The 57,671-nt window shown below is 45.9% G+C and carries 50 protein-coding genes and 1 tRNA gene (1 of these 51 running past the window's edge); 27 read left to right on the plus strand and 24 right to left on the minus strand.

Going from position 1 to position 57,671, the window contains the following annotated elements; genetic code table 11:
• The first annotated feature begins 142 nt into the window (after positions 1–142).
• Both B5D50_RS17455 and B5D50_RS17460 read left to right on the plus strand, forming a co-directional pair.
• Positions 143–613 carry a hypothetical protein gene (locus tag B5D50_RS17455; RefSeq protein WP_078923944.1) on the plus strand — a complete coding sequence of 157 codons (471 nt, stop codon included), beginning with the start codon at positions 143–145 and terminating at the stop codon, positions 611–613.
• A gap of 8 nt (positions 614–621) precedes the next feature.
• Positions 622–1,236, plus strand: a complete 615-nt coding sequence (locus tag B5D50_RS17460) for a TetR/AcrR family transcriptional regulator (protein ID WP_078923945.1) — start codon at positions 622–624, stop codon at positions 1,234–1,236.
• 269 nt (positions 1,237–1,505) lie between these two features.
• On the opposite strand, the gene B5D50_RS17470 is transcribed toward B5D50_RS17460, so the two are convergent.
• A complete protein-coding gene (locus B5D50_RS17470) occupies positions 1,506–2,693 on the minus strand; it encodes an aldo/keto reductase (RefSeq protein ID WP_078923946.1) in 1,188 nt (395 codons plus the stop codon).
• A gap of 162 nt (positions 2,694–2,855) precedes the next feature.
• Here B5D50_RS17470 and B5D50_RS17475 point away from each other — a divergent pair, with 162 nt between their 5' ends.
• The gene (locus B5D50_RS17475) at positions 2,856–3,818 is read left to right on the plus strand and encodes a LysR family transcriptional regulator (protein ID WP_078923947.1); all 963 of its coding nucleotides are present in this window, start codon (positions 2,856–2,858) and stop codon (positions 3,816–3,818) included.
• 90 nt (positions 3,819–3,908) lie between these two features.
• The gene (locus tag B5D50_RS17480; RefSeq protein ID WP_078923948.1) at positions 3,909–4,130 is read left to right on the plus strand and encodes an oxidoreductase C-terminal domain-containing protein; all 222 of its coding nucleotides are present in this window, start codon (positions 3,909–3,911) and stop codon (positions 4,128–4,130) included.
• A gap of 86 nt (positions 4,131–4,216) precedes the next feature.
• On the opposite strand, the gene B5D50_RS17485 is transcribed toward B5D50_RS17480, so the two are convergent.
• Positions 4,217–5,065: a helix-turn-helix transcriptional regulator gene (locus B5D50_RS17485; RefSeq protein ID WP_078923949.1), complete on the minus strand. Its 849-nt coding sequence runs from the start codon at positions 5,063–5,065 to the stop codon at positions 4,217–4,219.
• 218 nt (positions 5,066–5,283) lie between these two features.
• Between B5D50_RS17485 and B5D50_RS17490 the strand changes: the two genes are divergently transcribed.
• From B5D50_RS17490 to B5D50_RS17535, 10 genes are all read left to right on the plus strand, one after another.
• Positions 5,284–6,135: a carbon-nitrogen hydrolase family protein gene (locus B5D50_RS17490; RefSeq protein ID WP_078923950.1), complete on the plus strand. Its 852-nt coding sequence runs from the start codon at positions 5,284–5,286 to the stop codon at positions 6,133–6,135.
• A 105-nt stretch (positions 6,136–6,240) separates the two neighbouring features.
• Positions 6,241–7,707 (plus strand): biotin carboxylase, encoded by a 1,467-nt coding sequence (locus tag B5D50_RS17495; protein ID WP_078923951.1) that lies wholly within the window; start codon positions 6,241–6,243, stop codon positions 7,705–7,707.
• A 14-nt stretch (positions 7,708–7,721) separates the two neighbouring features.
• Positions 7,722–8,684, plus strand: a complete 963-nt coding sequence (locus B5D50_RS17500) for a C45 family autoproteolytic acyltransferase/hydrolase (RefSeq protein ID WP_078923952.1) — start codon at positions 7,722–7,724, stop codon at positions 8,682–8,684.
• Between the two features lie 81 nt (positions 8,685–8,765).
• The gene (locus tag B5D50_RS17505; RefSeq protein ID WP_078923953.1) at positions 8,766–10,190 is read left to right on the plus strand and encodes an APC family permease; all 1,425 of its coding nucleotides are present in this window, start codon (positions 8,766–8,768) and stop codon (positions 10,188–10,190) included.
• Positions 10,191–10,264: 74 nt separating this feature from the next.
• Positions 10,265–11,218, plus strand: coding sequence for an agmatinase (gene speB / locus B5D50_RS17510; protein ID WP_078923954.1), 954 nt, complete (start codon positions 10,265–10,267; stop codon positions 11,216–11,218).
• On the plus strand, positions 11,211–12,824 hold the full coding sequence (locus B5D50_RS17515; RefSeq protein WP_078923955.1) for a 5-guanidino-2-oxopentanoate decarboxylase: 1,614 nt from the start codon (positions 11,211–11,213) through the stop codon (positions 12,822–12,824). Before speB ends, B5D50_RS17515 begins: the two co-directional genes overlap by 8 nt.
• Positions 12,825–12,836: 12 nt before the next feature.
• Entirely contained in the window at positions 12,837–14,297 is a 1,461-nt protein-coding gene (locus B5D50_RS17520) for an aldehyde dehydrogenase family protein (protein WP_078923956.1), read from the plus strand.
• 3 nt (positions 14,298–14,300) lie between these two features.
• Entirely contained in the window at positions 14,301–15,554 is a 1,254-nt protein-coding gene (locus B5D50_RS17525; RefSeq protein WP_078923957.1) for a D-amino acid dehydrogenase, read from the plus strand.
• A 6-nt stretch (positions 15,555–15,560) separates the two neighbouring features.
• Positions 15,561–17,420, plus strand: coding sequence for an alanine racemase (locus B5D50_RS17530; RefSeq protein ID WP_078923958.1), 1,860 nt, complete (start codon positions 15,561–15,563; stop codon positions 17,418–17,420).
• Between the two features lie 30 nt (positions 17,421–17,450).
• On the plus strand, positions 17,451–17,801 hold the full coding sequence (locus B5D50_RS17535; protein WP_078923959.1) for a RidA family protein: 351 nt from the start codon (positions 17,451–17,453) through the stop codon (positions 17,799–17,801).
• A 292-nt stretch (positions 17,802–18,093) separates the two neighbouring features.
• Here the strand turns inward: B5D50_RS17535 and B5D50_RS17540 are convergent, their stop codons facing one another.
• From B5D50_RS17540 to B5D50_RS17555, 4 genes are all read right to left on the minus strand, one after another.
• Positions 18,094–18,459 carry a hypothetical protein gene (locus B5D50_RS17540; RefSeq protein WP_078923960.1) on the minus strand — a complete coding sequence of 122 codons (366 nt, stop codon included), beginning with the start codon at positions 18,457–18,459 and terminating at the stop codon, positions 18,094–18,096.
• A complete protein-coding gene (locus B5D50_RS17545; RefSeq protein WP_078923961.1) occupies positions 18,456–18,854 on the minus strand; it encodes a hypothetical protein in 399 nt (132 codons plus the stop codon). Before B5D50_RS17545 ends, B5D50_RS17540 begins: the two co-directional genes overlap by 4 nt.
• Positions 18,851–19,312, minus strand: a complete 462-nt coding sequence (locus B5D50_RS17550; protein ID WP_200807133.1) for a DNA methyltransferase — start codon at positions 19,310–19,312, stop codon at positions 18,851–18,853. The genes B5D50_RS17545 and B5D50_RS17550 overlap by 4 nt, the downstream gene beginning before the upstream one ends.
• Before the next feature lie 196 nt (positions 19,313–19,508).
• On the minus strand, positions 19,509–20,372 hold the full coding sequence (locus tag B5D50_RS17555) for a pirin family protein (RefSeq protein ID WP_078923962.1): 864 nt from the start codon (positions 20,370–20,372) through the stop codon (positions 19,509–19,511).
• Between the two features lie 115 nt (positions 20,373–20,487).
• Here B5D50_RS17555 and B5D50_RS17560 point away from each other — a divergent pair, with 115 nt between their 5' ends.
• A complete protein-coding gene (locus B5D50_RS17560) occupies positions 20,488–21,393 on the plus strand; it encodes a LysR family transcriptional regulator (RefSeq protein ID WP_078923963.1) in 906 nt (301 codons plus the stop codon).
• A 4-nt stretch (positions 21,394–21,397) separates the two neighbouring features.
• Here B5D50_RS17560 and B5D50_RS17565 read toward each other — a convergent pair whose 3' ends face one another.
• Positions 21,398–23,311: an aspartate ammonia-lyase gene (locus B5D50_RS17565; RefSeq protein ID WP_143594408.1), complete on the minus strand. Its 1,914-nt coding sequence runs from the start codon at positions 23,309–23,311 to the stop codon at positions 21,398–21,400.
• Between the two features lie 257 nt (positions 23,312–23,568).
• On the opposite strand from B5D50_RS17565, the gene gstA reads away from it, so the two are divergent.
• Both gstA and B5D50_RS17575 read left to right on the plus strand, forming a co-directional pair.
• Positions 23,569–24,174 carry a glutathione transferase GstA gene (gene gstA, locus B5D50_RS17570; protein WP_078923964.1) on the plus strand — a complete coding sequence of 202 codons (606 nt, stop codon included), beginning with the start codon at positions 23,569–23,571 and terminating at the stop codon, positions 24,172–24,174.
• A 189-nt stretch (positions 24,175–24,363) separates the two neighbouring features.
• Entirely contained in the window at positions 24,364–25,014 is a 651-nt protein-coding gene (locus B5D50_RS17575) for a 7-cyano-7-deazaguanine/7-aminomethyl-7-deazaguanine transporter (protein ID WP_078923965.1), read from the plus strand.
• Between the two features lie 98 nt (positions 25,015–25,112).
• On the opposite strand, the gene B5D50_RS17580 is transcribed toward B5D50_RS17575, so the two are convergent.
• Positions 25,113–25,973, minus strand: coding sequence for a DMT family transporter (locus tag B5D50_RS17580; protein ID WP_143594409.1), 861 nt, complete (start codon positions 25,971–25,973; stop codon positions 25,113–25,115).
• 218 nt (positions 25,974–26,191) lie between these two features.
• Between B5D50_RS17580 and B5D50_RS17585 the strand changes: the two genes are divergently transcribed.
• From B5D50_RS17585 to B5D50_RS17595, 3 genes are all read left to right on the plus strand, one after another.
• A complete protein-coding gene (locus B5D50_RS17585; RefSeq protein WP_078923967.1) occupies positions 26,192–26,449 on the plus strand; it encodes a DUF1127 domain-containing protein in 258 nt (85 codons plus the stop codon).
• Positions 26,450–26,521: 72 nt separating this feature from the next.
• Complete coding sequence (locus B5D50_RS17590; RefSeq protein ID WP_078923968.1) at positions 26,522–27,151, plus strand: trimeric intracellular cation channel family protein; 630 nt, start codon at positions 26,522–26,524, stop codon at positions 27,149–27,151.
• Positions 27,152–27,185: 34 nt separating this feature from the next.
• Positions 27,186–28,127 carry a D-2-hydroxyacid dehydrogenase gene (locus B5D50_RS17595; RefSeq protein ID WP_078923969.1) on the plus strand — a complete coding sequence of 314 codons (942 nt, stop codon included), beginning with the start codon at positions 27,186–27,188 and terminating at the stop codon, positions 28,125–28,127.
• A gap of 94 nt (positions 28,128–28,221) precedes the next feature.
• On the opposite strand, the gene B5D50_RS17600 is transcribed toward B5D50_RS17595, so the two are convergent.
• Positions 28,222–28,773 carry an SH3 domain-containing protein gene (locus B5D50_RS17600; protein WP_078923970.1) on the minus strand — a complete coding sequence of 184 codons (552 nt, stop codon included), beginning with the start codon at positions 28,771–28,773 and terminating at the stop codon, positions 28,222–28,224.
• A gap of 91 nt (positions 28,774–28,864) precedes the next feature.
• Positions 28,865–30,250 carry a polysaccharide deacetylase family protein gene (locus B5D50_RS17605; RefSeq protein WP_078923971.1) on the minus strand — a complete coding sequence of 462 codons (1,386 nt, stop codon included), beginning with the start codon at positions 30,248–30,250 and terminating at the stop codon, positions 28,865–28,867.
• 115 nt (positions 30,251–30,365) lie between these two features.
• On the opposite strand from B5D50_RS17605, the gene B5D50_RS17610 reads away from it, so the two are divergent.
• On the plus strand, positions 30,366–31,019 hold the full coding sequence (locus B5D50_RS17610) for a toll/interleukin-1 receptor domain-containing protein (RefSeq protein ID WP_078923972.1): 654 nt from the start codon (positions 30,366–30,368) through the stop codon (positions 31,017–31,019).
• A 154-nt stretch (positions 31,020–31,173) separates the two neighbouring features.
• Here the strand turns inward: B5D50_RS17610 and B5D50_RS20395 are convergent, their stop codons facing one another.
• The 8 genes from B5D50_RS20395 to B5D50_RS17640 form a co-directional block, all read right to left on the minus strand.
• A complete protein-coding gene (locus B5D50_RS20395) occupies positions 31,174–31,323 on the minus strand; it encodes an RHS repeat-associated core domain-containing protein (RefSeq protein ID WP_159448672.1) in 150 nt (49 codons plus the stop codon).
• An 84-nt stretch (positions 31,324–31,407) separates the two neighbouring features.
• Positions 31,408–31,503, minus strand: a complete 96-nt coding sequence (locus B5D50_RS20675; protein WP_234975923.1) for an RHS repeat protein — start codon at positions 31,501–31,503, stop codon at positions 31,408–31,410.
• Positions 31,496–32,083, minus strand: coding sequence for an SMI1/KNR4 family protein (locus tag B5D50_RS17615; protein ID WP_327193548.1), 588 nt, complete (start codon positions 32,081–32,083; stop codon positions 31,496–31,498). Before B5D50_RS17615 ends, B5D50_RS20675 begins: the two co-directional genes overlap by 8 nt.
• 33 nt (positions 32,084–32,116) lie before the next feature.
• On the minus strand, positions 32,117–40,822 hold the full coding sequence (locus B5D50_RS17620; RefSeq protein WP_078923974.1) for a putative Ig domain-containing protein: 8,706 nt from the start codon (positions 40,820–40,822) through the stop codon (positions 32,117–32,119).
• A 314-nt stretch (positions 40,823–41,136) separates the two neighbouring features.
• Positions 41,137–42,111 carry an ABC transporter permease gene (locus B5D50_RS17625; protein ID WP_078923975.1) on the minus strand — a complete coding sequence of 325 codons (975 nt, stop codon included), beginning with the start codon at positions 42,109–42,111 and terminating at the stop codon, positions 41,137–41,139.
• A 2-nt stretch (positions 42,112–42,113) separates the two neighbouring features.
• Entirely contained in the window at positions 42,114–43,214 is a 1,101-nt protein-coding gene (locus B5D50_RS17630) for an ABC transporter permease (protein WP_078923976.1), read from the minus strand.
• Complete coding sequence (locus B5D50_RS17635; RefSeq protein ID WP_078923977.1) at positions 43,211–44,764, minus strand: ABC transporter ATP-binding protein; 1,554 nt, start codon at positions 44,762–44,764, stop codon at positions 43,211–43,213. The genes B5D50_RS17630 and B5D50_RS17635 overlap by 4 nt, the downstream gene beginning before the upstream one ends.
• 3 nt (positions 44,765–44,767) lie before the next feature.
• Entirely contained in the window at positions 44,768–45,754 is a 987-nt protein-coding gene (locus B5D50_RS17640) for a BMP family lipoprotein (RefSeq protein ID WP_078923978.1), read from the minus strand.
• Between the two features lie 215 nt (positions 45,755–45,969).
• Between B5D50_RS17640 and B5D50_RS17645 the strand changes: the two genes are divergently transcribed.
• A complete protein-coding gene (locus B5D50_RS17645; protein ID WP_078923979.1) occupies positions 45,970–46,395 on the plus strand; it encodes a YgaP family membrane protein in 426 nt (141 codons plus the stop codon).
• A gap of 70 nt (positions 46,396–46,465) precedes the next feature.
• On the opposite strand, the gene B5D50_RS17650 is transcribed toward B5D50_RS17645, so the two are convergent.
• The 3 genes from B5D50_RS17650 to xylB are packed head-to-tail and all read right to left on the minus strand — an operon-like array spanning position 46,466 to position 49,599.
• The gene (locus tag B5D50_RS17650) at positions 46,466–46,822 is read right to left on the minus strand and encodes a sirohydrochlorin chelatase (protein WP_078923980.1); all 357 of its coding nucleotides are present in this window, start codon (positions 46,820–46,822) and stop codon (positions 46,466–46,468) included.
• Positions 46,823–46,834: 12 nt separating this feature from the next.
• Positions 46,835–48,145: a xylose isomerase gene (gene xylA / locus B5D50_RS17655; RefSeq protein ID WP_078923981.1), complete on the minus strand. Its 1,311-nt coding sequence runs from the start codon at positions 48,143–48,145 to the stop codon at positions 46,835–46,837.
• Positions 48,142–49,599, minus strand: a complete 1,458-nt coding sequence (gene xylB, locus B5D50_RS17660) for a xylulokinase (protein ID WP_078923982.1) — start codon at positions 49,597–49,599, stop codon at positions 48,142–48,144. The genes xylA and xylB overlap by 4 nt, the downstream gene beginning before the upstream one ends.
• 175 nt (positions 49,600–49,774) lie before the next feature.
• On the opposite strand from xylB, the gene B5D50_RS17665 reads away from it, so the two are divergent.
• Positions 49,775–50,530, plus strand: a complete 756-nt coding sequence (locus B5D50_RS17665; protein ID WP_159448673.1) for an SH3 domain-containing protein — start codon at positions 49,775–49,777, stop codon at positions 50,528–50,530.
• A 3-nt stretch (positions 50,531–50,533) separates the two neighbouring features.
• Positions 50,534–51,286: a glycerophosphodiester phosphodiesterase gene (locus B5D50_RS17670; RefSeq protein ID WP_078923984.1), complete on the plus strand. Its 753-nt coding sequence runs from the start codon at positions 50,534–50,536 to the stop codon at positions 51,284–51,286.
• Between the two features lie 17 nt (positions 51,287–51,303).
• On the opposite strand, the gene B5D50_RS17675 is transcribed toward B5D50_RS17670, so the two are convergent.
• Entirely contained in the window at positions 51,304–51,843 is a 540-nt protein-coding gene (locus B5D50_RS17675; protein ID WP_078923985.1) for a PD-(D/E)XK nuclease family transposase, read from the minus strand.
• A gap of 45 nt (positions 51,844–51,888) precedes the next feature.
• Complete coding sequence (gene betA / locus B5D50_RS17680) at positions 51,889–53,559, minus strand: choline dehydrogenase (RefSeq protein WP_078923986.1); 1,671 nt, start codon at positions 53,557–53,559, stop codon at positions 51,889–51,891.
• A gap of 148 nt (positions 53,560–53,707) precedes the next feature.
• Between betA and B5D50_RS17685 the strand changes: the two genes are divergently transcribed.
• Positions 53,708–53,795 (plus strand) — tRNA-Ser (locus tag B5D50_RS17685).
• Between the two features lie 197 nt (positions 53,796–53,992).
• Here B5D50_RS17685 and B5D50_RS17690 read toward each other — a convergent pair.
• Positions 53,993–54,784, minus strand: a complete 792-nt coding sequence (locus tag B5D50_RS17690) for a BrxR family helix-turn-helix transcriptional regulator (protein WP_078923987.1) — start codon at positions 54,782–54,784, stop codon at positions 53,993–53,995.
• A 75-nt stretch (positions 54,785–54,859) separates the two neighbouring features.
• Between B5D50_RS17690 and B5D50_RS17695 the strand changes: the two genes are divergently transcribed.
• Both B5D50_RS17695 and B5D50_RS17700 read left to right on the plus strand, forming a co-directional pair.
• Positions 54,860–55,585 (plus strand): CRISPR-associated endoribonuclease Cas6, encoded by a 726-nt coding sequence (locus tag B5D50_RS17695; protein ID WP_078923988.1) that lies wholly within the window; start codon positions 54,860–54,862, stop codon positions 55,583–55,585.
• Positions 55,585–57,671, plus strand: the 5' portion of a protein-coding gene (locus tag B5D50_RS17700; protein WP_078923989.1) for a hypothetical protein. The gene runs 823 nt beyond the window's last position; only the first 2,087 of its 2,910 coding nucleotides appear in the window; its start codon is at positions 55,585–55,587; its stop codon lies beyond the right edge, outside the window. The genes B5D50_RS17695 and B5D50_RS17700 overlap by 1 nt, the downstream gene beginning before the upstream one ends.

The following is a 57,671-nucleotide window of genomic DNA, read 5'->3' on the forward strand; positions in this document are numbered from 1 at the left end:
CTCGCATCCAACAGCACACCCCGTACTCCTTCCCTAGAGGCCGTTTGGGCTAAGCTTACAACTGCCTAAATCATCAGCCTTGTATTCAAAATAGCTTGTCTGTATTATGTTAGTAATTAATTACTAACAAGGTAGTATTGATATGTGTAGATTATGCTGGGGCATTAGTTTTCTCTTAGTTATTTCACTATTCGCAGGTATTTATAAATTTGGTATTCAAGGAAGCACCGCACCAAGCACTGATGGGCGCAATGCTTTGTTACTACCACCCGAAGAGAGGGATTTAGTATTAGCTGAAATGCGTGGTTTCCTCACCAGCGTCCAACAAATCACTGAGGGTATTTCAGCCAAAGACATGAAATTAGTGGCCGAAGCAGCTAGCAAAGTTGGAGCTTCAACCGCACAAGAGGTACCGGCATCCTTGATGGGAAAACTCCCCCTAGACTTTAAAAAACTAGGGCTAGACACTCATGAAAAATTTGATGTTCTAGCCTTAGATGCCAAACAAGTGGGTGATCCCAATCACTCTTTGCAACAACTGAGTAAGTTGATGAATAATTGCCTCGCTTGTCATCAAATTTATCGAATTGATCCTATCTCTACTACTCAGTAAATAAACTCATGAGCCACTCTAGATTACCAACACGCCAATCCGCAGAAATTCGCCAAGCCGAAATGGTGCAAGCTGTTTTGCATCTAGCAGCACGGCAAGAGCCTGCTAGCATCACCACTACTGAGATAGCTAAAGTAGTCGGTTTGAGCCAAGGTGCAGTATTTCGGCATTTTCCTAATAAACAGGCAATCTGGTTGAGCGTAGCGCAATGGCTGACTGCAAATTTATTGCCGCTAATACAAACGGCTGCACAGTCCTCACCTAACCCACTGACGAGTTTGGCGAATATCTACTGTACTCATCTGCAATTTGTGCAGGAAAATCCTGGCGTACCCCGTTTCATTTTCCATGAATTGCAACAACCCAATGACTCGCCCATCAAACAGGAAGTGGCGAGTATGTTGCAAACCTATAGTGGTATTCTGATCGGTGTACTGCAGCAAGCCAAAGCAAGCCAACAAGCACTACCCAACTTGGATGAACGCAGCGCAGCTACCTTATTTATTGGCTCCATTCAGGGCCTAGTAATGCAAGCCATGCTGCAAGGTTCGACGGCTACCCTAGAACCGATGAGCTTAGGCGTTTGGGACTTATATTTAAGTGCTATTCGCCAGCATGCCTAAAAAACTGATCTAAATTTCACTCGCAAAATTTGCAAGTCTCGATTTCCTCAATGAGAAATTTCATTGCATCAAAGATTTTCTAGGGCTGCAATCGCCACCTCCATTCCACCCCCTGCGACATAAAAACTGATTAACTCAGGATAACGGGTAAATCAATCTAAAGTCGCTTCGTGGGTAGCGGAAATGAGTACAAAAACCCAACTCCCGCATTTCATGCCCTAAAAAGCGATGGCTACCCACAAACAGCGCACTTTGCCAATTTCGAGCTGTTAGTTTTTTGGAGGCGCTTCAACATCCGAGAAGACCAGTACTTGATCAGGCAGACGTTGCCCCTGAACTTTGATCGCTAAGACTGCTGCATTCAGTTCAGTGAGTTCAGCCTCAGTAAAGCGCAGGGCATTCGCTCCGATATTCTCAAGCAAATGCGCCATTTGGGTCGTACCTGGAATAGGCACAATCCAAGGCTGTTGCGCCAATAGCCAAGCTAAGGCTATTTGGCTGGCAGTTGCTTGTTTGCGTTGCGCCCATAAGTTCAACAGCTCCATCAGCGCGAGGTTATGCGGCAGATTTTCAGGTGAAAACCGTGACTCCACGCCACGAATGTCACCGGGAGCAAATTGCGTTTTTGCATCAATAGCTCCTGTCAAAAACCCTACCCCTAAGGGACTCCACGGCACAAAACCAATCCCTAACTCTTGACACAGAGCAAGCACCTGTTTTTCTGGTCCACGCCATAACATTGAATATTCATTCTGCACAGCACTCACCGGCAAGAGAGCATGAGCACGCCGCAGAGTATTCGGCCCCATCTCGGATAGCCCCCAATGCAACACCTTACCTTGTCCCATCAAGTCTTTGACCACGCCAGCAACATCCTCAATCGGTACTTGAGGATCAACCCGATGTTGATACAAAAGATCAATACGATCCGTTCGCAAACGTTTGAGCATGCCTTCCACCGCCAATTGAATATGCTCAGGGCGACTATTGAGTCCGGGGCGACGCTCTCCTGTTTCAAGGTCAATATTCCAGCCAAACTTTGAAGCAATCACCACTTGGTCTCGAAATGGGGTAATACCCTCACCTAGAATCCGTTCGACCTCATGGGGACCATAAGCCTCCGCTGCATCATAAAAAGTAACCCCCTGATCAAAAGCTGTCCGAATGATATTCAGCATCTCAGTGCGGGTCGGAATCGTCGTTTGATAGGTACGGCTCATATTTTGCACGCCAAGACCGATGCTGGAGACTTCTAACTTACCCAACTGACGGCGCTGATTAGACAGTGCGGATGGTGGCGGTGGATTGACACCTGTCGCGCCCTGATCCTGTGCTTGGACTTTACTTGGCGGTAATAAGGAAGCGGCGGCCAATGCGATCCCCGCACCAAGTATTTGACGGCGATTGACCAGAGCCAAACTAGGCTCTCCCGTTTGATCTTTTGATGTATGCTTCACAAAATCTACCTCTATCCTGCTGTTTAAAATCGGCCTTACTCAAAATTAGGCTTTGTTTCCTATTCAAGCTATCGCCAGACTTTAAGCGAAACATTCGCAACTGAATAGCGAGTAATCGCTTGATGGATTATCATCAATTACTTGCTAATCTAATGGTGAATTATGGCTATCAACGAATTACGCACGCTGTCTATTTTTATCAAAACGGCCGAATTAGGTAGTTTGCGCAAAGCAGCCCTCGCACTTAACTTAAGTCCACAAGCTGCTAGCCAAGCTTTAGCTCAGCTTGAGCGCCATTTGGATGTACGACTATTCCATCGGACTACTCGGGTGATGGCATTGACCGATGAAGGTCAACGATTATTAGAGGAAGCTCAACCCGCCTTAGTCCAGCTAGAGCGGGCTATGCAAGCCACCCAACAAACCAAGCATCAGATGTCAGGGCCTTTGCATATTGTCGGGCCACGCACCACGTTTGTACCGATTCTATGGCGCTTATTGGACGAATTTTGTAGCCAATACCCCCAGATCCAACCTGATGTGCAATTGGAAGATGAGGTCGGTAATTGGGTTGAGGATCGCGTGGATGTGGGTTTCCGTTTAGGTCCTTCGCCCGAAGAAGGGGTGATTGCTCGACCGCTATTTCCAGCTCAACTGATTCTATGTGCGGCCCCTACCTATTTGGCTCGCTATGGTAGCCCCCAAACGCTGGCCAGCTTAGCCAAACATCGTTGCAGTGCTTTTCGGAATCATGGTACAGGCAAAGTTTTTCCGTGGTTTTTTAAAGTTGATGCAGGCATTATTTCGTACCCGATCCAAGCTGCCTTTTATAGCAATGACGAAAATCTAGAATTGCAAGCAATCCTAGCGGGTCAATGCCTTGGGCAATTGTCGGGAGCAACTGCAGCGCCCTATCTACGTTCAGGCGCTTTACTCCCATTAATGATTAAACAGATGCCCGACATCGCTAGCTATTTTGTATATTACGGCAGTCGCCGCTCACAACCCGAGCGGGTACGTGCCTTCATTGAATTAACCCTAGGCCGCTTACTCAACAACACTGATTATGTTCTAAGCATGCAAGAGCTGTTGGAAGGTGAACAACGAGCACAACAGCTTGCTTAAGGTAGTTGTAGCTGATGCACTTCACTTGAGAATCATTCAAAAAGGTTCGACTCGCGGCATTTACTCGGTGCACAAACCCCACATACTGCTGTGCCTTGGTTTTGGTCAGATCAATATGAATTAGGTTTGCAAGTCGCAGGTTTGACCTCAGCTGATCGTCAGCGGGTAGTACGCCGTTTGGGGGAAACTTCGTTTATTGAATTTGAATTCGACACTAACGGCAAAAACGGCAAATTAGTGGCCGCAGCGGGTATTGGCCTTGCAACCGCTGTAGCAAAAGATATTCGCAGTGCGGAGATCTTGATGGGCTAAGGGGCAGTGATTGAACCCAGTTTATTGGCGGATGCCACGATGAATTTAAAAAAGCTCAGAACTTAACATCACACACAGCTCTTAAATTAAACTGAGGTCTTGCTTGCTTTAGAGCGCAAAGCACTTAACGGATCAATACCTTGTGTTAAATTCTCGGCCGAGATAGCTGCAAAAAATAGCTTAAATAATTCTGCTTGTGACGAAATATTCAGTTTAGTGTAAATATTACGTCGATGTACGCGCTCAGTGGTTGGAGAAATAGCTAAGACCTTAGCGCAAGATTTAGAGGAATGGCCTTGCAACATCATTTGCACGACATGTTGCTCGCGCTCTGTCAGCAGTGACTGTCCAAATAACTTTACCCCATCATCTAACCAAACTTTGAGTCGGGTCGAGGTAGGCAGTGTCACTAAAGAGGCATGGCGTTGGATCGCCCGAACAATAATAGGATACACAGCATTCAGTTCAGTTTTTTCAAGCTCTGAAAATAAAGGTAAGGCCTCGGAACGCCCTAAAGAAAATAAAATAGCCGTTTGAGCTGACAGAGGAATTAAATAACTCATTTCATCATTTAAGCCAGAGCGCCCGTAATAATCGCGATAATATACGCTGTCAAAAAAACCTTTGGGTACTATATCAGCAAGCCGCCCTAAATAATCTTGCAAAGGATCAGCGATCCAACGCAAATAAAAAGGGCTTAATAAATAAGCACCTGCAAAATAATGCGCTTGCATCGCACTGCGGTCGCGCTCCGTCATTCTATCTAATAATAGTTTCGGACTAGCACCGCGTTGATATAACAGCACTACTGAGCTATCAGCAGGAACTTGCTGATAAATAAAACTCACAAGTGACAGATAGAACTCATCCTGCCCTAAGCTGGTAAATAAGGCGGCTATCGTTTGGTTAAATTGATTAATGGCCAATGTTTGCATAAATCATCCAAAAACTTGAGCGAGGCTCAAACGGTAAGTTTATAGCAACAAAAATCGCTAATCCCGAAGCGCTATCGCCCACATTAAAGTGCTACTACAAATGTGGTACAGCTCTCAGGTCAATCAGTTGTTAATCTTAACCTCATCCATCAATGTTTGCTTAACCTTCGTGGATGTGTAGCAACACTTTATTGTTATCAGTTAGAAGAGGAGAGCTAATGATACCGTTTGCAATTGCAGGCATTCAGATGCAGTTGTCTGCTACCACCTCCAATTTAGATAAAATGTACGCTAAATTAGCGAGCCTTATGGCACGCTTTCCTTGGGTACAAATGGTGGTATTCAGTGAATTAGCCACCTTTGGTCCTTATCCAAGCCATGCACAACCCCTGCCAGGACCTGCCGAACACAACTTTCAACGCTGGGCTGAGCAATTTAAAATTTGGCTGATTCCGGGGTCTTTGTTTGAAGCAGCTGAAGGCAAGATCTACAACACTACACCGATTATTAATCCACAAGGCGAAGTGATCGAACGTTATCGCAAGCAATTCCCGTTTTTGCCCTTTGAGCGTGGCATCACTGCGGGTGATCGCTTTGTGGTGTTTGATGTGCCTGCGGTTGGGCGCTTTGGGGTTTCGATTTGTTATGATATGTGGTTTCCCGAAACCACTCGCTCACTCGCAGCTTTAGGCGCTGAAGTGATTATTCACCCCACCTTTACCGACACAATTGACCGCAATGCTGAACTGACGATTGCGCGTGCTTCTGCGATTACTAATCAATGCTTTTTCTTTGATGTGAATGGCTTAGGGGATTGTGGCAATGGTTTATCTTGTGTCATTGATTCTGCTGGGCGGGTACTGCATCAAGCAGGTACACTCGAAGAAGTCTTCCCCCTTGAAATTAATCTAGAGCAAGTACGCCACGAACGCCAAAACGGGATTATGGGTTTAGGTCAAGTATTAAAGAGTTTTCGTGATCGTGCCGTTGACTTCACTGTATATGACCGACAGGTCAAGCAAGCCTATCTGGATAGTTTAGGCCCTATGCAACTACGCCGCCGACCGTAACGCTAACACTTAAGTTTATTGATGTGAAATTGAAGAGGCTGGCTATGAGCTAGCCTAGCTCTCTATTGCCTTAAAGTTCTTATCGCCTGTTTTAGGAACACCGCTATGACGACCACTACACTACGCAATATCTCGGAAATACGCCGTTATTTCCATCGCAATGAAACCCCGATTTATTTTATTAGCGCGACCAATTTCAACCTACTGGGAATTAATGAGTGGGTACGTAATTTTTACTACATCAACTACATTGACTGCTTTGATGGACGCCACCCCGCTGTCTTAGTCCCGAGCGAAACACCGCACCGCGAATTTGAAAGTATTGAAGACATTAATAATTATCTGCTGCAACATAAAGAAGTTATTGATTCCTTAAATAAGCGCGGCGGTGATGCTAAAGCCGTGTTTTTAATGTTTGATGAAGAAACCGAGCAGCTCTGCCAAGAGTTAGGCTTAGAAGTCTGGTTTCCTAAAGCAGCCTTACGTCAGCGCGTGGACAATAAGATCGAAACCGTGCGGATTGGTAATCGAGCGGGCGTACCAAGCATTCCTAATACCTTGGCTGAAGTAACGAGCTATGCCCAATTATGTGAGCTAGCCGATCATGCTGGCTTAGGTGGTGATCTCGTCTTACAAACTGCCTATGGTGATTCTGGTCATACCACCTTTTTTATTGCCAATGAGCAAGACTTTAACCGTTATGCAGATCAGATCATTGGTGAAGGCGAAGTCAAAATCATGAAGCGCCTCAAGGTACGCGGCTCGGCGATTGAAGCCTGTACCACTAAAAATGGCACGATTGTCGGCCCGTTAATGACTGAACTAGTCGGTTTTAAAGAGCTAACTCCTTATAAAGGTGGTTGGTGTGGCAATGAAATTTTTGCCAATGCCTTTACTCAAGCGATTCGTGATCAAGCACGTGATTATACCTTCAAATTCGGGGAAGCCTTACGTGAAGAAGGCTATCGCGGTTACTTTGAATTGGACTTTTTGATTGATCAGGACTCGGGGCAACTGTATTTAGGCGAGCTTAATCCACGGGTGACGGGGGCTAGCTCTATGACCAATCATGCTGCCTTTGCTCATGCGGATGCACCCTTGTTTTTATTCCATTTGCTGGAAATGAGCGATATTCCGTTTGAATTGGATATTGCTGAAATGAATGAGCGCTGGGCGCATCCAGACAATGTGGATAGCTGGAGTCAGCTCGTTATGAAGCATACCGCTGATAGTGTGGGCTATATTACCCACGCCCCCGAATCTGGCATTTGGCATATGGATGAGCACGGTCAAGTCAGCTATGCCCATTTTGACTATCATCGGCGTGCAGTCGAAACCGAACAGGAAGCGTTTTATTTACGGATTAGTGGAGTAGGCGATTATCACTATGAAGGCGCAGATCTGGGGATTTTAATCACTCGTGGCCGCCTGATGGATGATAACTTTGAGCTTAATGAACGCGCTAGAGCATGGATCAAAGGTATCCAGCAATACTATCAAGCGATCCCCATTGAAACGGCTCCCGCGCAACCCGCTTATAATCTCGATGCGGGCGCATTTAAGATTCTCTAAAGGTTGGCAAGGGCATGAAATTACAATACGGTTTTCATGCCATGCACGAGGCATGGCCCGACACGCAATGGCAAGCACTGTTTAATCGTGCTTGGCCTGCGTATCAGCGTTGGTTTTTAAAGAAGGGTATCGGTCAACAGCCGACCTATTTACAAAGCTTGCGCCAATTACGTGCCTATATGCCTGAATTACTGCCGATTTATGAACGCTTATGTGAATTAGCGGGCGGGGGGGATACGGCCGCACGCTTTTTAAGTATGTACTGTCCGCCCCCTTATTATGTCAGTTGCTCACAAGCGGTTTGGACTAAAACCACTCCGTTCTTAATTCGTAACTATGACTATCACCCTGCCCTATTAGAAGGCACCGTGATGCACAGCTCATGGCTCGGTAAACCAGTCATAGCCAGTGGCGATTGCTTGTGGGGGGTACTCGATGGCATGAACAGTGCGGGGCTAGTAGTGTCTTTGGCCTTTGGTGGACGCAAATTGGTAGGTATCGGCTTTGGTATTCCACTAATTTTACGTTATATCCTAGAGACTTGTCGGGATCTAGCGGATGCAGTGGCTGTGTTGCGTCATATCCCTAGTCATATGGCTTATAACATCACCCTATTGGATCGCCTAGGAGAGGCTTGCACGGTATTAGTCGCTCCAGACCGGCAAGTACAAGTTAATCCCTTAGCCATTGCTACCAACCATCAACAATTGGTGGAATGGCCTCAACATGCGCTAGCAACGGCGACCCTAGAGCGCGAAAGCTTTTTAATCCAAAGCCTAGCAAACGCTGAACAAACGGCTGAAGAGTTTATTCACAGCTTTTTACAGCCCCCCTTGTATAGCACCCAATATGCACGCGGCTTTGGCACGCTGTATACCGCCCTTTACCGCCCTGACCTAGGCAGTATGACCTTACTTTGGCCGCATCGAACGTGGCAACAATCTTTAGAGGCAGCTAATCCTGCCCCAGAAGGATGAAGCATCCTTGTATAAACACCCAAGACATAACACCTAACCCCAATCAGTATCAGACTTAGATGAAGCCTAGGAGGAATAGCAATGAGTAATACCCTCTCTTCCATGATGCGCAAAAAGCCCATCCAACCCGAGCGAACCCAATTAGAACCGACCATAGGGCTATTTCAACTCACCATGCTAGGGGTCGGCGCGACCATCGGTACGGGGATTTTTGTAGTCTTAAATGATGTCGTTCCTCAAGCAGGTCCTGCGGTTATTTTTGCTTTTATCCTAGCCGCCATTACAGCTGCATTGACGGCCTTATCTTATGCTGAAATGGCCTCTTGTATTCCCGCTTCTGGCTCTTCTTATTCCTATGCTTATGCAACTTTAGGCGAGTATCTGGCTTATTTAGTGGCTTGGTGTTTGTTATTAGAATATGGCGTATCTGCCGCAGCGATTGCGGTGGGTAGTGGCGAGTATTTAAATAAATTCCTTGAGATTACCCTAGGTTTTAAATTCCCAGATAGCCTCAGTAATGTTCCTGCTGCCGGTGGCGTGGTGAATCTACCCTCTATGGTGATCGTCGCTTTATGTTGTGTGTTATTACTGCGTGGCTCTAAAGAGTCCACCGTGGTGAATACCATTATGGTGGTGGTTAAACTATTTATTTTATGTATGTTTATTGGTATCGCTATCACTGCCTTTAATAGTGACAATATGCAACCTTTTGCCCCACACGGCTATACCGGAGTGTGGCTCGCTACGGCTACTGTATTCTTCTCTTTTATCGGGATTGATGCGATTTCTACCGCTGGCGAGGAGGTAAAAAACCCTAAGCGTAATCTGCCACTCGCTATTATTTTGGCGCTGTGTATTGTGACGGGTTTTTATATTTTGATCAGTCTCACCGCGATTGGTGCTCAACCTGCCGCTGAATTTGAGGGGCAAAAAGCAGGGCTTGCTCAGATTCTACAAAATGTGACGGGTGCGACTTGGCCTGCCACTATTTTTGCTTTGGGTGCCGTGATTTCTACTTTTAGTGTTATCTTAATCGTACTCTATGGCCAAACTCGGATTCTATATGCTATGGGGCGTGATGGGATGATTCCTAGCTTTTTTGAGCGCATTAGCCCCATTAAAAATGCCCCAACTAATAATATTTTATTAGTCTGTATTATCGTTATGCTAGCAGCTGGCTTTACCCCCGCCGATGTATTATTTGACTTAACCAGCATTGGAACCTTGGTCGCATTTTCTGCGGTTTCAATCGGGGTGATTATTTTGCGTAATACCCACCCAGAATTACCTCGTAGTTTTAAAGTACCATTTTATCCGGCTACCCCTCTGCTAGCGATAGGCTTTTGTGTCTACGTCTTATCTGGTTTGCCGCCTGTGACCTTCTTCTATTTTGCTATTTGGATTGGAATCGCCACAACGACCTATTTTGTCTTTAGTATTCGCCATTCACGTTTGAATCCAGTGAATATGCCAGAGGTGGTTCGCTATCCAGTTGAGAAACATTAAGGTATTAATTATTCATTTAAACTCAGCTCCTAGCTCAAGGCGTACTGGAGCTGAGATTGACTAAGGAGAATGTTGTGGCTAATTCATTTAACCAACCCCTCAGTGGTAATGAGATGATTCGCTCCGGCGGTCTTGCCAGCATGATGCGTTTGCCGACCAGCACTCGCTATGCTGGGATTGATGTCGGCTTTATCGGTGTACCCTTTGATATTGGTACCTCCAATCGCACCGGAGCACGATTTGGCCCACGCGCTATTCGTGCTGAATCGAGCTTACTGCGCCCGTATAATATGTCGACCGGAGCTGCACCCTTTGATTCTTTGCAGGTTGCTGATTTAGGCGATTGCGCGATTAATACCTACAATCTTTTAGACTCGATTCGTCTGATTGAGGAGTTCTATGACAAGGTATTTGCCGCTGGTGTCAAACCGATTAGCTTAGGCGGGGATCATACCATTGTGCTACCTATCCTCCGCGCTTTACATCGCAAGCTTAAACAGCCAGTGGCTATCGTGCATGTCGATGCACATGCCGATGTGAATGATACTATGTACGGGGAAAAAATCGCCCACGGCACCCCCTTCCGCCGTGCCATTGAAGAAGGACTGATTGATACCCATAAAATGGTGCAAATTGGTTTACGTGGCACAGGTTATTCAGCGGAGGATTTCGATTGGTGTCGCCAACAAGGTATTCGTGTCGTCCAAGCCGAAGAATGTTGGTATCAATCACTCGCGCCTTTAATGCAGGAAGTTCGCGCCCGTATTGGCGATACCCCGACTTATATTTCATTTGATATTGATGGCCTAGACCCCAGTTTTGCCCCCGGTACTGGCACACCGGAGGTCGGTGGTTTAACTATCACCCAAGGCTTAGAAATTATTCGCGGTTGTCGTGGCCTTAATCTAGTCGGTGGCGATGTCGTTGAAGTCTCGCCTGCGTATGACACTACGGGTAATACCGCCTTAGTCGGTGCGAATATGGCCTATGAAATACTCTGCGTCATGCCGGGGGTTCGTTATGCCTAATACTGTCTTTAAAACCTGTGGCGAGTATTTGGTTGAACTCCTAGCAGCCTATGGCGTGGATACTGTGTTTGGTATTCCGGGAGTGCATACCGTAGAGCTGTATCGCGGTTTACCCAATACCAAAATTACTCATATTACCCCCCGCCATGAACAAGGGGCGGGCTTTATGGCCGATGGTTATGCGCGTACCACAGGGAAAATTGCCGCCTGCTTTATTATCACGGGTCCCGGCATGACCAATATTGCGACTGCAATGGGGCAAGCTTATGCGGATTCTATCCCTATGCTGGTGATTTCTGCGGTCAATGGTCGCCATGAGTTAGCTTTAGGATCTGGACGTCTGCACGAATTACCTTCGCAACGTAATTTATTAGCCGGAGTCAGTGCCTTTAGCCATACCCTCTTGCGCCCTGATGAATTGAATGAAGTGATGGCGCGAGCTTTTGCCATTTTCAATTCTGCCCGCCCACGTCCGGTACATATTGAATTACCGCTAGATGTGATTACTGCCTCCGCTGCCCATTTAAAGTTACCGATAGTGGCTAAAAGTTCCCGCCCTGCCCCTAGCCCTGACTCTATTCAACAGGCCGCTCAATTATTAGCGCAAGCGCAAACCCCCTTATTGATCTTTGGAGGAGGTGCAGCCGATGCCGCGCAATCTGCACAAGCATTAACTGAGCGCTTAGGTGCTTTAACCGTTACCACTATTAATGGCAAAGGTATTTTACCTCCTGCCCATCCTTTATCACTCGGTAGCACCTTACCCCAACGCCCAATATTAGATTTATTGCGTGCTGCGGATGTCGTGTTAGCAGTAGGCACAGAACTCGGTGAAACGGATACCTTACTCTTTGATAGCAAACCGGAGCTTACAGGTAAGCTGATTCGTATTGATCTTGATCCTGAGCAACTGTATCGCAATGCCGCCCCCACACTAGCTATTACCGCTGATGCTAAATTAGCCTTAGAAGCGTTAAATACAGCCCTAGTCGATCATCAGCCACTGACTCACACCGTGGCACAAGCGCAAAATTTACGTCAGCAATTGCAAGGCTTATTAAGCTCCACTCAACAAGCCCATCAGCGCGTGATCGCTCATATGCGTGCAGTCTACCCTGAAACGATGATAGTCGGAGATCAGAATCAACCCGTTTATACGGGCAATCTCACCGATGAACCCGACACTACCCATGCATGGTTTAACTCCAGTACCGGCTACGGCACTTTAGGTTATGCCCTGCCAGCGGCGATTGGTGCCAAAATTGCGCAGCCTAAACGTGCTGTGATCAGTCTGATTGGTGATGGGGGCTTGCAGTTTACTTTACCCGAGCTCGCTACGGCAGTGGAACAAGGGCTAGCTTTGCCGATTGTGGTCTGGAATAACCAATGCTATGGCGAAATTAAACGCTATATGCAGGATCGTGACATTCCGACCATTGGTGTAGATATTTATACCCCAGACTTACTCACCATTGCGCGGGGTTATGGTTGTTATGCCATTCGAGCGGAGAGTTTAAGTGACTTACAAGTGCAATTAGAGCTTGCCTATCAAGCTGCTAAGCCCACGCTGATTGAAATTAACGAAGCGCAAGCGCTGCACTGGTAGGAGAGAAAAAACATGCATAATCCACTCCTAGAGCGCTCTTTAAGTTTATACAGCAAAGGTGAGTTTATCGCTGGGGAAGGCGAAGAAATTGTCGTCTATGATCCTTCGACTACCCAAGCTATTACCACACTTAAAGCCGCAAGCACCCCACAAGTTGAGCAAGCCATAGAAGCTGCCAATGCTGCCTTTCCCGCATGGCGGGAATTAGGCGGTCATCAACGCGCTGAATATTTACGTCAGATTGCTCAAGGCTTAGAACAACGACGTGAATACTTGATAGATGTCCAAATGCGCAATAATGGCAAACCGCGTTTTGAAGCGGATATTGATGTTTCAGACGCGATTGCGACCTTTAACTATTATGCCGAACAAGCCGAGCAACTAGAGGCTAAACAAAACAAACCAGTTGATCTACCAGATCCTAGTTACCAAGGTCAAACCCGCCTTGAACCCGTGGGTGCAGTAGGCATGATAGTGCCGTGGAATTTCCCACTGGTAACGAGTGCTTGGAAAATTGCTCCAGCCCTAGCCGCAGGTTGCACTATTGTTTTAAAAACCTCCGAATACACGCCTTTGGCCGAACTGGTTTATGCCGATATTGCTCAAGCTATTGGCTTACCGAGTGGCGTACTTAATATTCTAACGGGTGCGGCCACCACAGGCATCGCTATTACCCAAAGCAAGAAACTGGCGAAATTATCCTTTACAGGTAGCAATCTAATTGGTTCGCGGGTCATGCAAACTGCTGCCCAACGCTGCCAACCAGTCTCGCTAGAGCTAGGCGGTAAATCAGCCATTGTCGTCTTTAAAGATGCGCCCATTGAGCCAGCAGTTGAGCAAATTATTGCGGGTATTTTCTTTAATTGCGGGCAAATGTGTTCGGCTACTTCACGCCTTTTAGTAGAACGTAGTTGTGCTGAAACACTGATGCCCGCTCTGGTAGAACGCACTCGCAATATCAAACTCGGCTCACCCTTTACTGAAGGGGTGGAAATGGGACCACTCAGCAATCTACCTCAATACCAAAAAGTCACAGGCTTGCTTAAGCAGGCGCAACAAGACGGTTTAGAGTGTCTGGCAGGGGGTGAAGTCGCAGCAAACCAAACCGGCTGGTTTGTCCCTCCCACTATCTACGATCATATTGACCGCAATCACCCGTTCTGGCGTGAAGAGATTTTTGGTCCGGTGTTAGTCGTCACCTACTTTGATACGGAAGCAGAAGCGATTGAACTGGCTAATGACTCCGATTATGGTCTAGTCGCTACGGTGATTAGTGCCGATTTAGAACAAGCGCAACGAGTCGCTAATCAAATCTGGGCAGGACATATTTGGATTAATTCGCCGCAAGTTATTTTCCCCCAAACCGCCTGGGGAGGATTTAAAGGCAGTGGTATTGGGCGTGAATTGGGGCCTTGGGGCTTATCCGCCTATCTCGGCGTTAAACATATTAGTGTCTATGATACGCAAGGATAAGTTATGAAAGTCATCGTTCTCGGAGCAGGCGTAGTCGGGGTCGCCACCGCTTATCATTTGGCACAGGCCGGTTGTGAGGTCGTGGTGATTGATCGCCAAGCGGCCGCCGCCTCGGAAACCAGTTATGGCAATGCTGGGTTAGTTACCCCCGGAGACTCATTTGCTTGGGCCTCACCGGCGGCACTGAAAACCTTTATGAGTTCGCTGTTTAATCCCGATTTGGGGATAAAAGTGAAACTACGCTGGGATCCGCGCCTTTTTGCTTGGACTTTACGCTTTTTAACCGAATGCACTCAGCAGAAATCGCAAAGCAATACGCTGAAAAAATTACGCCTTGCCGTCTATGCACGCGAGCAAATGCAGCAGATCGCCGAGCATACCCAGATTGATTTTAATCGTACTCAACAAGGGGTGCTGTACTTCTATCGCTCTGAGCAAACCCTAGCACACGGTGTGGAGCATATGCAGTTTATGGCAGATCAAGGTTTACCGATTAAGGTATTAGATCGCCAACAAATTGTGGCCTTAGATCCGGGCTTTACTGGGTCGGCGGATAAGATTGCCGGTGGCATTTTATGCACGATTGATCAAACCGGAGACTCCTGTCGCTTTAGTCGGGAATTAGCTGCATGGAGCGAAGCGAATCAAGGGGTGCAATTTAATTGGCAGACCACGATTCAAAGCTTTGAAACCCAAAACGATAAAGTCACCGCCGTGATAACCGATCAGGGGCGCTTTAGCGCTGATGCCTTCATTATGACTGCAGGCTGTGATAGCCCCTTATTACTCGAAACAATAGGTGTTAAATTGCCGCTGTATCCAGTCAAGGGTTATTCCATTACTGCCCCGATTCTGGATCCCGAACAAGCCCCGACGATCGGCGGAGTCGATGATGATCGTTTGATTGCGTATTCACGCTTAGGGGATCGCTTACGTGTGGCCTGTACGGCTGAATTTGCAGGTTATGATCGCAGCCATAAACCCTCTGATTTCCGCGCTTTACTCGCCACGATTCGGGAATTATTCCCACAGGGTGCAGATTATGACAAGGCTGAATATTGGGCAGGTTTACGCCCTATGATGCCCAGTTCTGTTCCCGTCTTAGGGCGCACACAACGCTTTAGTAATTTATTACTCAATACCGGACATGGACATGTGGGTTGGACGATGAGTTGTGGTAGCGGCAAAGTCGTCACTGATTTGTTGCTGCAACGCAAGCCCGAGATTGATACGAATGGCTTAATTTTCCAAGGATGAAGCATTATGTTAGGCCCACAAGTCATTGTTGATCTGGATATTATTGAAGCCAATGCGCGTGCAGTCACTCAAACTTGTGCTATGCAAGGGATTGAAGTGTTTGGTGTCACCAAAGGCACTTGCGGTATGCCTCAAGTGGCGCGGGCTATGTTGCGCGGTGGAGTCACAGGGATTGGTGAATCACGCTTTGAGAATATTCGTCGCCTCCGTGCTGCGGGTATTAATTGCCCGATGTTACTCCTACGTAGCCCGCCTCTAGCTTTAGCCGATGAGGTGGTGCGTTATGTCGATATTAGCCTGAACTCGGAACTCCCTATTATTCAAGCCTTGTCTGAAGCTGCTTTGCGCCGTGGCAAGGTGCATGAGGTGATTCTCATGGTGGATTTAGGTGATCTACGCGAGGGGATTTGGCCAGACGATCTCCGTCATATCGTTGCACAAGTATTGAAACTGCGCGGGGTGCGGATTGCAGGCTTGGGTACTAACCTACTTTGCCTATCTGCGGTCAAACCGACGCGCACGAATTTAGGCAAACTCTCTGAATATGCTCAACAAGTCGAACAAGCGTTTGGTATTAAGCTGCGCTATGTTTCGGGCGGTAATTCTGGCTCTTTACCTTTGTTGTTAGAAGAAGGCTTACCTGCGGGGATTAATCATTTACGTGTCGGGGAAGCGATTTTACAAGGTGGGCGCGATACCTTTTATGATGAACCGTGGGAGCTACTCAATCGCAATGCCTTCGTGCTGCAAGGTGAATTATTAGCAGTGAAACGCAAACCTTCCCTTCCGATTGGTGAAACCGCTGTCGATGCGTTTGGTAATACGCCAGTGTTTGTAGATCGTGGTGAGCGGTTACGGGGAATTTTGAATATTGGGCGCGAAGATGTTTCACCGGAACATTTAGTGCCTATAGATCCGCGTGTTGAACTGATTGGGGCTTCGAGTGATCATCTGATTCTTGATCTTGAGGCGGTGAATCCTCCCCCGCAAGTGGGTGCAACGGTGTCGTTTTATATGAGCTACCCGGCTCTGCTTGCGGCGATGACTTCAGAATATGTGCGGAAGACCCCAGTCTCGGCTCAAGGCAAGGATCAGGCCTCGCAAGAACGCCTGTTGGCACAACTGATTGAACCGGAGCTCGTTGAGGTTGTAGCTAGCCTCGACATTAGCGCTAACCTAGCGGCCTTACACTTTGATACTCCGGCTGATACTTATCATTGCGCCAGTTCGGAGCAAGCCAATGAGGCGGTGAGTACTGCTTTACAAACTAAAGCCTTTCCTCTGCTGATTAGTACCGATACCTTGCACACACTGGCAGCCTTACAAGCAGCCACTCAACACACTGAGAGTATCGGGTTGATTTGGCTGGCAGCAGAAGCGGCCTATGAACCCCTCCATGCGGTAAGCCCGCATAGCATGCTCTACCATGCCATGCAAAGTGAGCAGGCTGAAATAAGGCTCACCCCGCAATTAAGCCCGGAAAACCTAGTCATGGTTGGCCTCCGTAATACCACACCCGATGAAGCCGCAGCACTCAATCGCTCTGGTATTAAAGTGTTTACTATGTCGGATATTGATGTATTCGGTATGCATGAAGTGATTAATCGTGCAATTCGTATCGCTAGCAGCGGCACTCAAGCAGTATGGTTACACTATAGCCCCACTGCAACGGATATTCGTGGTGACCGTGGTGAGGGTGAAGGCGGCCTGACCTTCCGTGAAACCCATCAGGCGATGGAAAATATTGCCCAATCAACCCCCTTGCTCGGTATCAGTGTGAGTCATCTGCAAGCGGATGATAACCCGCAACGGGTGCGAACCGTGTTACATTTTATCTTATCCGCCTTAGGGCAACAGATTATTTAACTCTATTTACAACTAGGGAGCATCATAACGATGATCAAACGTTTACACAGTGGCGCTCGGATGAGCCAAATCGTGATTCACAATCAAGTAGTTCATTTAGCAGGTCAGGTCGATGAAACTGAGCAAGGCGGCCCTGCTGATGAGCAAACCCGTCATATTTTAAGTCAAATTGATGCCTTACTGGCTGAAGCGGGTACGAATAAATCTAAGCTACTCACCGCCACGATTTATCTAACGAATATGAAGGATTTTGGTCTGATGAATCAGGCGTGGGAGGCTTGGGTTGATTCGGCGAATCCACCTACTCGTGCAACAGTAGGCGGTGTTCAATTGGCAGGGGATGAGTTCACGGTAGAGATTGTGGTGTCTGCTGCTTTGTGATTTAGTCAAGCAGCCATCTACTTCCAGTTAGAATAAATAAAATTAAATTTACTCGACCTCTTGCGAAAGTAAAAGTAGTCGCCATGCACGACAGCATTCCAGCGCCTTTCCTGAGGGCTGCCTCGTGTTAGCCGATTTAGGGTAGGTCGGACTGGAACGACCTCAGTGTGACTAGACATTTATTAAATTTCGCAAGAGGTCTAATTAACCACAAACTCTCTTAATTCTTTTGGAGTTCAATTCTTTTGGAGTTCTTTAGTATTTCTATTTGCTCTTTGGTTATCATGAGTTTCTAACGTTTGAGTTCAGCTGCGCACTTTAGCGCGTCCGCTGGAGCGACATTTTCTCGCTTCGTCTTCTTCCGTTGAACATCATTCAAGAAGATGGCGATATGGGGTAGAGCAGTGTCCGTGAGCCGATTATAAAGAAACTTGTCCATGAAGACCTTGTCGATTCGGTCTTTGCTGGATGTTTTTACCAAGCCAATGATTTTCAGCTCGTTGTCTTTGCTTAGCAACAAATCATGCTGATAACTGGATTTGAAAAGCTCTGTTCCATCCACATCTTTTACCGGAACTTGCATCGTCCCTGATACGCAATCCACATTAAGCGAAACGATCAGCAATCGGATGAGCCGCTCAAATAAATCGCCATTCACTTTTCTGGCTTGATTCGCCCAGCAGGCAGCCCGTCTAATGCAGCACCAATAGACTGTTGAAGCGTGTAGATGGTGCGAGTTAGGTTTTCTCGCAAATCATCCGATGGTCGTTGACCATCTCGCAATTGTTCAAGCGTCATGCTGAACTGTTGTGCCGCTTGGGCGAAACCCTCAGTGTCGTACATCAGGCGAGAATTTAGCGGTCGCGTGATGTTGAAACTGCCCTCTTTCCGATACTGGAAAAATTGATAGTGACTTTCGTTCTGCGACACGATGCGCGCCTGCAATCCGGTATCAATGTATTCCAAATATCGGATGCAAAAATCAATATACTGCTCAACAGTGTGAAACCGTTCTTTGTCAGTGGCGTGACTCACCAAGTCGGAAAGACTCATCGGATGGATTCCCTTCGTTCTGCTGTTTTCCGATTACCTAAGTTCGCCTTGTTCTTGTAGTGCCAGATAAGCCAGCGGCAATGCTTGAAATATTTTGAGGCTGGATATTTTAAGTCAGCGAGAATTTCGGAGAATCCGCACACATACAAAGACCCAGTAGGCTTTAACACCCGTGAGACTTGCTTTATCCATTGGATAGACCAGTCAATGTATTTTTCTTGGCTATCAAAATTGTCCCAGCCAGCTTTTTTTATATTGTAGGGGGGATCAGCAAAAACAAGATCAACACTTGCATCATCGAGAGTTTCCAGCCAGTCAAACGAATTGCCTTGATACAAGCACCCATTCCGGTGCACATATTGCAGTTGAAAGCCTTCTGATACGGGCTTAAACGGCATATCTCCACTCGCCGAGTGCCTCAGCACATTTTTAGTTTCAACTAAGTCAAGTTGTTCCATTTTTCCGATACCGCTATAAGGTGATGCACATGATACCTAATGGTTTATTAGACGGCATTCTGGAATATCAGGATAGGAAGCCTGCGCTCAATCGGTCAACACACAGTGTGACTAGACACTCATTAACTTTCGCAAGCGGTCTACTGTAACTTACTATAATCCAGCCCCAGACTTAACTGAGGCTGGCTGGCTTAGCTCAATCCACCTGACCAAACTTCCCACTATTAAAATCATTGAAAGCTTGGTTAATTTCTTGTGAGGTATTCATCACAAACGGGCCATAGCCGACAATCGGCTCATTAATCGGCGCACCGCTCAGTAAGAGCACAGTCGCATCACTATTAGCTTCCAGTGCAATAGTTTGCCCTGCTTGCTCTAAGACGACCATTTGCGCTTCACGGGCAAGAGCTTCACCATTGACTTGCACAGTACCATGTAAAACCACCACTGCACTCGTCCAGCCTTCCGGTAAATTCAGGGTTATACTGCTGCCTTGATTCAGGCGCAGATCCCAAACATTCATCGCGGTGAAGGTATGGGCAGGCCCCTTATGTCCCTCAAACTCCCCTGCAATCACCCGCACCTGCCCCGCGTCATTCGGCAAGGCCATCGCAGGAATTTGCTCATTGAGAATCGCCTGATAACTTGGCTGGGTCATTTTGTCTTTAGCAGGCAAATTCACCCATAGTTGTACCATTTCTAAAGTCCCACCACTTTGGCTAAAAGCCGGTGAGTGAAATTCTTCATGAACAATTCCTGCTCCCGCCGTCATCCATTGGACATCACCCGGGCCGATAACTCCGCCTTGACCGGTGGAATCACGATGCGCGACTTCACCTTGATACACAATGGTCACCGTCTCAAAGCCACGATGCGGATGTTGTCCCACCCCCGGTGGCTTAGCACTCGGTGCAAAATCACGCGGTCCTGCATAATCCAATAATAAGAAAGGGCTCAACTGCTTGCCAAAGTCGCTATAGGAAAAGAGAGAACGGACTGGAAAGCCATTACCCACCCAATGTGGGCGTGGCGCACTGTAACTACCAAGAATCTTTTTCATGCTGCTCTCCTAAAGTATTGCAGGTTTCTAGATAAGATCTAGCATATATTCAGAACGATGATTTGAATAGTCTGCTAAAATAAGTTATTCAGTTCTATTTTTGGAACAATCACCGATGCAAGACTTAAATGATCTCTATTATTTTGTACAAATCGTCGAGCATGCAGGCTTTGCACCCGCTGGTAGAGCCTTGGGCATACCCAAGTCTAAACTGAGCCGGCGGATAGCCCAGTTGGAAGAGCGCTTAGGAGTGCGGTTAATTCAACGAACCACACGCCAATTTGCTGTCACTGAGCTGGGTCACAGCTATTATGAACATTGCAAAGCGATGCTGATCGAAGCAGAAGCCGCCCAAGCAGTGATTGATGAAACCCGAGTTGAACCACGAGGCGTGATTCGCATGACCTGCCCGACAGCCTTATTGCAGGTGCATGTAGCCGGCATTTTGGCTGATTTTATGGTGCAGTGTCCGCAGGTGACGATTCATTTGGAAGCAACCAATCGGCGGGTTGATGTAGTGAGTGAAGCTGTAGATCTGGCATTACGGGTACGCCCACCGCCTTTAGAGGATAGTGAATTGGTGATGCGTATCTTAGCCGAGCGCTCACAATGCTTGGTCGCAAGCCCACAATTATTGGCAGGCAACCCAATACCGCATTCACCGGCCGAACTCAATGCTTGGCCCAGCTTAGGTCTAGGTGCACCACAAGAAGCTTATACTTGGACACTTTATAACCCTGAGCACGCGCAGGCTATTGTGCATCATACCCCGCGCTTTGTGACCTCCGATATGCAAGCCCTACGCACAGCAGCTTTAGCGGGCGTCGGTGTGGTACAACTACCTTGCATGATGGTGCGTGAACAGCTAGCTGCCGGTAGCTTAGTAAAACTAGTACCGGACTGGTCACCGCGTAAAGAGCTGGTGCATGCGGTTTTTCCAACACGACGCGGTTTATTACCGTCCGTGCGCAGCGTAATTGATTACTTAGTATTACGCTTTGCAGAAATTGACGAAACCTGAGTTATTAGTTCGCTTGACTCGCCGGGCGATAGGGTCTGGTTAGATTATCCGGGTGCATAAACGCCTCCCACTGTGTTTCATTCATAATGCCTTGAGCGAGCACTAAATCTTTCACACTGCGCCCACTACTAATCACTTCTTTAGCGATTTTAGTTGCGGCTTGATAGCCAATCACGGGAATTAAAAACGTCGCTAAGCCGGGGCTTTGCTCCACGCGCTCACGTAGACGTTGCTTATCCTGCTCAGTCACCACTATACCTTGCACATGAGCGGTTAAAGTACGCATGGCACGGGTCATCATTTGCATGGATTGTAAGAGGTTAAAGGCAATAATTGGCTCAAAGGCATTGAGCTGCAATTGCCCCCCTTCCGCTGCGATCGTAACCGCCAAATCATTACCTATCACTTGGAAGGCCACTTGATTCACGACCTCTGGAATCACCGGATTAACTTTACCGGGCATAATCGAAGAACCTGCTTGTACGGCTGGCAGACGAATATCGCCAAAGCCTGCTAATGGGCCACTGCTTAATAAGCGCAGATCATTACAAATTTTAGAAAGCTTGACCGCAATGCGTTTAATCACGCCCGAAAACAGCACAAATACACCTGTATCCCAACTCGCTTCTACTAAGTCAAGGGCTGGACGTACTGCAATATGGGTCAGTTTTAATTCAGCCTGCAAAATGTGATTGACCTCATCCAAAACCCGTGCTCGATAATCAGGGCTAGCTAAAATGCCTGTACCAATCGCCGTTCCACCTAGATTGAGCTCACCTAATAGCGGCACATTGCGCTCTAATTTATCAATATCTTCTTCTAAGGTGACACCAAAGGCACGGAATTCTTGCCCTAAAGTCATAGGTACTGCATCTTGTAATTGGGTGCGCCCCATTTTAATTACCGAGGCAAATTCTTCCCCCTTAGCCAGAAATACGGTAATCAATGCTTGCATCGCACTGGTCAGTTCAGTATAGGTAAGCATTAACGTTAAACGTACCGCCGAGGGATATACATCATTCGTCGACTGCGCCATATTGACATCATCATTAGGATCGACTGGATTACCCTCAGGATGAAACTTAGGGAAACCCAATAATTCACGGGCGCGTTTGGCAATCACTTCATTGGCATTCATATTCGTGGACGTGCCCGCTCCCCCTTGAATCACGTCTACTAAAAATTGACACTGAAGAAATTGATTACCCTCAATAATTTCATCACAAGCATGAATAATGGCTTCTCCCACTGTTAAACCCATCGCTGCATTTGGTACACGTTTGAGATTCGGTGCCTCACTATTAGCTCGTGCCGCTGCCTTTTTAATGATGGCGAGGCTTTTGATTAACTTAGGAAAATGAGCGATCGGAATGCCAGTAATTTTAAAATTCTGGATAGCACGTGCTGTTTGCGAGCCATAATAGGCATCATTAGGAATTTGCACCTCGCCCATTGAATCGCGCTCACTATGGCAACGTACCGAATGGCTTTCTTGCTCAAGGCGACGAGTAGCATTAATAGCCAGTTGCCGATAAATCTTACGTGCCATTTCCGGTTGAGCTAATAATAATTGCTCCATATCAATGCGTCGTATGACCAAAGCTTGTGTTTCTACAATAGAACGATAGGAAAGCTGATGGACTTTTTCCGGCTCTAACAGCATTTCCTCACCTAAAATCTCATTTTCATAGCGTGAGGCAATATGTTGCTGGAAACCCTCTTCGTGGCGAAAAATCTCAATTTCGCCTGTTTGAATAAGCATTAATACCCGGCGCGGTTGCCCTGCTTTCATATCAAACTCTTGGGGAATAGCGACATCATTCACGGCAAATTTTTTAGTGGTTGTAATCGCAGCAAGCTGTTGAATTTCACTCGACGTGAGTTCAGGAAAAACGGTCTGTAAAGTCGTTTCGATCATGACATATCCTTTGTGGTGCGGTTTGCTCTAGCAGAGCAGATAGTTTTATTAAATGATTGACAACTCGCTGAGTGGCGAGCGGTGTATCATAGCATGAGCTTGAATTCTCCTCATTAAGCCCTGTATTGAGCTTGCCTCAAATACATCATGCGCCCTACTGAGCATTTGTTTAAAATTGACGAAAACTAAGAAAATTAGCTATCTACTTGGGTTTAGCTTATGTTGAGTGACTTGAGTTATTACCTGAGGAGACTGCTTTGAAACTGTTTATTTCCCCCGGAGCTTGTTCATTATCTCCCCATATCGTTCTGCAAGAAAGCGGCTTAAGCTTTGAAATAGAGAAGGTGAACTTAAAAACCCAACTCACCGAAACCGGCGCTGCTTTCACCGAAATCAATCCTAAAGCGTATGTACCTGCTCTGTTACTAGACTCGGGTGAATTACTGACTGAGGGGCCTGCGATTGTGCAATATCTTGCCGATTTAGCCCCTGAAAAGAACTTAGCCCCCGCCCACGGCACACTAGCCCGTTATCAATTACAAGCTTGGTTAAATTACGTCAGTACTGAATTGCATAAATCATTTGTACCCTTCTTTCATCATGGCAGCGATGACTGGAAAGCGGAGGGTAAAGAGAATTTAGAAACTCGTTATGCCTATGTGAATCAGCACTTAGCCACGCAACCCTATTTAATGGGTGAAAACTTTTCTGTCGCTGATGCTTATCTATTTACCGTCACTCGTTGGTTGCGGGTCAGTAAACTCGACTTAGCGACTTGGCCACATTTAGCCGCCTTTCAAACCCGCATGACTGAGCGCCCTGCTGTACAGGCAGCTTTAACAGCAGAAGGTTTAAGATCTTAGCAACTTTGCGGCCTCCCGCCACCCAAAGTGAGGAGTTAGGCTGCTAGCTCCTCGTTCAGACACCCAGCAGAAAGATTGTCTTCGACCTGAGCTTGAGTCTATAATCGCCCCGCTTTTCGCTTGTAATAAGCAGTGATAAGTTTTGATTAACTTGGGTTCCCTCGCCCCCAACGACAAAAAGGTAGACCTATGTATTTAGTCCCTCCTGCTCAGCAGCGTACTGCTTGGCTCGTCCTTGTATTATTTCACCTCGTGATCATTGCACTCAGTAATTATCTGGTGCAGCTTCCTATTGAGATTTTTGGCCTCCAAACCACATGGGGCGCGATCACCTTTCCTTTTATCTTTCTAGCGACCGATTTAACCGTGCGCATTTTTGGCTCAAGTTTCGCACGGAAAATCATTTATACCGCTATGTTCCCTGCCTTGATCCTCTCCTATCTATTCTCAGTGCTGTTCGCTCAAGGCCAATTTCAAGGCTTAGCCGCCCTAGGTGAGTTCAATGGTTTTGTCGCCCGCATTGCCGTTGCTAGTTTCTTAGCTTATACGCTTGGGCAATTATTAGATGTTTATGTGTTTAATCGCCTGCGTAGCTTAAAACAATGGTGGCTAGCTCCGGCGGCTTCGAGCATTTTAGGTGGCCTGTTAGATACGCTGGTATTTTTCAGCGTGGCCTTTTATCAAAGTAGTGATGCCTTCATGGCAGCGAATTGGCCAGAAATTGCGGCGGTGGATTATGCCATTAAACTAGCGGTGAGTTTAATCTTATTTGTACCCGCCTATGGGGTGGTAATGGCGAGCCTTGCACAACGCTTGAGCCTCAAACCCAGCGCTGTTTAAGCCAGTGCCGAATCAACATTTATACTATACAGAGCAGACCTCAACAGTCTGCTCGCTTCAGTTCAATTCAGTAGTGCGATTCAGCGCGATTAAACCCTTTAAACAGGTAGACGTCGCTGATAATAGACAATAAATAAGCCACTCCCCACGACTAAGCCCACTCCCAGCAATTGACTGGCAGTGACTAATTCACCAAACACTAAAAAGCCAAATAGCAATACCCAAGGCAAGACAAAATAGTTAAACGGCTGCAAAATCACCGCTGGTGTATGCTTTAAAGCTTGAATCATGGAGTAATGACTTAAAATACCCAATAAGCATAAAACCGCTAATTGCCCACCGGCTTGCCAAGAAATCGGCTGCCAAACCCAAGGCAAAAAGGGTGCATTGACTGCTGCCGCCATCAAGCCCGTATAAAATAAAGAAGAATCTGCACTATCCGTACTCGCCACATAGCGTGTGAGTAAACTATAGACTGCAAATAAGACAGCACATAAAACGGCCAGCCAGCTATAGGCCGTAAACGATAAAGAACCGGGGGAAATGACAATTAAAGTCCCAATAAATCCAACACTAATCGCTAACCAACGGAGGCCACCGACTTTTTCGCCCAGCACCAGCGGTGAAAGTGCCGTCACAATCAGCGGAAAACAGGCAAAAATACTGTGCATTTGCCCAACGCCAATATATTTTAAAACCCATGCAAACAAGAGACTCTCCACCCCCAACAACACCCCACGCAACAACTGTATGGGTAGATTATTCACCTTCATCACCGCTTGCAGTGGGCGCTTACGAGTAGTCCACCAAAAGGCAAAAGCAAAAAACACTAAATAGCGAATCCCCAAAAACTGCAAAACGGGTAGATTAGTCCCTAATACTTTCGTCAAGGTGTCTTGCATAGCAAAAATAAACGTGGTGAAAATCATTAAGGCGATGCCTTTATTATAATTTTGCACGCTGCCCACTCCCTTTAGTTAAACGCCTTAGCATAAGCCTTCTAAGCGGTTTAACCAATTCACTCACGGGTTTTAATGAGGCAGGTAGCGACGACTCGGGACTCGGGTAAAAATTACTAAGCCTATGGATAAAAAAACCTAGCTTGCTGCACCGCAGCATTATCTTTAGTATGGAGACTTATAAATAGTTAAAACACCAAACATAGAAGAGAGATAAAATGAAAGCCTTAGCAATGATCTACACCAGCATGATCGACAACTTCTTAAAAGCACGTACCTTACGCAACTTAAATAAACTCTCTGAAACCCAATTAGATGATATTGGCGTTTCACGTGAATTATTAGCGCAAGGCATCCATGCATTTCCTTGGCGGATTCAAAACACTGGTTTACAACAAGCCACTGCACCAGCGGTCTTAGCTCAATTCAAGCAAGCCGCTGCCAATGATGCCCATCAATGGTCACGGGCTGCTTAAATCTTAAATCTGCGTTTAAATTCTCGCTGAGCCAGCTGCAGTTAGCTTAATTTTTCGCGTAGAATTAAGTGCATGAATATAGACCTCTTTCAGCAAATCCTCACTGTTATTGCGACAGTCACCCTAGCTTTCAGTGGAGTGCTGCAAGCGGCTCGCCATCAAATGGATTTTTTTGGTGCTCTAGTCTTAGCTTTTGTTGGCTCAGTCGGAGGGGGGACTTTGCGTGATCTATTGATTGGGGCTACGCCCGTATTTTGGGCTGTTGATGCTAGCTATATCAGTATTATTATCCCCACCACTATCCTCTCGATTATTGTGCTGCGCTTTTATACACAGCCACCGAAATTCTATCTAGTCGATATTGCCGATGCAGCGGGTTTAGCCCTGTTTACCATCCTAGGTGCACAGAAAGCGCTCGCCTACCAGTTAATTGAGCCTGTTGCTGTGATCATGGGTGTGATCACCGGCATTGCTGGGGGGATGATTCGTGATGTCCTCACCCCGACCACACCGTTTGTAATGCGCAGTGAAATGTATGCACTCGCCGCTATTATTGGCGTGGTTGTGTATACCGTGGTGCGCCATTATCTTCCTGAAACCGCCGCAATGCTGGTCGGGATGTCGGTGATTTTCATCCTTAGAATCGCTGCAATCTATTGGCAGATCAAAGTACCCATTATTAAATTCAATAATCAGCTTTGATTAGGGATTAAGGATTAGGAACTAAAGGCCACCGATGAATCAATTACTGATTTTAAGCCCTGATGCCCAAGAATATGCAAGGCTACTTGAACCCTATGCCTTAGAGCAACTGACGATTCATACCGCGTCGCACTACACTACACTTGACCTTGCTCAGCTTAAAGCGATCAACCTAGTCCTCGGTGATCCGCCGTGGCTAGTGAAGCTGCTAGCCCATTTACCTGAACTGCAATGGGTGCAATCGACTTTTGCGGGAGTCAATGCCTTATGTGCACCGCAGTTACCGCGTCATTATCAGCTCACTAATGTGAAAGCCGTCTTCGGTCCATCCATGAGTGAATATGTATTTGGCTATATCTTAGCTCTAGAACGCGATCTACTGCGCGCCCGTATGCAACAGCAGCAACATCAGTGGCAACCTTTTCCTTATCGCAGTTTAGTGGGTCTAACCCTAGGCATTGCTGGTTTAGGTGATATTGGCCAGCATCTTGCTAGTACTGCTCAGCATTTTGGTATGAGGGTTAAAGGCTTAAAGCTCCAAGCGGCCGTCGTGCCGCAAGTGGATGAGGTCTATACCGTGGCGGAACTAAGCCAGTTTTTACAAGAGCTGGATTATTTAGTGATTACCCTACCTGCTACCACTCAGACCCAGCATTTATTCAATGCCACCGCCTTAGCACAATTAAAGACCGAGGCTGTATTGATTAATGTCGGACGTGGAGCTTGTGTTGATCAAGTGGCCTTAACCCAATGTTTAAAAGCCCGCCAATTACGAGCGGCAGTGTTAGATGTATTTGCAGAAGAACCCCTAGCGGCTGATGACCCACTGTGGGACTTAGAGCAAGTCTATATCACACCCCACCAAGCAGCCGTGTCTGTTCCAGCGGATATTGTGAAAATTTTTGTGCGCAATTATCAGCGCTTTCAGCAAGGCCAACCTTTAGATTATCTGATTGATTTTACGAGAGGCTACTAAGCTACCACTCACAGCCAACCACGTCACCTCAAGAAAACCGCTTCTTTGAACTTGCAAAAGAAGCGGAAATACCCAACTCGGTGTTAATTCGATTTTAATACTGCATGGACAGATCCATCTGCTGGAATTTAGGTGCAAACTTCGGCTTCACCCCACTGATATTTTGCCCAGGCTTGCAGGCATAATTATGCGTATGCGCTGTGCCACCATTGGGATGACTATGTGTCACTGAACGGGTGCACTCATTGGCGGGGTGGGTATGTGCCACTGCAGCGGGGCTAACCCTTTCCGTGGTCGGGCGAGCAGGACGGGTCGGACGTTGTTGCCGAGTCTCGCGGGTCGGGCGATTATTAGCATTCTGCACAACCTGTACAAAGCGCTCATTCACCCAACCGGTCTGCCCTGCCCAGTTCACTTCAACCCAACTACCTTGCTTATTCCCAGTCGATACCACTGTTTGGCCGTTATAGGGAATACTACCGATCACATCACTACTAGTCGTCGGGGCAGCGCGCATATTCAAAGCATCATTACTACTGACATTCACCACTTGCAGGAACTCAGAATCTGCTTGAACTGGTAGCATACCCGCTAAAGCAATGACTGAGGCCAAAGCGGTAGTTCGTAAGGTTTGACGTAATTTCATTAAGAATCCTTCCTTATATCGTTAGATTAGACACTCAGCGGCGATGCCGCATCTTCATCAAGTTTAGCACTCAAATCCAAATTCGTGGTTTTCAATACTTCACCGTCACTACACCTCGATCAGGAATCACCTCAAATAAGGCATACACACCGCCTTGATAAGCAAGCGTGCGTACTTGACGATTGACCGCCTGCTGCTCAACCGTTAACACACCTGACCAGCCATCAGGCAAGCGTAACTTCAAGGTAAGTGGTTGATTAAACCATAGATCATTCATTTGGTCTTTAAGCTCGAAACTGACACTATTAGCGGTTTTCTGGAGATTGACCAGTTTAGCACTCGCATATTCTTGCCCATATTTTGCCACTTGGGTGAACGGTGCAATCCAAACCTTATCTTCAACAGTTTGCAAATATGCGAGTACTTGGCGCACCTCGTTTTTTGCAGTGTCATTCGGTAGATTATGATAATGCACCACATACCAAGTCCGATAGTTTGCACTCGCCGGATTAAACACTGAATCGAAATACGCCCAAGCGGCTTGCGGATTAAAGAAGTTCCGTGCAGAACTCACCGAGGGTACTTTCATATAATCTAATTTGGCCGGGTGACTTAAAGCACCGTAGACATCCCGCCCTGCTAAAAAGTATTTAGCGGCTTCAGCACGACTATTTTTAGTGCGCTCACTCGTCAGTGGCTCACAGGGCGAACCTCTTTTATCAGTATGCATTCCAAATGGATAAGCCAAGGTTCTAACTTGTGCATTCGCTAACTGACGTTCAATTTCGACTTGTGACTGGCGATATTCACGAAACGTATAGAACAAGGCATCGCATAAATGAGTCTGTCCATGTGATTGTAGCTCATGACCTTGATCTAAGGCTCGTTGCCAATGCCCCCAGTGATCGGCTGAACTCCACCCAATTTGATTGGCAATTAAAAACCAAGTCCACTTCCAACCGTATTGCTCAGCCATTTCATACCAAAAAGCATGATCTTGCACATGGTTATCATCAATCGTCAGACTAAAAGCGGCGAGTTTATCTTGCGCCCACATCGAAATACTCAGATCGCCAACCTGCGCAGGCCATTGCAAACCTGTCACAGTAAAGCGTGGTACAGAACCGGGGTCAGGTAAATTCAATAATTGCCCTGCCCGACTAACCGGTGGTGTGGGGGGCGACGTGAAACTATAATCCCCCGGCTCGCGCTTAGTTTGCAGAGTTGGCAGTGGCGTGGTTTGCATCAAACTCGTAGGTGACTCTCCGTCCGCTAAACGCTTAGCTCGCTCATTCTCTAAATACCACAGGCTATCGGCTTGATCGTATAAAGCAGCTTGCTGATCCTCGGCCTCAAGGGTAGAGGCCATTGTTGGCGTCTGGTTGAGCGGTTGGGTGGTTTGCTCATTACAGGCAGCCAAACTCAGGGTTAAGGCTAATAAGGTGAGAGATAAGCGGATGGGGGTTAGCGTGAACATAAAACAAACTCCTTTTTTATCATGACCCCACCCACGGTAAGTGAGTTCCTTCAAACGGTTGACTTAGGCGTAAACTCGCTATCATCGAGGATGATTTCCACTAGGGACGCTGGCCATGTCAAATCGTGCACGGGTTTTTATCAGTTATAGCCATGATTCTGAACAGCATCTGCAATTTGTACTGGAGCTAGCAGAGCGCTTGCTGGAAGATGGTTTCAATTGCGTATTGGATTTTTACCTAGAAGAAACCCCAGTCGAGGGCTGGCAAACTTGGCTAGCCACTGAGCTAGCAGCAGCTGACTTTTGCTTAGTAGTTTGCACCCCTCACTATTTACAGCATTATCAGCAAGATGAAAGCCTAACCACTGATCCTGAAGCATTTAATGGCCTCATCCTTACCCAAGCGAGCTATCCGAATTTTGCTACAGAAACTCAATTCGTACCGATACTACCCATAGGCGGCAAGCTGCAGGATATTATTCCCCCCTTACAAGGGAAAAATACCTTTGAGTTAATGACCGATTATTTAGGTCTGCATCAACTATTGAAGAATCGACCAATTAAAACACCTAAAACCACACAAAGTCCCTCAAATCAATGGATTGATAGCACTGAAATACCCACTGCTCACGCCATAACTATCCATAATTCTCTGGCTCAGGGCAATAAAGAATCCCTCACTTCTTTTATTAAAAGCCCTTTATTCTTATACTTAATTTTGATTATCGCAGTGCTAATGCTGCTATTTTTCTTCATACTAAAAAATTGATCTAGATTATCGCAAAATTTTCTATGGCTTATTAATAATAATACTACTTTAAGCAGACTCTAGAGGAGCAACTAGATAATAATCCCCCGCTTTCATTCTATGTAATGACGATAGTATTCAGCGAGAACTTGTGCATAGTCACGGTTCTGGTCTATCAGATACGCCGTGCTTTGAACGGCGTTCCGCCAACACAGCGAAGGTAGTATTGATCCAAGCCCGCATCATACCACTCCCCTGTAAACCGATAGGCATTCTCCGTCGTTCCGGTTTGCTGGAGTAGGTCATCAAAGGCGGTGTAGATCACACCACCCCACCCGCACTGAGTAAGCGATCATTGGTATCATAGGTCGAGGTCGTCGTGTGATCGCACCCGATGGCAAGACGGTGATCAGGTGAGTTTATTCCCCGCAAGGTCATAGCGATAACTTAAGCGACTCCCATCTGGTTGCATCTCTTGCGTTAAGCGACTCACTACTTTATTCAAACCACTCCTTAGGCAAAGACTGTCTATCATCAATCCGATAAATATTTCTGACCCCGTTCTTACTGTATACGCCTTGTTGCTCAATATTATTTAGATATGCATCAGGGGTATACTTACGATAAAGTTCATCAATAGAACAGTCGTTATCATTTTCGAGAAGTGCAATCCTCAACCTGATTAGTTCATTTAGACTGTTGGCTATCAGTTCAAGCTCGCCATCACCTTCTCCTATACAGTAGACAGGACATATCCACTGAGGCTTCTTAGATAAAATGGTAAAAACAGATGTATTATCTGTTGAGCCTATTGGCAATAATGCGGGTATCCAGTCCCCACCAAGGACTCCCTCAAAAAAGGTTCGAAATTGCAATGACTCTATAGTGTTGCTAAGACTAAATCCGATAATATAATTATCCCCGTCTATCATATTACCATCCATATATTGATATAATATTATTAACTCACTAGGCACTAAATAAGGGTAAAGTATTCTTTTATATTCACTTAAATCATTTTCCTCTGTAGGGTAGATCTTTATCTCTTGAATACTCAGAATTTTTTTAATTTTTCTAGATTTGATCTATACTCTTGTTTCATAATTAATTTACCTTTATTATGGATTATTTATAACAATACTTTTCCATACCATGTCTAAGGGCATAACAATGAAGTAATCACCTTGATGCATCTTGTTTAATAAACCTATCATACCTCCAAATTTGCTATTTTCAATTTGAGGTATGTAACGTGTTGCTACGTTGCCTTGTAAGAAGTTACTATATCCATCTTCTATACTAGTATTAAAAGGATATTCATCACATTGCACCTTTGATCTGAATACTAGTTCACTATTCACACGATCTTGAGTTGTGCATCCTTCCAAACCTCTAGGTGAGAATCGGCTTTTAGGCCAGCTTTTACGATTAATACCTCCTGATTGATACCTCAATACTGCAGGTAATGGTGTATTGCTAATATTACTCCCCAATCCTTCTTGAGCATCCTGAATATGTTGCCTTTGGTTAGGGTAATCATTCGCTGCAATCACAATCGGGACATCTATTTTGCATCGACGACCTCTATCCAACAGTACCTCCCTCAAACATATTTTGACCTCTTTTTGAATGGCTTGTAGTCCATACTTCAACGCAGCTCCAACAAAAGTTCGAGAAATCATTCTTCGAGCAACCATCGTTGTAGTCATACTTAAAGATAATTGCAGATTCATCCCCGTCATCATGCTACCTAAGGACATCTGCCCACTCGGATCTGTCTGATTCACCCCATCCCCATTCGCATACAGATACTTATGCAAGGTGATCGGATCTGAATCCCGCCCCATCCATGTGTCTTGTTGGGTAAACCGTCCCACCCCTTGATCATAATACCGTGCACGGAGGTAGTATTGATCCAAGCCCGCATCATACCACTCCCCCGTAAACCGATAGGCATTCTCCGTCGTTCCGGTTTGCTGGAGTAGGTCACCAAAGGCGGTGTAGGCATAGGTGTCGGTGAGGGTGCCCGCGTGATCGCTCAAAGCCCGTGTCGAGCCTAAGCCGTCATAGTGGTAGTAATGAGTCACTGAACCTTGGGTCTGACTGATCAAGTCATCGCCATAACGATAGCTCGTTTTAAGACCCGTGCTATCGTATTCGGCGAGAACTTGTGCATAGTCACGGTTCTGGTCTATCAGATACGCCGTGCTTTGGCTCGGGGTAGTCTGTTGAGTTCGGAGGCCTTCCGGGTTGTAGGCATAGGTCGTGGTATGCCCATTGACGGTATGGCTCGTCAGTTGGTGGCGGCTGTTGTAGGTGTAGGTCTCCAGCTGACCGTGTTCATCCGTTTGGCTTAAGGGGTTACCTTGGGCATCATAGGTATACACCACCCCACCCGCACTGAGTAAGCGATCATTGGCATCATAGGTATAAGCCGTGGGTACACCCTTCACGGTTTGATATACTCGATTCCCCACCGGATCGTATTGATAGCCGCTGCTGTGGTCACCTGCACTGGCATCGCTGAGGGTTTCAGAGGTCACACGATATAAGGTGTCATACGTATAGGTACTCACCCGACCTGTAGCTTCCGTGATTTGAGTCCGTCGACCGGTCGCCTCTAAGGTGTAGTGATACGATTGGATCACTTGTCCCAAGGCATTCAGGGTCTGTAATTGCGTTAGTCGATTTAAGGCATCATAACGGTAACGTTGACGGGTTTGGTTCGGATAGAGTACTTCACTGCGATTCCCGACCTCATCATAGCGATAGCTTGTCGTGCCTGTCGCATCGGTCACTGTCTTTAAGCGGTTCAGGTCATCATAAGTCGAGATTGTCGTCGTGGTCGCACCCGATGGCAAGACGGTGGTTAAGTGGGTTTTATTACCCGCAAGGTCATAGCGGTAACTTAAGCGACTCCCATCAGGTTGCGTCTCTTGCGTTAAGCGACTCGCTTCATCATAGCTGTAACGCCAGATGCGGGTCAGGCTAACGTCGGTGAGGGTGACTTCGATTCGATTCCCCACTGCGTCATAACGGGTCGTTTCTCGACTTCCATCGGCAGACTGCATCTCTGTGATCCGATTCAATGCATCATAAGTATACACATGGGTTTGCCCATTAAAGTCGATGTGGCTTGTGCGATTCCCCACTGCATCATAACTAAAGCGTTCCATTTGCCCCAAAGGCAGGGTTCGGGTTAATACTCGACCTAAGGCATCGTAACTCCAGCGAGTGATTCGACCTAAGGCATCGGTTTGGGTGAGTTTATTCCCCGCCTCATCATAGCTATAAGTAGTAGCATTCCCTGACGCATCAGTGACTTTGACTAAACGTCCTAAGGCATCATAGGCATAGTGAGTGGTGACGCCCGCTTGATCAGTGGCACCCACTTTATGTGCCAGCGCATCTAAACGTGTCGAGACTGTAGTTAGATCAGCATAAGTTGTACTCATGCGTTGACCCGTTGCATTGTAGGCATGCGTTTGGGTATGACCTAATGCATCCGTTTCCTGAACAATACGACCAGCAGCATCATACTCCGTGGTGCTACGCTGACCTAAGGCATTGATCACTGCAGTACGTCGGCCAGCAGCGTCATATTCATAAGTCGAGCGATGACCTAAAGCATCAGCATTGGCTACCACCCGCCCGTTCGCATCATACTCCGTCGTGCTCACAGCACCCGTAGGAGACGTCGTTTTGACTAAGCGATTGAGCGCATCATATTCAAAGTGGGTAATCCGCCCTAATGCATCAGTTTCAGTGAGCTTATTGCCTTCTAAGTCATAAGTGGTCATCTGCTCAGAACCATCTGATGCCCGAACTAAGATTTCTCTGCCATAAGCATCATATTCTGTTTCAGTGCGACGACCTAGCGCATCAATCGTAGCTATTGCTTTGCCTAACTCATTGTATTCTGTTTGAGTACTGTGGCCTAAAGCATCCGTCGTTTTGATCACACGATCCATTGCATCATACTCATAATGAGTAATTTCTTCTTGAGCGATACCTTCGATTAGGCGGGTGCGGGTTTCTGTCAGTTTATTGCCATTCGCATCATAGGTGAACTGCTTAGTCACACCTAAAGCATCGGTTTCAGTCAGTTTATTGCCCTTGCTATCATAGGTATAGCTCGTTTTATAACCTAAAGCATCGACTAACTCGATCACTTCCCCACGGCTATTAAGCGTATTACGAGTCACATGCCCCAAAGGATCTGTAATTTGTAACAGGCTACCTTCCGCATCATAGCTATTTTGGGTGAGATGCCCTAAAGCATCTTTAATCTCGGTTTCATCGCCTTGGGTGTTATAGGTATAACTGGTTGTTTGATTTAAAGGATTTGTTTCCGTGAGCTGGTCACTTTGATCATTAAACGTTGAACTCCAAATATAACCCAAGGGGTCTTGGCGAGTGAGTTGATTGTCATTGGCATCATAAGTAAAGAGCGTTTGATGACTCAAAGCGTCCACTTGAGTGATAACATTGCCACGATCATCATAGTAATAGGTGTTCACATTACCATTTCGATCCGTTACCACCGATTGGCGACCCGCAATATTATAAGTAAAGAGTACTTGATTCCCCGCACTATCCTCTTGCGATACTAAACGCCCCTCTTCATTGTAAATATTTTTAACCTGCTTACGACCTAACGGATCAATTATTTCCGTTAAATAATGTTGGGTATCATAATTGAACTTCGTCTCAACTCCTATGCGCTCTTTAAAGGAAGTCAGATCACCTGAAGCATTGTAGGAATAGTTAAGCTTGTTTCCTTTCGGATCAACAATCGCCGTAATCCGGCTTAAAGCATCCCGTTCAAATTGAATCCCCACACCACTAGAATGCATAATCCCTGCGTCGGAGTAAGTTAAGGTATTACCCTTTGGATCAATAATACGCTGTAAACCAAATGCCTGATCTAGGATATAGATATAACCCGAACGAGTAGTGAGCTGATATTGCTGCGGATCAACAGGTACACCTGGATCACCAATATCCTCTAAATTGCCATTCACTACGCGCAATAGACCATAGGAAGACTGCGATAAAGTTGAACTCGTCCCAGCGATAGCTCTAAATCCAAGGGTAACATCTAAGGTCGGGACTAAACTCGTACAGTGAGGTGTGGCCTCAGCAACGAACTGCTCAACTTCACCAGTAGGTAGGGTAACTGTGACATGTCGCTCTCTAATAGGTTCTGTACAATAAGTTTTGCTTAAACCTGATCCTTTAGTAATAGATTGCCAGCCAAGTCCGGGCTTTTTATCTTCCTCTACTTTGATAGCTCGATAGTCAACACTCCATCCATACCCAAAGTCTAAGTTTTTTTGTCTCTGGCGACTATCATAAGTACGGGTGATTGTAATAGGAATACCGACCACTGGAATCTCTAGATCCTTAAAGCTGATCGAGAAATTACCCACCTTCATGTCCCCATCAACAGTCACCACAGCATTGGCTATTGTTTGTAAACCATTCAGATCACTCGCTTCAAGCCGTAGTTCATATTGACCATTGATAAGTAAAGTTGGGTCAAAGGTAGCCAACTCTTGCACATCAACCGTCGCTGTACCTCTAGCTAACTCTATCCATGAGTCACTCATATCCATCGGTTTATAGCTTAAACGCCATGAATCTAAATGCTCATCCTCGATAGAACCCTTAATAACAGTTGGCATGGTAACAATGCTGCCATCAGTAAGATCTGTTAAATTCACAACAGGTGCTGTCGTATCACTGGGAATCTTTACATTAAACTCAGCCATTTTAGTGATGGTTGCATTAGCATCAGTGACTTTCAATTGCACGCTATGCTTACCTACCCCCGTTGCCGTAAGCTCAAGCTGATAACTACTTGTAAAAGCAACTGCTTGCCCATCCACTAATAATTCAACTTTAACGGGTTCAACTGCATTTTGAATACTAGCCGCCAGCGTGATCTTTTCACCCTCATTAACACTGGTTGGGCTGACAGTTAAATCAGCAGTCAACGGTAGAGCTTGATCTGTGACCGTCAAGCTCCAAGTTTGAATCACAGTCTGATGACCATCAGAAACGCTCACTTTCACCGCAACTGATTGTACACTGCTAGGTTGCCACTGCACCAAGCCTTCAGCAGAAATCGTCATGCCTTCAGGAGTTTCAACCAATTGATAATTTAAAACCTGGCCTTCAGGATCTTCCGCAAGTATTTGATAACGATAAACACTGCCTACTTGAGTTATACCCACTGGTGTACTAGTAATATGAGGTGCTTGATTAGCCAAAGCAGACTTTACAATCAGTGTATAGGTTTGAGTAAGCTCCCCTCCCTTACCATCACTGACCTTCAGTACGATCATATGTTCGCCCAACTGTACTAGACTCGGTGTCCAAGTAATCAAACCTGACTCGGCATCCATACTCATACCAGTCGGTGCACTAGTCAGTGCAAAGGCTAAGGCATCCCCTTCATCAGGATCAGTTGCCTCTACCTCATAACGATAAACTTGTTCAACAAAAGCGATAGTCGCTGGCGTTGAGTGAATCAAGGGGAGTTGATTAACAGAGGCGGCTTTTACACTTAAGGTAAAACTTTGCTCTACATGGCCTTGTTGGTTATCCGTAACACGAATAGTCACTGGATACTCGCCTATTTGCTCTGTACTCGGTATCCAACTGACCTGCCCCGTTGTAGCATCTACTTGCATGCCTTGAGGGGCCGTCGTTAAACTAAAACTGAGTGTTCCCCCTTCAGGATCGTTCGCCTCGATTTGATAATTAAATGGCACACCTGTCTTAATATTAAGATTATTTGGAGGAGTCGAAGTAATAGTGGGTGTGGCATTCAGCGTGCTAACACCTAAAATGAAGGATTGTTCAGCTTCTCCACCGCGCCCATCACTCACCTTAACTATGACAGTGTGATTGCCAACATAGACCGGCTGAACAATCCAACTGATTACTCCCTTTTTAGAGTCAATAGTCATAGTCAGTGGCGCCGCTGTGAGGCTATAAGTCAACGTATCAGCATCCGTATCCTCAGCTGTCACTGTATAACGATAGGTTTGATCAACCAAACCTTCAGTAATAGGGCTGGAGGTAATAATGGGTAGAGCATTAGCATGGACTGTTAAACTAAAAGATTGTTGGGTGGATAATCCACGTAAATCTGTTGCAGTGATTACAACAGCATGTTCTCCTGGTAAGAGTTTTTTTACATCATAAGAAATAAGCCCTGTCTTAGCATCAATACTTAAACCCTCTGGCGCAGTCGTTAATTTGAAATCTAAGGCATCACCTCGATCAGGATCAGTCGCTTTCACTTGGTAGGTATAGGGCAAGCCTTGATCAAACTGAGTTACTGGGGTTGAAATAATACTGGGGGCTTCATTAATATCTAAGACGTTCACTAAAAAGCTTTGCTCATCCTTTAAACCTTGAGGGTCTGTAGCGGCTAACTTCAGTAACACTGCAACTGTTTGGTTATTGGATACATCACATTCAGCAGGAACAGGAGCAACACTTAAAACAGCATAAACATTTTCAGTCGGTAATTTGGTCAATGAGACTGTAATCGTATCGAGACTATCGCCTGCTAAGCTTGCTAATTCTGCACTTGCTAACAGATCATTAGTAGCAGGATTACCATTATAGAAGTTGACTTTGATAGGCACTATTATTTTGCCCAAACCGCGATTATAAATATCTGCACTTAAAGTCATCGCTTCATCATTGAGCTTGAAATTATTTACAATAACATCTGGGCTACTTAAATGATCTAACAACACTGGGAGGTAAGCCATGACTAAACTAGTCGTTGCCAAATGCGTGCTAAACAAACCACTGGTAGTCATCCAAAAACCTTCAGTATTTTGAGTGTCTAATAAGTACTGAATAGTATTAAGAATAGCTTGATCAGTTGCAGCTGGTTTTAAATAGTTTAAGGCAAGCCCTACCCACGCTGAAATTAAGGGATCATTAGCAGTATCATTATGATGGTTCCAACCTCCAGTTGCAGTTTGTCGACTACGCAGAATCTGATCAATCTGCTGCATAGCCTGATCAATTGCGGCATTTAAGCTACTATCAATAATCTGCCTCGTCATTTCACCTAAACCAATCAATATAAAGGCATTATTTAAAGTTGAAGAATTAGGGGCATCGGTAGTTTTAGATAAGAAATACTGAGCCATACTAGGTAACAAAGCTTGATAATCACTCAGCACCCCTTGTTGTTCAACAGTTAAGTTTTCTGCCTTTCTGGCATCCAGGATAAAGCGACTCGCACTTAAAGCAATTAAAGCGGTAATAGATTCTGGGGTCTGCAACCATCCAACTGGCTCTGAATAATCAGTGACCCAAAAAGTCGTGTTGTCTACACTTTCCTTCACTCCATAAAAATACCGAAGTGCTTTAGATCTTGCATCCAAGGTTCGATTCCGCTCAGGAACGTAACTTAAAGACCACAAAGCATAGGCAGTTTGTGCTTTTGCAAACCATGAATTACTATCGTAGATCGCACCATTTGGTTGTTGGCTACTTAAAATACGATTTAATAAAAACTCGGCTGTTTCTTCGTCAACAGAAGCTTTTTGCTTAGCAGTTTGCAAACCTATTAATGTTTGAGTTTGTACATGGCAACCTAAACAGGCATTTTGGGTGTCCCAGTTTTTAGTGCGGATTGCAGTATAGTCACTTCCATTATGAAGTGCTGTTTTTACTCGCTGATAAAGTGGGGCTAAATAACTGACATCTGTATTGTTGTTATCTACAGAGCCTAAATCATCAGGCTGCACATAACATTTATTATTAAAAATAGGGACTGATTGAACATAATCAGAATGTGCACTCCAGCTCAACAAACCTGTTTGAGAGTTAATAGTACTCCCATCAGGTGCTGTTACAATCGAATAAAGCAGTACATCTTGAGTATTTGGGTCTGTTGCATTCAGATCATAGCTATACTCAGCCCGTTCACTTACATTAATACTAGGCTGTGAAGTAATATGTGGTGCATCATTTTTTTCAATCACCTCAAGTTTGATCGTTGCTAGATTAGAATCGAGCTTTGTATCATTGACTTTGTAGGCAAATGAATCTACCCCTGTAAAATCTTGATTAGGCGTATAGGTATAATCTGGACCAGTGCCAGTTAGACGGCCTGAGCGTGGTTCTTGAACAATGTTATAGCTTAACACCTGATTTTCAGGATCTGTAGCTATTACTTTTAAAGCTATTGCCACATTTTCCTCAGTTTTGAAACTACCATCCTTAGCTAAAGGTGCTTGATTATCTGGAGGATCTTGGCCTTCACAATTAACCTCACCCTTATAGTCAAACGAGAGCCACCCTTGACCTGATAGATTATAAGCAGTTATAACCACATTACCAAAATACTTAATTTTATAATTAAGATTATTACCCTGCCCTTTACTTTCCACCCAAAATGGCAAAGTAATTGTTTTTCCAATCAAGAAGTTAAGCGCATCACGGATAGCTTTGCTATTTTTAACACCCGGTGAATTTTTAACCCATTTATTAACCTTCAAACTATGATCTGCTAGATCATAAGGATTAGTATATTGGTGACTATCACCTGGAGGCATTAAACTCGCCGCTAAAACTCCAGCTGAGTTACTGCCACCCCATGTCAACCAACTAAAACCTGCTTTCTTATAAGTAATAGCAGTATTTTGCCCTGAGCCAATCAAACTTGAAGGTATGCTGATAGGATAAATTTGGCAGTTTGCCGCAGCAAAAGCATCTTGTTTACAAAAAAAATTCAATGCTAATAAAAAAATAAAGAATCGTAGGCCTACAAATTTTTTTTGCATTATCTATCACTCTAATAAGTAAATCATTAACCCTTTTTGAGAGTTACTTCTGATAATCAGTTTAGATGAGTACCATTAGGTTCATCTTAATAAATCAGACTTTTAACTTTTAAGAGCTTTAAGTTAAGCTCAATAAAGCTAAGTGGTACTATTTATAGGATAGAATGAATATTTTTTATAAAAAATTACAATAGTAAAATTCAGATCTATTTTTAAACAATGACTTGCAATTTTTTTAGCAATTTGGTGGTACTATATTAAAAGCAGTCTAAAAATGCCCCCATACCCCCTCAAACTAACGCCATCTAACCTATTTACCGATCTTTCACATAAGGTAGCCCGATCGCTTTCGGCGGATTTGCTTTTCCAATAAATCCTGCCAACAGAATCACAGTTAGAATATACGGTAAGGCTTCTATTAACTGCACAGGTACTAAACCAATGCCCGGTAAACTCACGCCCTGCAAGCGAACTGCCACAGCATCTAAAAACCCGAATAATAAACAAGCCAATAAAATCGGCCAAGGCCGCCATTTTGCAAAAATCAAAGCCGCTAAAGCCATAAACCCTTGGCCTGCCGTCATATCCCGAATAAATTGAGCATTTTGTGCGGTGGATAAATACGCGCCCGCAAAGCCACATAAAACTCCAGCAATAATAACGGCACGATAACGTAAACCCGCCACAGAAATACCCGCCGTATCCACCGCTTTAGGATTTTCCCCGACAGCTCGCAATCGCAAACCAAAACGAGTCCGATACAACAACCACCAGCTTAATGGGACTAGCGCCAAAGCGAGGTATACTAAAATATTATGCCCCGACAATAATTCGCTATAAAACAGACCCAGCACGGGCACATCCGCTAACTGTTGGGCAAACGGTAAATCAATCGCAGTGAATCGTTGATGCTGTGTCAACGGCGGGGTTGAACCACCTTGATGAAACCATGCTAGCCCTAAAACCACCGTTAAACCTGAGGCGAGAATATTAATAGCCACCCCACTGACCACTTGATTACCTCGATGCGTGATACAAGCAAAACCATGCAATAAGGCAAAACCCACTGAGGCGAGCAAAGCCATCAATAACCCTAGCCATACCGAGTCGCTCACCGCTGCAACCGTCGCGGCCGTAAACGCTCCCACCAACATTTTGCCTTCTAGACCAATATCCACCACCCCAGAGCGCTCAGAAAACAAACCCGCCAAGGCAGCAAAAATTAAGGGTGTAGCAACCCGTAAAGTAGCATCTAAACTTAAAATCAACCAAAGCCAAGCGTCTTGCATGGTTAGGCCTCCCGCGCAAAGCGTAATAACCAACGCTGCAAAGGCGCTCGATACATAAATTCCAAAGCACCTGAAAACAGAATAATTAACCCCTGAATCACGACCACCATATCCCGAGTCACACTCGGAATTTCAAAAGCTAACTCCGCCCCCCCCTGATAGAGTGCACCAAATAACAAAGCCGCGAGTAACACACCCAGTGGATGATTCCGCCCCATTAAAGCCACCGCAATCCCTGCAAAACCATAACCGGTATTAAAACCCAGTAACAACCGATGCTGAACGCCCAATAATTCATTCACTGCCACCAAACCCGCTAAGGCCCCAGAGAGCAGCATCGCCAGCATAATAATGCGCTTCGGATTAATCCCTGCATAAATCGCGGCATCAGGATTGGCCCCGACAGTTCTTAACTCATAACCCCAACGAGTTTTCCATAAAAACAACCAAACCATGACACAACAGATTAAAGCCAGAATAATTGACAGATTCAAAGGCGAAGCAGCAAATTCAATACCCCAATAAGCCATAAATTCTTGCCAACTCCAAAGGCTAGCACTGTCGGCAAAAGCACGACTAGCAGGCACCATTTGCCCCGGCTCAGCAAACACATTCACTAGCAAATACACCATTAAAGAAGCTGCTAGGAAATTAAACATAATGGTGGTAATAACAATATGACTACCCCGATAAGCCTGCAAATAAGCAGGAATCGCAGCCCAAGCAGCGCCGAATACCGCTGCCGCTACCATCGCTAATGGTAATAATAACCAAGCAGGTAACAGAGCACCTAAACCGAGCGCCACTAAACCTACACCAAGCCCACCAATATAAGCCTGCCCTTCCCCACCAATATTAAATAGGCCTGCATGAAACGCGACTGCAACAGCAAGCCCCGTAAAAATAAAATTAGTCGTGTAATACAGGGTATAACCGATCCCCTCCTCATAACCAAAGGCACCCTTCACCAAAATCTTGGCGGCCTCCCAAGGATCAATACCCACCATCAGGAATAATAAAGTGGTCACTATAAAAGCGGTCAGGAGATTTAAAAATGGCAATAAAACGATGGATAGCAATTGATTTACATGTGCCACTTTCATGCAGAAGACCCTGGTTGTTCATTCACACCTACACCTAAAGCATTCGCCATTAATAAACCGAGAATTTGCTCATTTGCCTCTTCACGGCTTACTTCACCCGTAATCATCCCATCACACATGACGATAATACGATCCGCTAAACGCATAATTTCGTCCAACTCCACAGACACCAACACAATACCCTTGCCCTCATTGCGCATAGTCATCAACTGCTGATGAATAAACTCAATCGCACCAATATCGACCCCACGAGTCGGCTGCCCCACTAACAACACGCTCGGCTCAGCCCCAATTTCCCGTGCCAAGACGATTTTTTGCTGATTTCCCCCCGAAAAATGACTCGAACCCAATAAAGGATCACGCGGGCGAATATCAAACTGCTCAGCGCGTTCGGCATATTCATGCCGGATGACCGACTCCTCTAACCTCCAACCCTGATTATATTTATCCGCACGTTGATAACCCAAAATCGAGGATTGATCTGCAGCAAAGGAAAGCACCAAACCCATCCGATGCCGATCTTCCGGCACATGCGCCATCCCTAAATCGCGCATGCGTGCTGGATTGCTAGGTTGCTGGGCAGTAATGGTCTGGCCTGCAAACAAAATCTCCCCCGAACTCAAAGGTAGGATGCCTGCTAAAGCTTGTAGTAACTCGGTTTGACCATTCCCAGAAACACCCGCGATCCCGACGACTTCGCCCGCTGCGACATGGAAATTGACCTTATTGACTCGCAACCAGCCTTGCCGATCATAGACCGTTAAATCCCGCACTTGCAGCAGCAGCTCACCCGTTGGGCGAGCAAGACGCTCGAACGATTGCTGCAGCTTGCGCCCCACCATTAACTCCGCCAATTCTGGCATACTGGTTTCAGCAGTGACCCGATGAGCCACCATTTTCCCCTGGCGCATCACTGAAACCTGATCCGTAATCGCCATAATTTCTCGAAGTTTATGCGTGATCAGCAAAATCGTAACACCATCAGCTTTCAAGGCACGTAAAATCTTAAATAGCTCATCTGCCTCTTGTGGAGTCAGCACGCCGGTCGGCTCATCCAAAATCAAAATGCGAGCCTCACGGTAGAGAGTTTTGAGGATTTCAATCCGCTGCTGCACGCCAACCGCTAACTGATTCACAGGAGTATCTAAGGGTACTTCCAAACCATAGAGACGGCTGAGTTCGGCTAAACGCTGTCGGACGCGCTGTTCGCCCTCATGCAATAGCAGGCCACCTTCTGCCCCGAGCATGATATTTTCTAAGGCCGTAAACTCCTCCACCAACATAAAATGCTGATGCACCATGCCAATGCCTGCCGCTATCGCTTGCTTAGAGTCTTGAATCTTAATCGGCTGGCCTTGAATACGAATTTCACCACTATCCGCTTGGTAAAATCCGTAAATAATATTCACCAAGCTGGACTTGCCTGCGCCATTTTCGCCGATAATGCCGTGAATGCTACCCGCAGGGACACACAAAGAAATATCTTGATTGGCTTTGACTAAACCAAAGCGTTTACTGATCTGAATCAGCTCTAAGGCGCAGGCAGCCACGGCTTAATACTCACATTTATTATCAGTCATATAGTCATGGACTTTGATGCTGCCATCAATAATGCCCTTTTCAAGCTCGGCCATTTTTTCCATATAAGGTTTGACTAAGGCTTCATTATGCTCATCCACCGCCCAACCCACGCCTTTCTCAGCCAAACCTAAAGAAACTACCCCTGCTTGCCAAGCACCGTCCATTTTAGCTTTAAAGGTATCGTAAGCAGCATTATCCACCCGTTTGATCATCGAGGTTAGCATCGTACCGGGCTGCAAATGGTTTTGATTAGAATCGACACCAATCGCAAATTTGCCATTGTCTTTAGCCGCTTGATAGACACCAATGCCAGTTCCACCTGCAGCGGCAAACACCACATCCGCCCCGCGATCAAATTGCGATTTGGCTAATTCACCGCCTTTACTCGGGTTATTCCAAGCCGCTCCGGTCGATCCAGTCATATTTTGGAAGACTTCAATCTGCTTATTAACATGCTTAGCACCTTGCTCATAGCCGCAAGCAAATTTACGAATTAAAGCAATATCCTGCCCACCGACAAAACCAATCTTGCCTGTTTTAGAAGCCATTGCGGCCAAAGCCCCGACCAAAAATGAGCCTTGCTCCTCTTTGAAAGTCACCGAGCGCACATTCGGCTGATCCACCACCATATCAATAATGGTAAAGCTGGTTTTGGGAAACTCCTTAGCGACAATGCCTAAGGCATTGGCTTGACTGAAACCAACAGAAATCACTGGGTCAGAACCACGGCTGGCCATTTTACGAATGGCTTGCTCAATTTGAGAGTCATTAGCAGGCTCAAATTCGCGCACCTCTAGCTTGGTTTCCTCAGTAAAACGCTTAGCCCCATTGGAAACCCCTTCATTAAACGATTTATCGAACTTTGTACCGAGGTCATAGACAATCGCTGGCTTGATCTCTTCGGCCATCGCCATCGTAGACAAGCTAGAAACGACTAAAGCTAGCAAATACTTACTCATAAAGACTCCTCACACTGTTTTGAACGTGGAATAGACAGACACTGACTAGCATATAATATATCTTGATCGGTTCGAAACAGGCATCACCTGCCTTCTGTGTTTTTAATTGCAAGTGCAGCGCACAAACTTTATGCTGAATTTCGTTCAAGATAGCAAACACCCCCAATCATTGTTTCGCCATCAAGTTTTAGCTAGTTCTACCCGAGGAGTTTTTTATGGATCTTGCACCTAATGTCGGCCGTACTGATAAAAATATTCGCATTGGTCTTGGTATTTTGCTGATTGTGATTGGCTTATTTAAAAGCTTTGGCCTAGTCATTTTAGGCATCGTGATTTTAGCGACCGGACTCTTAAGCTTTTGTGGCCTGTACAAAGTCTTAGGAATCAATACGGCTTCAAAAGCAGAGCGCCAAACCGCTAAACCGGACTTGAGTGATCGTGCCACTGATAACTTCAATGATTTCAAACACGAAGCTGTTGAAACTGCCCAAGAGCTCAAAGAAAAAGCCGTGGGTGTTGCTAAAGAGGTCAAAGAAGAAGCGAATGCTAAAACTCAAGAATGGAAAGCCAACGCTAATGAAGCCGCTGCTGAACAAGCCAGACAACAAGCAGCTAAGCCAAATGATCTGAATAAATCTTAAGTTTTAATTCACAACAGCTCTAAGTTTAGGGATGCGTTCAGGCATCCCTAGTCCCTCACCTCAATCCAGACTACTCTACCAAATTGAGCAATAGCGCGGGTAAAGCCTCCGCCGCACCTAGATAGGAGCGTAACTCAATTTTCAATTCAGGGTATTGTGCTTGCTTAGGCTGTACCAATTCAGGAATATCCTCGGCGACATGCCGCCCTGCTGAAAGAAAATACGGCAAAATTACCAGTTCTTGTGCACCTTGTTGCACACAAGCTTCAATGCCATCAGGAATCGAAGGCTCGGCTAACTCCAAAAAAGCACAGCTGACCGTATCGAAATGGCGGGTCATCATCCCCAGCTTAGCCGCCAAGGCGCGCACTTCATCATTCGAGGCTGCCCGCCGACTCCCATGCGCAATTAATAATAAGCTTTTCATAACAGCTCTACACTAAACATAACGGTTAACAATATTTTCAAGCAACTCTTGTTGACCTGAACGGGGTTGTGGGTTGAGATTCTGCGCCTCCACTACAGCTGCAATTTGTTCTAGCGAACGCTCACCCTTAAGCATGGCTTGTGCCTCTGCATCCTTCCAGCCCGCATAGCGTTGTTCTAATGGAGCAGATAAAGACTTATCCTCCAATAACTTAGCAGCTGATTTTAAAGCTCTAGCACAAGTATCCATACCACCAATATGCCCAATTAATAGATCTTCTGGATCTAATGACTGGCGACGGAGTTTAGAATCAAAATTGGTACCACCCTTGTTAAATCCGCCCCCTTGTAGAATGTAGTAATAAGCTAAAGCCATTTCGGGGACATTATTCGGGAATTGATCAGTATCCCAACCCGATTGGTAGTCATTACGATTCGCATCAATCGAACCAAAAATATCCAGCGCATTGGCTAAAGCGACCTCATGCTCAAAGGTATGCCCTGCCAATACCGCATGCCCGACTTCAATATTGACTTTAACTTCCTGCTCTAAACCATAGCGTTTTAAGAAACCATAGACGGTTGCTACATCAAAATCATATTGATGCTTACTCGGCTCTTGCGGTTTGGGTTCAATTAAAATCGTGCCTGTGAACCCTAATTTATGTTTATGCTCAACCACCAGATTCAAAAAGCGACCGTATTGATCTAATTCACGCTTTAAATCAGTATTGAGTAAGGTCTCATAACCTTCCCGCCCACCCCATAGGACGTAATTCGCCCCCTTCAGTTGATGCGTGACATCCAGACAATGTTTAACCGTCGCCGCAGCATACGCAAATACAGCCGGATCTGGATTAGTGGCAGCCCCTGTCATAAAACGCCGTTGTGAGAAAAGATTAGCCGTTCCCCACAATAAACCCACCCCAGTTTCTTCCATTTTTTGTTGGAAATAATCCGCCATCGCATGTAACCGATAAGCACTTTCTGCGAAAGTATCCCCCTCAGGGCGAATATCCAAATCATGGAAAGAAAAATAAGGCACACCCAATAAGCTAAACATTTCAAAGGCAACATCTGCTTTCATCCGAGCCGCGCTCATGCCGTCCCCAAACCACGGACGTTCAAAAGTCGCCGCACCAAAGGGATCATTGCCCTGCCAACAGAAGGTGTGCCAATAGCAGACGGCAAAGCGCAGATGCTCTTCCATCCGCTTGCCAAGTACCAGCTCATCAGGATTATAAAAACGATAGGCCAAGGGATTAGTGCTTGCCGCTCCCTCATAACGAATCGGCGACAACTTGCCAAAGAAACCCGTACTCATAGTGATGCTCCCTTCAGGGCGGGGTATAAGTGTTGATAATGTGCATAAGCCTCATTAAAGGCTTGAATAAATTGTGTTTCCGGCTCAATCGTTTGGGCGACTGCAGGCGCGGTTAACACACTGAAGGGTTCAGCTTGAGTCGCTGCAATCAAGGCTAACCGTGCAGCCCCAAAAGCAGCCCCAAAATCACCTTCGGCAGGTAAATCAATAGGTAAATTTAAAGTGGTGGCTAAAACTTTAAGCCAATACGGTGAGCGTGAACCTCCGCCCACCGCTGTTACTCGCTCTAAGTGAGATCCGGCTGCCTTGAGTGCGGCCAAATTATCACGAATCGCAAACGCCACCCCCTCTAAAACGGCTTGCGTTAAATCTACTTGCTGATCCGCATGGCTCAAACCAGTGAAAGCCCCGCGAATTTTGGCATCATTATGTGGAGTTCGCTCACCCGATAAATAAGGCAGAAAACTTACCCTGCTAGGTGGCTTTAGGTTTTCACCTAAGGCTTGTGTCAGAGCTATCGGAGATTGATTGGCAATCTGTGCATACCAATTGAGGGAATCTGTTGCGGATAAAATTACCCCCATTTGATGCCAAGTATTGGGAAGAGCATGGCAAAAAGTGTGCACCGCACTCTCAGGATTCGGCAAGTAACGCGCAGTAGCTGCAAATAAGACCCCAGAAGTCCCTAAAGATACAAAGGCACTCCCAGCCGTAACGGTTCCCATCCCACAAGCCGCCGCTGCATTATCACCCGCGCCACCCGCGACCACCACTCGCTGCTTAATCCCCCAACGCTCAGCAAGTCGAGGATGTAAATAGCCACTCACCGCTGTACCTTCGAGCACTTGGGGCATTTGCTCAATCCGCATCCCACTGCTTGCTAATAATTCAGGCGACCAAGCCCGTTTGGCCACATCCAACCACGCTGTACCCGCCGCATCGGACATATCCGAGGCATATTCACCGGTCAACCACCAGCGTACATAATCTTTCGGCAATAGCAATTTATGCAGTTTTGCAAAGAGAGCGGGTTCGTGTTTTTGTACCCAAACTAACTTGGGTGCAGTAAAACCGGGGAAAACAATATTCCCAGACAACTGACGAAAAATCGGATTGGCATCTAAGGCAGCCGCTTCTTGATAGCTACGAGTATCATTCCAGAGGATACAAGGCCGCAATACTTGGTTTTGGGCATCCACCAAAGTAGCACCATGCATCTGTCCTGATAAAGCTAAACCCTGCACATCAGCCATCGCTTGGGGATGCGCTTGTTGGAGAGTCTGTAAAGCGTGATCTACAGCAGTAAGCCAATCGGCGGGATCTTGCTCCGACCAACCCACCTGTGGGCGCGTGACTGCCAGTGCTTGACTATTCGAGCCTAAAATCACTTGTTGGTCATTCATAAGCACGGCCTTGATACTGGATGTCCCTAAGTCGATTCCCAGTAAATGCATGTTTACTCTCCTAATTCTTGAACCTGCTAACGGTGATTGTGTCTTAGTTCAGATAGATTGGGCAACAGTCTGTCACAAACTAAGCAAACCGCGCTAAACTAAAGGATATTTAACCGCGATGTCGCTCATTAATTTATCAACTTTTTACCATTTTTTAATCGGGGAGAGCCTTGTGATGAAACGGATTTTAGTGCTAGCAGCCTCTGGGTTAGTCGTCTTAGTCGCCCATAACAGCAGCTATGCGGCCAATGCCACGGTGAGCGCGAATGCAGCACCAACACCCACCGCTACAGCACCTAGTACGGCCAATGTCACGGTCAATACGGGTGCCGCACCCACTGCTAGCCCAAGTCGCATCTATGCGGTCACTAAAGTAGCGCCCGATGATGGCCTCAATATGCGTACTCAGCCCGGTACCGGTGGGAGTATTGTGGCAGTATTGCCAGCCAATGCTAAAGGCTTAATTGTTTTGGGACAGGAACAAAAAACCGGTAATTCGGTTTGGGTAAAAGTCGCCTGGGCCGGTCGACAAGGTTGGGTGAATAAATATTATTTGCGCGAAGATGTGGATACGGTGAACTATAATCCCGCCACGACTAAACCCGTGGTCAAACCCGAGGTCGTGATGCAATGCGGGGGGACTGAACCGTTCTGGAGTATGAGCATTAGTGAACGCGATATGAAAGTGAATATTATGGGCGGTGCACAATTCACTGTACCTGTGAATATGCGCCAACAATCCGCGAATAGTACGACGATTGCCGTCGTTGCAGGTATGCGGGGCAATGCCTCCACCACTGCTTTTTTAGAAAAAGTGGAAAATTGTAGTGATGGTATGTCTGATAAAAACTATCCCTATACCATTACCACGGTCTTAAATGGCCAGCAAGTGATGTCGGGTTGCTGTTCGATTGTGAGTGTTACGAAATAATTAATGACTAAGCTTAACCATAAACCGACCCTACTGTGCATTGGTCACCGTGGGGCGATGGGTCATGCACCGGAAAATACCATTGCCTCGATCCGTCAAGCTTTAGAATTGGGTACACCCTGCATAGAAATTGATGTCTATAGCGTGAATGGTGATTTACTGGTCATTCACGATGAACGCCTAGAGCGCACCACTAATGGTAAAGGTCGCCTATGGGAACATGATTTCGGCTATCTACGCTCATTGGATGCAGGGAGGGGCGAGCAGATTCCAACACTGGCCGAAGTTTGCGGTGAAATTGATGGCAAAGCCTGCCTGAATATCGAATTGAAAGGCACGAAGGTGGCAGCTGATGTGGTCTATTTCATTCAGACGATGCTACATCCTGAAGTCAGTTGCTGGCGACGGGAACAGCTCCTCATTTCCTCGTTTGATCACCGTGCTTTGCAGCAAGTCCGCAAACTTGACTCGAGTTTAAATATCGCCGCTTTAGGCTATTCAATTCCAGTCGATCAGGCACGCTTTGCACAAGACTTAGGCGCAATGGCCGTCAATCCGGCCTTAGAATTAGTCGATCTAGCTTATGTAGAGGATGCCCATGCACGTGACCTGAAGGTGTATGTGTATACCGTGAATGAGCCAGAAGATCTGCAAGCGATGGCCGCTTTAGGCGTGGATGGGGTATTCACCAATTATCCAGAGCGAGTACTCGAGCATTATGCGCAACCGGATATGCGTGCGGGTTGGGCGAGGTAACTCGCCATCATCAAAGACTAAGGTTTCAACCTAATCACTTCATCTACAGAAAGACCCGCGATTTGAGCAATATGCTCAGCGGGTAATGAGCTGAGCTTCAGTAGTTTTTGAGCCACTTCTTGAGCTTTTTTTAAAGCACCTTGCTCCATGCCATCCTCCACACCCTCCTGATAGCCCTCTAAATGAGCCGTAGCTTGAGCACTTTTCAAATCTCGGTAATCTTTCAAACTACGCTCATATACTTGGCGCTCTTCGGGAGGTAACTGTGCAATTTTGGCTATACTAAATAAGCGCTGAAAAATCTTCTCATGCAGCACAGAAGGTATTCGATCAAGCTCATGCAAATGCTTAAAAGCAAACAACCATTTATCTTGCAAGGTGCGGTCGGAGGCACTAATGCCTTGATATTCGTTTTTTGTGTAAGTGAGTTTCGAGACCTGATGATGTGCAGGCAATAGAGTATTCAGAAAGCTGATCAACAAATCCTTATTTGGCTCTTCACCAAACAGCTTTTTAAAGCCGAAGTCAGTGAGAGGATTTAGGTAAACATCTTGCATACTAGTGAACCTGTGAATCGCAGCGGTTGGTGGGCTAAGTATAGTTCAAAGCACCTGTGGCTGCCCAACTCGCTGCCGAGTTGCATATTCAGGGTCGGTATAGACTTCCACGCCCGCTGCTGGCAGCATGCCCTTACCTTTAATTAAATCTGCCGCACGTTCAGCCAACATAATCGTCGGTGAGTTCAAATTGCCATTGGTAATCGTTGGAAAAATCGAAGAGTCCACCACCCGTAAGCCTTCAATACCATGCACTCGTGTTGTGGGGTCAACGACGGCTAAAGCATCTGTTCCCATGCGACACGCGCAGGAAGGATGATAAGCACTTTCACCGTTAGCACGCACAAAGGCATCAATTTCCTCATCCGTTTGCACCTGCTCACCCGGTTGAATTTCGGAATCACGATAAGGATCAAAGGCAGGCTGGCCAATGATATTGCGTGTCAAACGCACGCAGGCACGAAAACCTTCAATGTCAGCTTGATCTTGCAGGTAATTAAACAGAATGGAAGGTGCTTCCCGCACATCAGCACTACGGATTTGGATACGTCCACGGCTCTTGGGTTTATTGTGTCCAACATGTACCTGGAAGCCGTGTCCATCAAAGGCCGAACGGCCATCATAGCGCATCGCAGCGGGTAGGAAATGATATTGAATATCAGGCCACTCAATGCCTGCTTTAGAACGAATAAAGGCACAGGATTCAAAATGATTGGTCGCGCCTAACCCATCGCGCTTTAATAACCACCGCGCACCAATTAAAAACTTATGCCACGGATCTAGCTGACCGTTTAAAGTAATTGGCTGTTTGCAACGAAATTGGAAATAAAATTCTAAATGATCTTGTAGGTTTTCACCCACCCCCGGTAAATCATGCACCACCGACACACCCGCCGCTTGTAAAACTGCTGCTGGCCCGATACCAGACACTTGTAATAACTGTGGTGAGCCAATCGCACCTGCCGATAAAATCACCTCAACTCGTGCTTTAAGCTGTTGCTCTTGACCATCTTTCAAAAAAGATACGCCCACCGCACGCTTGCCTTCAAACAAAATCCGCTGGGTCATAGCATGGGTAATCACTTGAAGATTAGGACGCTTCAGCACGGGCTTTAAATAAGCATTCGCAGTTGACCAACGCAGACCATTTTTGACTGTCATATGCATCGGGCCAAACCCCTCCTGTTGCCGAGCGTTGTAATCTTGAGTCGGCAAATAACCCGCTTGCACCCCAGCCTCAATAAAGGTTCGGTACAAAGGGTTTTGCATTTGATTGCCATTATTGACCGACAGTGGACCGCCTTGTGCACGATAAGCGTCACTGCCAAAAGCCCAATCCTCGGCCTTACGGAAATACGGCAGGCAATGTTGATAATCCCAATCCATCGCGCCCTGCTCTGCCCACTCATCAAAATCACGCGCATGCCCGCGCACATAAACCATGCCATTAATGGAGGAAGAGCCGCCGAGTACTTTACCGCGTGGACAATGCATCCGCCGATTATTCAAATAAGGCTCAGGCTCAGTATGAAACTGCCAAGCATATTTTTCGGTGTTCATGGGGATCGACAGTGCAGTCGGCATTTGAATAAACAGATTACGATCACTACCACCATACTCCAGTAATACCACCTGCTTCGTTGGATCTTCACTCAGGCGATGAGCTAAAACGCAGCCTGCTGAACCTGCTCCAACGATGATGTAATCGGCTTCCATCTTATTCTCCACTGTGATCAGACAAACGGTTGGCGAGTCTAAGTAGGAGTCTAACCGATAGCTAGCTGAGTGCTATCAACTATTTTTTCATCCGTTCAGTAAAAAAAGCTGGAAATTTTGCAAAGTTTTTATTAGTCTTAGCGGCCTTGGAGAGCTGGCTGAGCGGTCGAAAGCGGCGGTCTTGAAAACCGTTGAGGGGCAACCCTCCGGGGGTTCGAATCCCTCGCTCTCCGCCATAAATAAAAAAGGGTTACATTAGTAGCCCTTTTTTATTGCTGCTCAGCTCAGTATCGAGCATTCCGAACGATAAAACCCTACCAATTTTTAAGACGCAAATTACATTGAGCTTAAAAGAGCTTAAAAATTGAAAATATTTTCAAAATCAGTGAATTGCATCGCAAGTCAAGTTCTAACAGGCAAAAATTAGTTGGGCTTATACAACTATCCAAAGTTTTATATGATGCCTCCAATCAATGCGTTCCATCTCACGCAGCACGTAAGGTTTAAGTGCTTTACACGTCGTGATCGTATGAATGCCATCAGCCAAATGATAATCCGCTAGTAAGGTCTGGCGCAGTTGCTGGGGCAAATCAGGATTAGGGGTAAAATTTAATTTTAAGGAGGTATGCCATTCATGATCATCTGCATCTGAAACCCACTCCTCAAATCCTTCACTCACCTGTATTAGGCGCGAAAAAACCACATCCACATAACGCTCCCAATTATGACAATAAGCACGAATATGATAGCGCCGACTGGCATAAACCAACCGATTTGGCGAGATGGTTAACTGGTAATGCTGTGACTTACTCTGATAGTGAATTGTCAAAGTCCGTTGCCTGCGAATAGCACTGAGTACTTGCTTAATATAAGTGCTGTCTAAATAAGTCCGAAATAAGCGATCAACATCATAAATCGGTAAATCCGTCCATTCATCCTCAGCCCAGTAGTAGGCAGCTAGCTGATTACCGCGCAGATAATCCAAATATATTTCTGGTTTATTATTAATATAGTTCACCTGAAAATGGTTGGTCGCTATATGGCGTTTTAGTGACGGTTGATAAACCATTTGCTCAGGATGCAATATTCGGTAGGCATTTAAACATTTTTGTGCATTTTGGCGAGTAATTTCAAACGTGCGTGCCAAATGCGAAGCAGTAATTCCCTCACCCCAGTATAAGCAAGTTTCGATATAGGCAAAACGTCTGAATGTGTCTCTATTCATTACAGGTTTTAATATTGTCTGGTTTAAAAAACATGTGCATACTGATTGTACATTAAATAATCAAGAGCATGCCCCATGTTAAGGATTAGACTGACTTTACCACGCCGAATCACTGCACAAACTTATACCCATCAAGATCTGATTCACGATGCCATTATCAATGGTTTAGAGGCTGCAGGCTGTAATGCTAGCGACCTAATAGGCTTAAACGCTCGACTTTGGACCTTTGCCCCAATAGGCTGGCATAACGGTCATCAGGGATGGGTACATAGCTTAATTATCAGCACCTCTGATCTTGATATTACTCGTGCTTTAATCCGTTTAAAGCCTGAAACGATTAACCAACGACGTTGGAATGGTGAAACCCTTAGTTTTGCGGGTGCGCAATTAAATATTGAGCCAGATCCGATGTTTCCTCAGCAAACCCAACTGGCTTGCTTACTACTTTCACCCCTAGTCCTTCAAGCTAAGCAAGGTACTAGCAAGCAATGGTGTAAAAACCTAGGTGATCTGGATCTAAGCGAGATCATTAGCCGCAAACTCTCCGCGAAAGCAGGTCGCCCGATTCAACTCACTATTCAACCCGATACACTTTATCTACGGGCTAATCCTAAACACTCGGTGTTAGTCAATCTCAAACAATTCCCTAATGGACAAAAAAGCTTTGTGATTGGGATGCAAGCCCCGCTCTTAATCCAAGGCAGCGAGGACGATTTACGTTTTGCATGGTATACCGGAATTGGCGAGAAAACCCGTAATGGGTTTGGTTGCCTTGGCTTACTAGAAGCAGGAGTTCAGTAATGAATCCTAATCTACTCAGTCAAGCCAGTGCTTTAGCCGCTGAAGTATACGAAGGATTTATGGAACAAGTGATTGAAACCAAAGTCCTTCAAGAGCGTGTTAATCCAGCCCTCTCAGATAAGCAAAAACAAGATATTCATAACGGTAAAGCCTTAGACACCCGAGTACTTTACCTGATGAGTCTAAGTGGTAAAGGCGGTTGGAGTGAGGAGGCTGCTAAACGTGACCGCTACCTTAAAAATCAAAATATCACCCTACTGGATCATTTGCTTTCCGTGGTACGGGGTGCAGTGGTGTTATGTGCCTTGGATACGGTGGCTAGTTTAGGCACAGATGAACTAGAGGATGTCGACAAGCAAGCCTTAAAAAACACTTTAACGGTAGTAGCAGCCATTGGATTTTTGCATGATCTAGACAAGATGCTGCAATTACCCCGCGATGCTGAACTCACCCTTGAGCATGTCGAGCAAGGCTTAGGCCGCTATGGTATGAGCGAGTACTTGGATGATCTTAAACTCAACGCGGAACAAATCCGGGTTTTGATTGAGCAAGCGGAAGAAACTCAGCGCCATCGTCATTTGAGTAGTACCCCTATTCCACGCACTTATACACTAGCGGTGGAGCGTTATGTGAAACTCGCTGATAAATTAGATGGATTGTGGCAGGAGCATAGCCATCAAGGTGGCTTAGAAAAAATCATTGAGCGTTTAACTCAAGATCAAAGCCTCCATACTCGCTTACTCACTCAATGGGAAGCGCTTGATATTTACGACCCGCACCATCCGTTTTTGCTGGATGAATTACAGCGGCGCTTATCGTTTGCTTGTCAGCGAGTGGCAGAGATTCCACCGCTATTAGAGATTCATCAAGATGGGCGTTTATTTATTTTAATCCCTAAAGCTCAAGCCGATGCGATTAAAACCAAAGCTATTGATAAACTACTAGACAGTTTGCCCTTTCCTTTGACAGTAAGAGCACCCAATAAGGGCACACCAGCTATTTTTGAGATACGTAATGCCCGTCCTACTTATGTCGAACTAAGACATGACTTCATTGATGAAGAATCAAATTTAAATATATTAGGTGATTTTTTCACTATCAAAAGCAACTTAGTTACTTCCGTACAAACAAGACTAGATGAGTGTCTCAAAGAAATAGGTTTAGCTCCGCAATGGAGTAAAGATACAGGAAAACAGACTCGTAAAATTTATGCTGATCCTTATAAGTTGCCGCCCCTTGCTCGTGAGTACTTTTTACAAGCAGCCGTCTTAGCGCTACTGTTAAACCTGAAAGTCACTCCCCCGAAAAAAGTCACTGTATTAGATCAAAATGAGCGCGAACAAGTACTAAGTACTTTGCTCCCCGTGACTGTTCCTGATTGGTTAAGTGAAATTGAATGGGGTGAATCACGGCGCGTAATCTTGAGTTTATGGGTAACAGCAGTCGCTCAACAACATCCCGAACTTAAAACTACTATCTGGGGTGAAACAGGGCTATTAACCCAATGGCTAGAAGGCACTGAAACCACCACAGGGTTTAGAGAGTACTTTCCCCTCGATCATGAACCGATTGCAGCCGCTATTGCAGTCCATTTCCAACAACTACTCTCTAAACAACGCTTACACCCTAGCAATGAATCCACCGAGGGGCGGTGTTTATTCACAGATTTTCCCACTAGCAGTTTAGTGAATGACAACCCTGAAATGTATGCTTTAAAAGCCTCTGCCTTTACCGGACGTGAGGGCAAGCCCGACTCGATCACTGCCCCTTCGAATGGTCAAACGCCGATTAGCTATGTTTCGGTGGTCGAACATAAACTGAGAAATACAGCGTTTAAACGCCAAGGCGGTAAAGAAGATGGTGTACCCACTTTAGTGTCATCACCTGTCACGACCGGACTATTTGGCGCCTTGATTTTAAATGAAGATAAAGACATTCAGGCCGTTTCAATTTATCAATTAGCCAGTAAAGATAAGGTAAAAGTGCATTACAACGGACTCGAAGCTTATCGACATCGTTGTCGCTTAGCACGTTTGGAGCGCATCCCTGAAAAAACCACAGATCAAATTAATACCCTGCGTTTAAT

Source organism: Thiothrix eikelboomii, from assembly GCF_900167255.1.
In the GTDB taxonomy this organism is placed as follows: Bacteria; Pseudomonadota; Gammaproteobacteria; order Thiotrichales; family Thiotrichaceae; genus Thiolinea; species Thiolinea eikelboomii.

Coding starts and splice junctions, on each gene's coding strand:
- B5D50_RS17455 (WP_078923944.1), top strand. CDS start 143: ATGTGTAGATTATGCTGGGGCATTAGTTTTCTCTTAGTTATTTCACTA.
- B5D50_RS17460 (WP_078923945.1), top strand. CDS start 622: ATGAGCCACTCTAGATTACCAACACGCCAATCCGCAGAAATTCGCCAA.
- B5D50_RS17475 (WP_078923947.1), top strand. CDS start 2,856: ATGGCTATCAACGAATTACGCACGCTGTCTATTTTTATCAAAACGGCC.
- B5D50_RS17485 (WP_078923949.1), bottom strand. CDS start 5,065: ATGCAAACATTGGCCATTAATCAATTTAACCAAACGATAGCCGCCTTA.
- B5D50_RS17490 (WP_078923950.1), top strand. CDS start 5,284: ATGATACCGTTTGCAATTGCAGGCATTCAGATGCAGTTGTCTGCTACC.
- B5D50_RS17495 (WP_078923951.1), top strand. CDS start 6,241: ATGACGACCACTACACTACGCAATATCTCGGAAATACGCCGTTATTTC.
- B5D50_RS17500 (WP_078923952.1), top strand. CDS start 7,722: ATGAAATTACAATACGGTTTTCATGCCATGCACGAGGCATGGCCCGAC.
- B5D50_RS17505 (WP_078923953.1), top strand. CDS start 8,766: ATGAGTAATACCCTCTCTTCCATGATGCGCAAAAAGCCCATCCAACCC.
- B5D50_RS17515 (WP_078923955.1), top strand. CDS start 11,211: ATGCCTAATACTGTCTTTAAAACCTGTGGCGAGTATTTGGTTGAACTC.
- B5D50_RS17520 (WP_078923956.1), top strand. CDS start 12,837: ATGCATAATCCACTCCTAGAGCGCTCTTTAAGTTTATACAGCAAAGGT.
- B5D50_RS17525 (WP_078923957.1), top strand. CDS start 14,301: ATGAAAGTCATCGTTCTCGGAGCAGGCGTAGTCGGGGTCGCCACCGCT.
- B5D50_RS17530 (WP_078923958.1), top strand. CDS start 15,561: ATGTTAGGCCCACAAGTCATTGTTGATCTGGATATTATTGAAGCCAAT.
- B5D50_RS17535 (WP_078923959.1), top strand. CDS start 17,451: ATGATCAAACGTTTACACAGTGGCGCTCGGATGAGCCAAATCGTGATT.
- B5D50_RS17545 (WP_078923961.1), bottom strand. CDS start 18,854: ATGAGTCTTTCCGACTTGGTGAGTCACGCCACTGACAAAGAACGGTTT.
- B5D50_RS17550 (WP_200807133.1), bottom strand. CDS start 19,312: ATGGAACAACTTGACTTAGTTGAAACTAAAAATGTGCTGAGGCACTCG.
- B5D50_RS17555 (WP_078923962.1), bottom strand. CDS start 20,372: ATGAAAAAGATTCTTGGTAGTTACAGTGCGCCACGCCCACATTGGGTG.
- B5D50_RS17560 (WP_078923963.1), top strand. CDS start 20,488: ATGCAAGACTTAAATGATCTCTATTATTTTGTACAAATCGTCGAGCAT.
- B5D50_RS17565 (WP_143594408.1), bottom strand. CDS start 23,311: ATGATCGAAACGACTTTACAGACCGTTTTTCCTGAACTCACGTCGAGT.
- B5D50_RS17575 (WP_078923965.1), top strand. CDS start 24,364: ATGTATTTAGTCCCTCCTGCTCAGCAGCGTACTGCTTGGCTCGTCCTT.
- B5D50_RS17585 (WP_078923967.1), top strand. CDS start 26,192: ATGAAAGCCTTAGCAATGATCTACACCAGCATGATCGACAACTTCTTA.
- B5D50_RS17590 (WP_078923968.1), top strand. CDS start 26,522: ATGAATATAGACCTCTTTCAGCAAATCCTCACTGTTATTGCGACAGTC.
- B5D50_RS17595 (WP_078923969.1), top strand. CDS start 27,186: ATGAATCAATTACTGATTTTAAGCCCTGATGCCCAAGAATATGCAAGG.
- B5D50_RS17600 (WP_078923970.1), bottom strand. CDS start 28,773: ATGAAATTACGTCAAACCTTACGAACTACCGCTTTGGCCTCAGTCATT.
- B5D50_RS17605 (WP_078923971.1), bottom strand. CDS start 30,250: ATGTTCACGCTAACCCCCATCCGCTTATCTCTCACCTTATTAGCCTTA.
- B5D50_RS17610 (WP_078923972.1), top strand. CDS start 30,366: ATGTCAAATCGTGCACGGGTTTTTATCAGTTATAGCCATGATTCTGAA.
- B5D50_RS17620 (WP_078923974.1), bottom strand. CDS start 40,822: ATGCAAAAAAAATTTGTAGGCCTACGATTCTTTATTTTTTTATTAGCA.
- B5D50_RS17625 (WP_078923975.1), bottom strand. CDS start 42,111: ATGCAAGACGCTTGGCTTTGGTTGATTTTAAGTTTAGATGCTACTTTA.
- B5D50_RS17630 (WP_078923976.1), bottom strand. CDS start 43,214: ATGAAAGTGGCACATGTAAATCAATTGCTATCCATCGTTTTATTGCCA.
- B5D50_RS17640 (WP_078923978.1), bottom strand. CDS start 45,754: ATGAGTAAGTATTTGCTAGCTTTAGTCGTTTCTAGCTTGTCTACGATG.
- B5D50_RS17645 (WP_078923979.1), top strand. CDS start 45,970: ATGGATCTTGCACCTAATGTCGGCCGTACTGATAAAAATATTCGCATT.
- B5D50_RS17650 (WP_078923980.1), bottom strand. CDS start 46,822: ATGAAAAGCTTATTATTAATTGCGCATGGGAGTCGGCGGGCAGCCTCG.
- xylA (WP_078923981.1), bottom strand. CDS start 48,145: ATGAGTACGGGTTTCTTTGGCAAGTTGTCGCCGATTCGTTATGAGGGA.
- xylB (WP_078923982.1), bottom strand. CDS start 49,599: ATGCATTTACTGGGAATCGACTTAGGGACATCCAGTATCAAGGCCGTG.
- B5D50_RS17665 (WP_159448673.1), top strand. CDS start 49,775: ATGAAACGGATTTTAGTGCTAGCAGCCTCTGGGTTAGTCGTCTTAGTC.
- B5D50_RS17670 (WP_078923984.1), top strand. CDS start 50,534: ATGACTAAGCTTAACCATAAACCGACCCTACTGTGCATTGGTCACCGT.
- B5D50_RS17675 (WP_078923985.1), bottom strand. CDS start 51,843: ATGCAAGATGTTTACCTAAATCCTCTCACTGACTTCGGCTTTAAAAAG.
- betA (WP_078923986.1), bottom strand. CDS start 53,559: ATGGAAGCCGATTACATCATCGTTGGAGCAGGTTCAGCAGGCTGCGTT.
- B5D50_RS17690 (WP_078923987.1), bottom strand. CDS start 54,784: ATGAATAGAGACACATTCAGACGTTTTGCCTATATCGAAACTTGCTTA.
- B5D50_RS17695 (WP_078923988.1), top strand. CDS start 54,860: ATGTTAAGGATTAGACTGACTTTACCACGCCGAATCACTGCACAAACT.